The sequence below is a fragment of the Micromonospora sp. NPDC049523 genome (assembly GCF_040676775.1).
Taxonomy (GTDB): Bacteria; Actinomycetota; Actinomycetes; order Mycobacteriales; family Micromonosporaceae; genus Micromonospora_G.
Genome location: NZ_JBFAPP010000007.1, coordinates 317,242 through 374,912, shown reverse-complemented (window position 1 = coordinate 374,912; position 57,671 = coordinate 317,242). Strand labels below are relative to the sequence as shown.

Here is a 57,671-nt window from a genome sequence, read left to right as displayed (position 1 = left end):
GATGGACGGCCGCGGTCGTCCTCGGTGCCGCCGCCTCGATCGTCGCGGTGGCGCCCGTGGCGGCGGCCCCGGTGGGCGTCACCGCTGGTGACCTCGACTGGGGATTCAAGGCCTCGTTCCGTAACTACGTGTCCACCGGTAACGGCAATCCGCCGATCGCGGTAGCCGACGGTGCCACCCGCAACGCGGACGGCACCTTCAGGTTTGCCGCCCTCGACGGCTCGTACGACCCGGCGACCGGGGCGGCAACCGTCCACTACGGCGGCACGGTGGTGCTGTCGTACCCGGCTCACTTCTTCAAGATCACCATGGCCAACCCCACGGTGGTACTGACCGGGGAAACGGGATCGCTGCTCGCCGACGTCGACCTCGAGGTCAGCGGTGGCGGATTCGAACCGGTGTCGGTCGACCAGGCCGCAATCGCGACCCTGGACGCCTCCGCCGGCCCGCAGTCCTCCGGCACGACGGTGACCTGGACCAACCTGGCCACGACCATGACCGAGATCGGGGCGTCGGCGTTCGCCGGCTTCTACGGTGCCGGCACGGTCCTGGACCCGGCGACGTTCAGCTTCACCTCCGCCGGGGCACCCGCGGCGCCGGCCGTGTCGGTCACCCCGTCGACCGGCATCGACCCGGAAGAGGGGACCGTCACCGTCACCGGCTCGGGCTTCGACCCCGACGGTGCCGGCGGCAACGGCGTCTACGTCGCCTTCGGACCGAAGAACGACACCGACTACTGGGTCAACGCCCGGCGCTACAAGTCGGTGAAGTGGGTGAACAAGAACGTCACCACCCCGAGCGCGGGACAGGACAAGTTGAACGGCGACGGAACCTTCAGCACCACGCTGTCGGTCGCCGCGCAGTACACCGACGGCAGCGGTAACGCCGTCGACTGCACCTCGGTGCAGTGCTACATCCTGACCTTCGCCGCCCACGGCTCGTCCGACCGCAGCCAGGACACCTTCACCCCGGTCAGCTTCGCCAGCACCCCCGGGGCCGGCGGCAGCGCCGAGCAGGAGATCACCGCGCAGGTCCGCCAGACCGGCGCGCTGATCCTGACCTCGGCCGGATCGGCCGTCGCCCTCGGCGCGGTCGACCCCGGTGGTACGGCGACCGGCAACCTCAACAAGGTCACCGTCACCGACCAGCGGGGCACCAACGCCGGCTGGAGCCTGATCGGCCAGGTGGAGAACTTCACCAGTGCCGCCGGTGGTGTGATCGCCGCCGACAACCTCGGCTGGACGCCGAACGCGTCGGTGGTGAACGACGGGCTGGTCGGCACACCGGGTGTGGTCACGCCGGGTGCGGTGGCCATTCCCGGTGCGGGCACAGGTCTGGGCACCGCCCGGGCTCTGTGCACCTCGGCTGCCGGTGCGAGCGCCGGACGGTTCGAGTGCGGGGCACGGCTCGACCTCGGTGTACCGGCGTCAACCTCGCCGGGCGACTACACCGCGACCCTGACCGTCACCCTGTCCTAACCCCTTACGGCAGCGGCGTCCGATCCGTGGATCGGACGCCGCTGCCGCCGCCCCCTCCCGCGGAGCTGCACATGATCCACCGATCGCTGGCGGCGCTGGCCGCGGCCCTGATCGCCGTCCTGTCCGCGTCGCCCGGCCACGCCGCCCCGGCGGCGTCACCCGCTGCCGACATCACCTGGGCGGTGCAACCCTCCAGCCCTTCCGGACCCACCGGGCGCAGCTACTTCGCCTACGACGCCAGCCCCGGACAGCGCATCGACGACCATGTCGCGATCACCAACCTCGGCACCACACCGCTGACACTCACCGTGTACGCCACCGACGCGTTCACCACCATCGACGGCGGATTCGGGCTGCTGCCGGCGAGCCAACGGCCGACCGGTCCGGGGGCCTGGACGAGCCTCGGGACGCGTACCCGGACGGTCCCGGCCGGCCAGCGGGCGGTCATCCCGTTCCGTCTCGACGTACCCGCCAATGCCACACCGGGCGACCACACCGGTGGCCTGGTCGCCTCGGTGACCGGGGTGGGCACCGACGACAGCGGGCAGCGGGTCAACCTTGACCGGCGGGCCGCCGCCCGCATCTACCTCCGGGTGGCCGGGCCACTGCACCCGTCGCTGCAGGTCGAGACGCTACGGGTGACACACCACAACCCGCTGAACCCGTTCGGGGGCGGCACCACGACGGTCCGCTACCAACTTCGCAACAACGGCAACGTACGGATCGGCGGCACCGGTCAGGTCACCGTCAGCGGCCCGCTCGGCTGGTCACTGGCCCGTACCGGCACCCTCGAACTGCCCGAACTGCTACCCGGATCGGCGATCGAGGTACGGGAGCGGGTCACCGGACTGCCGGCGGCGGGTCGGCTGACCGTGGCGGTGCTGGTCGAACCCTCCACGATGGACGTACCGCTGCCTCGGGTGACCCGTACCAGCGGTGTCTGGGCCCCACCGTGGCTACTGGTCGCGGCGCTGGCGCTGCTCTGCGTGGTGGCGGTGGTCCGACGCATCCGGCGCCGCCCGACCCGCCGTACCCCCGTCTCCGCGGCACCGGCTCCGGACGTCCCGGACACCGTCCCCGCGGCATCCGGCGTCGGGCCTGTAGTGCCCGCCGACGGGCGGCCGTGACCGTGGCCGGCGCCCCCGCCCTGATGCTCGCGACCACGGTGCTGGCCACCACCGTGCTGGCGCCCGCGACCCCCACCGCGTCTCCGACCGGGTCGATGCCCATGATCAGCATCGACCGGGACCGGGCGGCACTCGGCGATCGGATCATGGTCCGGCTCAGCGGCTGGCCGGCCGGCACTGCCGCGCTGGAGATCTGCGGCAACGGCGGCCGGCGCGGGTCGGCGGACTGCGCCGTGCACGACTCGGTGCAGACGTACGTCTCGACGTCAGGGACGGCAACCACCACGCTCACGGTGACCGCACCCCCGGTCGGCTGCCCGTGCGTCGTCCGGGTGACCACCCTGAACGGCAACCTCGGCGGCACGGTACCTGTGGTCGTCGCCGGGGCCACCGCCCCGACCGTGCCACCGGAATTCGTGGACTCGCCGCCGGGCACCGCCACGCTGGAGATCACCCGGGTCGCCGTGACCGGGCAATGGTCCTGGTCGGCCCTGTTCGGAGGCCCGGCGAAACGTCTCCTGCTCGTCGACGTACGCAACAACGGTGCCGTACCCGTGGTCGATCCCTCGGTCACGGTGACGCTCGGCCGGGGTGCCGAACCGACCGGGTTCGTGCCCCCGCCCCTGCTCGCCACCCTGAACCCGGGCGAGCAGCGGACCGTACGCCTACCGGTGGCCATCGGCGCACCCGCCCTCGGCCGCTACACCGTCCGGGGTGAGGCGGGCGGACCGGAGCGGCCGGCCCGGTTCAGCGCCACCGTCGTGACCTACCCGTGGGGACTGGTCGGCATCGCCGCCGCACTCGTCGTCGGGTTCGCCCTGACCGAGTTGCGCCGCTCGCGCCGGCCCGCCGGCCGACCCCGGCTGGGGGCCGAGGTCGGCCGGGAATGATCCACCCCGGTCGGCTTCCCGAGAACCGGGGTGCCGGTCGGTCAGCGTGCGACGGGCCGGCCGGGGAGGCGGTCGAGTCGGCGGGTGACGATCGGGATGACGATCAGCGCGGCGACGACGTGCGACAGGGCGAGCATCACCTTGGTCGAGGTCGCGGTGGCTCCGGCGAGGTACGGCCCCGCCATCGACACCACCGTCAGCGCGATCGTCGTCCACAGGTAGGTACGGGCGGGGCGGCGGGCGTACCGGGCGAGTCCGACCGCGAGGATCGTGCCCCAGAACACGGAGATCACCGTGCCCATGGCGAACATGCCGACGTTGACCGGCTCGGCGACCGTGGCCCCGGCGCTTCCCGCCACCATCGGCACCCCCACCGCGCGGGCGGCGAGGCCGAAGATCTCCGTCGCGACGGCTGCGGCCAGTCCGGCCAGCGCGCTGACCTGCCACACCGGCCGGGTGGTGAGGATGTTGTCGGCCCGGATCGTGATCGTGTTCATTGCGGCTCCCGTTGTCTCGCTGTCTGGTGCTCTTGCCAGGGAGACGAATCAATGCCGTCCGGTTCGACAGATCCGGCCGAGATATTTTTCCGGTAAGCATGTCGAGGGCGGTGCGCCGGCTCCGTTTACCAGGTGACAGCGCCGGCAAGGTGCGCGAACCGGAAGGAACAACCCTGATGAAGTACCTGCTGATGATCTACGGCAACCAGGAGAAGTGGGACTCGATCCTGGCCGAGAATTGGCCCGAGGAGATCGCCAAGCAGGACGCGTTCAACCGGAAGTACCGGGAGACCGGCGAACTGCTCGGCGCGTACGGGCTGGCCGACGCCGCGGCGGCCCGGCTGGTACGGCGTACGGACGGCGTCCCGGCGGTCACCGACGGACCGTACCTGGAGACGAAGGAGTACATCGCCAGCTTCTACCTGCTCGACTGCGAGAACGAGCAGCGGGCGTACGAGATCGCCGCGGAGATGCCGTGGGCGCACATCGAGCCGGTCGAGGTGTGGCCGATTCTGCACGAGGCGCCCGCCAGCCTGTGAACGTCGACCGGGGAGTCGAGGACCTGCTGCGCGAGTTGGCGCCGCAGGTCCTCGGCGCGCTGGTCCGCCGGTACGGGCAGTTCGACACGTGCGAGGACGCGACCCAGGAGGCACTGCTGCGGGCCGCGATGCGCTGGCCCGCCGAGGGCGTGCCGGACAATCCTCGCGCCTGGTTGACCACCGTCGCCACCCATCGCCTCCTCGACGAGGTGCGCAGCCAGCAGTCGCGGCGGCGGCGCGAGGAGACGATCTTCGCCACCACGCCGCAGTCGGAACTGCTCGGGCGGCCCGCGGACGCCGACCCGGGTACCGACCGCGACGACTCACTCACCCTGCTCTTCCTGTGCTGCCACCCGGCGCTGTCACCGCCCAGCCAGATTGCGCTGACCCTGCGGGCGGTCGGCGGCCTCAGCACCGCCCAGATCGCCGCGGCGTTCCTGGTCCCCGAGGCGACCATGGCGCAACGCATCAGCCGGGCCAAGCAGAGCATCAGGACCAGCGGTACGTCGTTCACCCCGCCGGAGGGACCGGAGCGGGCCGAGCGGCTGCGTGCCGTACTGCACGTCCTGTACCTGCTCTTCAACGAGGGCTACACCGCCTCCACCGGACCGGACCTCACCGCACCCCGGTTGTCCGACGAGGCGATCCGGCTCACCACCTGGCTGCGACGGTTACTCCCGCACGACGCTGAGGTGACCGGGCTGCTGGCCCTGATGCTGCTCACCGAGGCGCGCCGGCCCGCCCGTACGGCACCCGACGGTGCCCTGGTGCCGCTCGCCGAGCAGGACCGCGGCAACTGGGACCGGAAACTGATCACCGAAGGGCTCGACCTCGTCACGGAGGCGCTGGGCCGGGGGCAGCTCGGCCCGTACCAGGTGCAGGCCGCGATCGCGGCCGTCCACGACGAGGCCGAGCACCTCGACGCCACCGACTGGCCCCAGGTGCTCGGCCTGTACGAGCTGCTGGAAAAGCTCGCACCAGGCCCGATGGTCACGCTCAACCGTGCGGTCGCGGTCGCCATGGTCCACGGCCCGTCGGCGGGACTGCTCCTGCTGGAAGCGCTGGGCACCGACAACCGGATGGCACGTCACCACCGATTCCTCGCCACCCGCGCCCACCTGCGCGAGATGGCCGGTGACCGGACCGCCGCCGCGACCGACTACCGGGAGGCCGCCCGCCGTGCGACCAGCCTCCCGGAGCGCCGCCATCTCACCGGCCGCGCGGCCCGCCTCGGCTGACGGCCCGGCCGGTCAGCCGAAGCGCCACCGGGTGACGATGTCTCGGGCACGGAGGAGCAGACGGGGGCGGCTGAGCGACGATGATGACATGCGAGGCTCCGGAAACGTCTGGGGGCGACTACGGGGTGACGCGGAAGGTGGCGTCCTGACGGTCGGTCGCGCTCGACGAGGCGGTCAGCGGGTCGATGCGCAGCAGGAATCCGGAGTGCCTCAGGTAGTGCGTCGGGTAGTTGTACGAACGGAACGACGACCACGCGGCGTCGGCCAGCCCGGCGGTCCGGTAGAAGGTGGCGTCGCCCCGGAACGCGGCGGAGTTGTCGTCGGGGTCCAGCCGTACCGCGAGGTTGCTGTGCCGCAGGTAGCGGGTCGGGTTGTTCACCGACTGGAAGGAGACACCGGCGGCGTCGGCGAGACCGGGGACCGTACGCCACATCTGGTCCTGGTACGGGTCGAACGGGTACGGGTCGACGCGCCCGACGTAGTTGGCGTGCCGTACGTAGTTGTCCGGGAAGTTGGAGGACTTCAGCCGTACCCAGGTGGGCGTGCCCCACCGGGCGATCAGCCCGCTGTACTCGGTGCCGGTGATACCGAGGATCGAGCCGTGTTTGGCGTTCATCGGCGGGGTGTAGTCGCGTTGGCTCAGCACGGTCCACGCGTTGGCGCCGACGTTGGTCGAGGACCACGCGTAGTAGTCGTTGTTGACGGGACCGAACGAGTCGCCCCACAGCCGCCACCCGCTGCCCTCGTTGTTCTTGACCAGCAGCGGGGCCTCCATCGCGGTGCCCTGCCGGAGCCGGCTGGTGTAGGTGGTGTAGCTGTTCGGGGCGCCGGTGGCGGACCTTGCCCCGTAGAGATAGCCGTCCGCGAGGTTCTTGTAGTACAGGTAGGTGGTCGCCCCGTCCACGACGATGTCACCGTCGAGCACCCCGGAGCCCGGGTCGAAGTAGACCTGGGGGGTGCTGACCGTACGGAAGTCCGTGGTGTAGTTGACCATGAACACGTCGCGGCCGTTGTTCGCGGAGTAGACGATGCCGTACTGGCCACGGGAGGCGTCCCAGAACGCGGTCGGTGCCCAGGTGTGGGTGTTCAGCGTGTGCATGCGGATCCGGCGATAACCGGTGAAGCTGGTCAGGTTCGTCGAGTCCCACACGTGCAGGTACTGGTTGTTCTGGCCGAAGTCGGTGCCGTTGAGGTCCGTGGCCAGGACGACGAAGGTCCCGTCCTGCTTGCGGAAGACGAAGGGGTCACGCAGGCCCAGCGTGCCCGCCGTCGGCGTGACCACCGGGGTGTTCTGGTTCAGCGGTGTCCAGTTGAGGCCGTCCGGACTGACCGCCAGGTGCAGGCCGTAGTTGGCCGCCTGCATCTGCGGCGACTCCGTGAAGTACGCCATCACGTAGGCGGTGTTGGCGGCCATCGCGGCCGCCGGGGCGCTCACCACGACGACCGCGGTGGCCATCGTGGACAGGACGGAGAGGACTGCGAGTGTTCGTCGACGCAGGGACACGATGGTCGGCCTTCCCACTGGGCAGATGGGGATGGCAGCAGCGGTCCCGGCTGCATGTGGTGCGTGTTAGCGCTAACAGACGCCTGGTCGACACCTCTGGGATTTGCGACGACGGAGGTGCTGCTCCGGCGAGGTTGTTTTGATATGCAGGTACAAGAGTGGGATCTGTGCTGCCCGGCGGTTCGGGATGTTGGTTAACATCCTGTTGCCGGAAAGTGTTAGCGATAACACGGGAGGTGTCAAGCCCTCGACGGTCATCTATCCCTTTGATGGCTCGTCCGCGTTCTGTGCCCCCGCGTCTATTCCCCGGCCGGGAAGGCGTAGCTCGACGGCGGGTCCGCCTGCTGGGTGGGGGTGCCGTAGACCACGGCGATCTCGTCGTGCGCGTGCAGGATGATCCCCGCCGGGTTTCCGGTGGCGGGCTTGCCGTTGACGTACGCCTGGAGCACCTTGCCGTCACCCGCGTGGAGCCCGCCGATCTGGTCGGCCGACAGCGACACCTGCCACTCGGTGAACAGCTGTCCCAGGCTGAAGTCGGCCTGCACCGGCGATTCGATGTGCAGCACGCCGGTGGTGTCGTGGGTGTGCAACGGGCTGATCTGACCGGCGGACTCGTCAATGCCGAGGCTCGCCGGCACCACGACCGGCTGCCCGTCGACGATGACGTCGAGGTGGGCATGGATGTGCTCGACGGTGCCCTCCGCGCCGAGCATGGGCAGCCCGGCCGCGCGTACCTGGGCGCCTGCGTCCGAGGGTGCCGACCACGGCGGTTGGTCCGTGCGTCCCTGGGCGGTCGCGAGAGGTGTGGCCGGGATCGTCTGCGCCGCTGCCCCGTTGTCCGGTCGGTCGAGGGCCACCACCAGGCCGACGGCCACCAGAACCGCCACGACCAGGCCGATCGCCGCGCCGGTGAGCAGGCGCCGCACCCGGCGTTCGCGCTGCCTCGCCCGCTGGGTGGCCCTGCGGGCAGCGGCTGCGCGTTCCTTCCGGCTCTCACTCGACATGTTTCGTCATCCCTCACATACGTGCGCATGAAGCACCAAACCGGGCTCCTCGGCCGACGGCTCGGCGACCACCCGCTCAGGGTGTCTGCCCGCGCCCGGACCCGGTGGGCCGGGTCGCGCGGCAGGTCCAACGATGCGCGGTGCGGGTGGAAAAACCCGGGGAGTCTCCTGGAGGTTCGTTGAGTGCCGATCAGCGGGCGGGACCCGCCGCCCGATCGTCAGCCTCGGCGGCGGGCGTCCTCGAGGTAGCGCAGCACCGCGGCGACCCGGCGGTCCGCGCGGTCGGTGGGCGCCAGGTCGAGCTTGGCGAAGATGCTCCGGATGTTCTTGTGTACGGCGCCGTCGGTGACGACGAGCCGTTCGGCGATGGCACCGTTCCCGAGCCCTTCGGCCATCAGCGCCAGCACGTCAAGCTCCCGGGGGCTGAGCCGCTCCAACGGCGTGGCCGGTCGGGTCCGGGCCAGCAGTTGGGCGACCACGTCCGGGTCGATGGCGGTTCCCCCGCCCACCACCCGGTGCAGTGCGTCCAGGAACTCCTGTACCCGACCGACGCGCTCCTTGAGCAGGTAGCCGAGGCGGGCGCTGCCCTGGGCGAGCAGGTCGGTGGCGAACGCCTGCTCGACGTACGCCGACAGCACCAGTACGGCCAGCTCCGGTTGCCGGCGCCGGGCCTCGACAGCCGCGACGATTCCTTCGTCGGTGTGCGTCGGCGGCATCCGGACGTCGACGATGGCCACGTCCGGAACGTGTGTGTCGATGGCGGTCAGGAACTCGTCGGGTGTGCCGGTGGCGGCCACCACGTCGAGCGACTCCGCCCGCAACAGCAGGGCGAGACCCTCGCGCAACAGCGGGTCGTCTTCGGCGATCACAATCCGCATGGCAGGCTCACCATCAGGTCGGTGGGACCGTTGACCGGGCTGACCAGCGCGAACGTCCCGTCGTGCGCTTCGACCCGGCGGCGGATACCGATGAGTCCCGAACCGCCGTGCTCGTCGGCCCCACCTCGGCCGTCATCGGTGATCTTCACAACCAGTTGATCCTCACGGCGACGAAGCTTGACGATGGCGTGTTCCGCCTTGCTGTGCCGGGCGATGTTGGTGAGCGCCTCGGCCACCACGAAGTAGGCCGTCGCCTCGACGGACGCGGCGCACCGGTCCGACATCTCGGCGTCGACCCGGCAGGGCACCGGGCAGTCGGCGGCGAGGGCGGTCAGGGCGTCGGAGAGGCTGCGATCGGTCAGCACCGGCGGCAGGATGGTCCGTACGACCGCGCGCAGCTCGGCGAGCGCCTGCTCGGCGGCGTCCTGGGCCCGGTCGATGATCGCCTCGGCGTCGGACGGGTCACGCCCCAGCGCACGCCGCGCCGCACCGAGCAGTACGTTGACGGCGACCAGCCGGTTCTGGGTGCCGTCGTGCAGTGACCGTTCGATCCGCCGCAGCTCGGCGGCGTGCGCGTCCAGGGCAGCGGCCCGCGTCGCGGTCAGTTGCGCGACCCGCATGGTGAGGTCGGCACCGGGATCGGGCGACAGCAGACGTCGCCCCGGCCACGCCTGTAACCGGGCCAGGTACGGCGTGAGGGTCACCAGCACGACGAGCCAGCCCAGTCCCATCAGGCTCACCACGAGCGCGCCAGGCAGGTCCTGCACGTGCACGAGCGCCAGCGTGTCGGAGGCCTCCGACGGTGGTACGAGGTACCACCACAGGGGGAGGGTGCCGTTGGTCACCACGTAGAGCGGCAGCGTCGCCCCGGACAGGCCGAGAATGAAACCGAGGGTCGCGTGGCACACCACCCAACCCAGTTCCCGGTGGATCGCGGGATCCCGCACGGCGGCTCGTAGCCGGACCGGTACCGGCTCGGGGCCGATGATCTCCGGCCCCCAGCGGGAGAGCCGGGCACGTTCCCGGTCGGCGACGACGCGCAGCACCCGTAGCGCGACAGGTATCAGGAGCAGGCCGATGCCGAGGAGGGACAGCAGCGCGACGACGACCAGACAGATCAGTGTCACCAGGGCCAGCAGGCCGGTGCCCAGCCCGCCGACGAGGTGTTCGAGGGCGTCCAGGGCGGCGCGGGAGCGGACGCTCGCCGCCTGTCGCCAGCCCTGCCTCGTCACCGGCGGTGTGCCGTCGCGAATGTCGTACGCGCCGGGAGTCGGCATCGGTACCTCCGTGGTCGGAACGGCTGGCGGGAATCGGAGATTTCGATGACTCGCAGACCATACGACACCGCTGACGCGACCCTGCCGGTCACACCGTGGACACCCGAGCCGGGGTATAGCCAGGGGTACCACCCGGGGGACGGCTGGTCATCGACGCCGGTGCCGGTAGTGGTCGACGATCAGCGCGGTGGCACAGGCCACCGCAACCAGCCCGAACCCGGAACCGACGAACACGTTGGCGCCGGCAGCGGAGGCCACCACGTTCGCGGCGGCGCTGAATACCAGCAACAGCCACAGCACGGGACGGATCTTGTCCCGCGTGCTCGGCGCCCGTACGGGCGCGGTCGTGTCGGGCGATTCGGCGGATTGACTCGGGTCGGGCATGGCGTACTCCTCGGGTGGTCGGCGTTGTGGGTGCCTCAACGCTAGGAGTCGCCGTCACCGGGGACGATCCAGCCAACGAGTCAGTTGTGGTACAGCAGGCTGTACCACCCGGGCGATTCCGCTGATGCCGATACGGCGGTGGCCGCCGACCCACAGGGGGTCGACGGCCACCGGTATCAGGGGGGTGATCAGATCCCGCCCACGCGCGAGTCGCAGGCCGTGACCGGATCGAGGGTGATGTCCAGGGTCGACACGAAGCCGGCCTGGATCTGTTGCTGGTGCACCTCGGGGATCCAGCCGTCCTTGGCCACGATCACCTGGTACTTGCCCTTCGGCAGCCAGTAGGCGTAGTGCCCCTGGCCGTCCGCGGACAGGGTGTAGCCGCCGTCGGCGAGGTTCAGCCGTACCGTCGCCTTGACCGGTACGCGTTCCCCGTCGCAGGTCTGGCCGGTGACCGTGCCCTGGACCTTGCCCCAGTTGTTCGGCGCCGAGACGTTCAGCTCGACGTCGACCGCCGGCACCGCGTACGGGGTGTCCGAACGCAGGGCCAGTTCCGAGTGGTAGGTGCCGGGCTGGTCGATCCCCTTCTCCGCGGTGGCGGTCAGGGTCAGCGTGACCTTCTTCGACGCACCCGGTGCCAGCGTGAAGTCGGCCGGCGTGGTGGCCAGCCACGGCGCATCGCCCGCGCCGTCGCAGTCACCGAGGTCACCGAGCCGCTCGGACTCCTTGCCGGGAGTTCCCGGTGCCGGAGCACCACCCAGCTTGTACGCCCCGCACGCCAGCGCACCCCGGTACACCGGGAAGCCGACGTTCGGCAGTGCCTGCCAGGCGTTCGTGGCCGGGTCGTAGGCCACGGTCCGGTTGGTGAGCCCGGACGAGTTGCCGGTCACCCCACCCGCGATCACCAGCAGGCCGCCCGCGGCGGCGTACTGCGAGCCCCACAGGTCGATCGGCAACTCGGGCAGCGCGGTCCAGGCGTCGGCGGCCGGGTCGTAGGAGAACCCGTCCTTGTACGACGTCCCACCGGCCACGCCACCGGCGCAGTACGCGCTGCTGCCGATGCCGCCGCAGGACATCCACGCCACGCTGTGCGGGTACTTCGCACCGGTGCTGAAGCTGGCCGACGCCGGGTCGAAGACGACCACGTTGTCCGACGGCGTGCAACCACCGTCGGCGCAGCCACCGACCAGGTAGACCTTGCCGTCGATGACCGCCGTGCCGGCGGCCGCGCGGGCCGCGGGGTTGGTGGCGTCGAGCGTGCTCCAGGCACCGACGGCCGGGTCGAACACGTCGACCGTGGTGACCGGTGCGCCGCTGTCGCTCCAGCCGCCGAGGAGGTAGATCTTGTCGTCGACCACGGCGGCCGCCGACTTCCCTCGCCCGGTGGGCAGGTCCGGCAGGTTGCTCCAGGCGTTGCTCTCCGGGTCGTACACCCAGGCCTTCTTCTCGGTGCCGGTGCCGTTCGCACCGCCGAAGGAGTAGACCTTGCCGCCCACGGTCGCACCGGCGTTGTCGAAGACCGCCGACGGCATGTCGGCGATCCGGCTCCACGCGCCCTCGGCGGTCGGGCCGGCCGCGGCCGGCCCACCGGTGACGCCGGGGTACCTGGCCCCGTTCTGAGCCGGGGTCAGGCCCTTCATCAACCGCTCGGTCAGTGCCGCCCCCGGCTTGGAGAGCAGCTCGAACTGACCGGAGCGCTCCAGCACCTCGACGTTGGCCGGGGCGCTACCGGTGTTCTTGACGGTCACCGTGGTGGTACGGGTGCTGCCGTACGGCTGGTGTGACTCGACCGTGGCCGGCCCGATCGTCAGCCGGCCCGACTTCAACGCGAAGTCGGCCTTCCGGGTTCCGTTCGCGACCACCGTGACGCTCTTCGCCAACGGCTGGTACGGCGCCTTCGCGGCACTCACCGAGTGGGCGCCGGTCAGGCTGGAGAAGAACCAGTAGAAGCCGTCACCGATGTTCGGGTCGTCCGGCGTCGCCACCGACACGCCCTTGTCCAGCGGCTGGTCCGCGCTGCTCACCGTCGCACCGTTGATGGCGGCACCGGTGTTGGCGTCGGTGGTGAAACCGGTGACCAGGCCACCCGGGATCGGGGTGCAGATCCGGTTGATCAGCTGGAGGTTGTCCAGCTGCCACCACCAGGAGAAGCTGCCGGCGTACCGGAACCGGATCACCGCGTTCGCGCTGCCGGCGGCCGGGGTGAGCGGTACCTCCTCCACGACCGGCCCACGCCGGCTGGCGCTCTGGTGCCAGACGTTGGTCCAGTTCTCGCCGCCGTCGGTCGAGACGTCGATGTCGGCGGTGTTGTTGCCGCCGGTCAGCCACATGTCGCTGTTGAACTTCAGGTACGGCGCGCTCACCGCGGACAGGTCCAGTACGGGACTGCGCAGGTCGGTGTCCTGCGTCGGACCGTTGCCGAGGTGGTCGCTGTCGACGATGGCGAAGCCGCCGGTGCCGCCGGTCAGGTTGCCCCGGTTGCCCTCGTCGACGAAGGCCCAGCCGCCGCCGTCGGTCCGGTTGACCACCGACCAACCCTCGGGGGCGGAGGTGCCGTCGAAGGTCTGGGTCAGCAGCGGGTCGCCGACCGAGGGGGAGTAGCCGGCGACGGTGCAGCCCGGGTCGACCGGCACCGCGATGTTGGCCGTGGTGGCACCGACACCGAGTTCCAGCGTGGTTTCCACCTGCCGGTAGCCCGGGTAACGCGCGGTCGTCTTGACCTTGTAGGCGGTGTTGCCCGGCACGGTGAACGAGTACGTGCCGGTGCTCGGGTCGGTGAACACCGGCCCGCCCGGCCGGCCGGGCACCTCGATCGAGGCGTACAGCGGCCAGCCGTGACCGGAACCGTCGGTGACCTTGCCGGTGACGGTCACCGGCGGGGTCTCGACGAGCGCGAAGTTCTTCGTGACCACGCCACCCTCCGGAACCGTCAGGGTGACGGTCTGGTCGGCGTAGCCGTAGGCGCTGGCGGTGACGGTCTGCTCGCCGGCCGCGACGGTCAGCGAGTAGGTGCCGTCGGCGCCGGTGGTCGCGCGGCGCGGACCGGCGGTGACGGTGGCGCCGGCCAGGACAGCCCCGGTGGCGCTGTTGGTGACGGTGCCGGTGGCCTGCCCGACCGGGCCGCGCGGTGCTGCGGTGACCGCCTGGTACGCGTTGAGCCGACCCTCGCCGAAGATGTTGTTGTCGTCGACGGTGCCACCGCAAGCGAGCGCGTCGACGTCGGTGGCGGTGTCGTCGAGCAGCGCCTCGGTGGCGGGGACGTCGCCGCGCAGGGTCGGTGCCGCCGACCAGATCAGCGCGACGGCCCCGGAGACGTGCGGGGCGGCCATCGAGGTGCCGTTGAAGTTCGCGTACCCGTTGCCGGGAACGCTGGAGCGCACGTTGGAGCCCGGCGCCGAGACGTTCGGCTTGGTCAGGCCGTTGACGCTGGGCCCGCGGCTGGAGAAGTACGAGATCGCGTTGTTCACGTCGTACGAGCCCACCGCGTACGCGTTCGGGCTGTCACCGGGGGAGTTGGCCGAGCCACAGCCCGCCTCGCCGCTGTTGCCGGCGCTGAAGCTGGGGAAGATGCCGGCGGCGCGCCAGGCCACGATGGTCTGCTCGTACCAGGGGTCGCCCTGGCCTCCGCCCCAGGAGTTGTTGACCACGTCCGGGTGCAGGTCGGGCCGGGGGTTCTGGCCGTTGAGGTCGGTCGGGGCGAGCACCCACTGACCGGCGGCGAGCAGGGAGGACTCGGAGCAACCGAGCTGGTTCTCGCAGCCCTTCGCGGCGATCCACTTGGCGCCGGGTGCGACTCCGATCTGGTTGCCGGCGCCGTCGTCACCGACCATCGTGCCCATGGTGTGCGTGCCGTGGTCGATGTTGTCGCACGGGGTGTCGTTGGCGCAGACGCTGGCCGGGTCGAACCAGTTGTAGTTGTGGTCGAAGCTGCCGTTGCCCAGGTTGCCGCGGTACTGGCCGACGACGGCCGGGTGGTCGTACTGGACGCCGGTGTCGATGTTGGCCACGACGATGCCCTCGCCGCGGTCACCGTACTCGGACCAGACGCGCGGCGCCTCGATGTTGCTCAGGCCCCACTCGACCGCGTTCGGGCCGGTCTTCGCCGTCGTCTTGCTCGGCGTCGGCTTGATCAGCGGATAGATGTGGACCGGCTCGATCCGGGCCACCTCGGCACGGGCGGCGATCGAGTCGACCAGGGCTTTGTCGCCACGGACCTGGAGCGCGTTGGCGATCCAGTACGCGGTGTACTCCGCCTTCTTCGCGTCCAGGTCGGCGCGCAGTCCGCTCTGGGTCCGGGTGGCGGTACCGGTCAGCTGCCGGTGCACCTCGACGGCCTTGGCGTCGCTGTCGCGCAGCTTCGCGGCACCGTCCAGTTTGGCCTGCTCGCGCAGGAACACCATGAAGCTGGTGCTGCCCTTGGCGCTGATCTCCTTGAGCACCTGGGCATCGACGGTGGCGCTGGGCGCGGCGGGCGCCGCGTACGCCGGTTGGGCCGTGACACCGAGGACAACGGCCGCCAGGATGGCGACCGATGACCGGAGTCTGAATCGACCCCCGCCTCGGCGTGTCTGTCGTACTGACACTCTTTCCTCCCCACTTTTCGGTGACCCGATCGCTCGGAGCACCGATGGAGGCAGCTCCGGGATGTCCGGTGCCACCGGTCGTGTGGGAGCGAACCCAACGATCGATGGACGTCCCCACGACGACTTCGATCATGTTCGGTGGATCTCTGTTGCTGATCAAGACACGTTCGCGGGCAGCATTCGGGCAGATATTGGGCGGAATATAGTCATCCGCACGGTGGGTGACGGATCGTACGGACGGCTACGCCGGTCGTACGACCGTGTCGGCGACCTATACCGAAGGTACGACCGGTCACGCCGAGGGGGAGTGGGCGCAGTCGATTCAGCCCATTGGCCAGCGCAAATTCGTACGATGGCGCAGGAGTCGGTATGGGCTGCTACTACCGAAAGGCGGGTGCCGGGATGCTGTGTACGCGATCGACCGATGTGGACGCAGAGCGATACCCAGATCCAGGCGTGTTTCGGGCGAGCCGCCAACATGTCACGACGCGGGTTGCCGTGTCTGAAGGGCCGGGGGTCGGGTGATCAGAAGGATCAACAGGCCGGCGGCGCACAAACCCGTACCGATCCCGTACGCGAGCCGCAGGCCGAAGTGCTGGGCCAGCCCGAACAGCGGGCCGGCCAGGATCGCTCCGATCGGGAACGTGTTGGTGAACAGGGTCGTGGCCCGCCCCGGCTGCCGGGGCAGCAGGTCCTGCATGTACGAGATGCCCAGCCCGGAAACCGCCGCGATGAAGACCGCGTTGAGGATCTGTGCGACGGCCAGCATCGACACGCTCCCCGTGAGCGCCGCGCAGACGTGGTACGCGACACCGGACCCGGCGCCGACGAGCATCAGCACACGCAGGGGGAACCGGGTCGTCAGCACGCCGAGGCCGAGCATGAGAGGGATCTCCAGTGCGGCGCAGAGGCCGAGGATGAGGCCCGCGTCGTCGAGATTGCCGTCGAGGTTGCCACTGACGAACAACGGCAGCGTCTGCAGGCTCAGCGTCAGCGGACACTGCAGCAGCGTGAACGCGACCGCCGTCAGCAGCACGGTCCGCCGCGACGCCTCGACCATGCCGGGAACATCGGGGGTGGGTTCGCCATCGGGGGCAATCGGCGCGGTCGATGCGGTGGGCGGATCGAGTTCGTCGAGCCAGAAGACCACGACCAGTGCCACGGCCGCGTACATCAGCGCGGCTATCCCGTACAGGTAGGTGAAACCGCCGACGTCGATCAGGAACGCGGCCAGCGGCGGCCCGGCCACCCAGGCCAGCGAGAACACCGTACGCAGGGCGTTGGTTCCCATCGCGGCCCGGCCGGCGCCGTCGCGGGTCAACAGTTCGCGGGCGTACGCGAACGTCTGCGGGAACAGTGCCCCGGCCAGCGACGTCGCGGTCACCGTCAGCGCGAGCAGGACCCAGTAGTCGCGTACGAAGGCGGCCACTCCCATGCCGATCACGCCCGCCACCGACGTGCCGATCAGCAGTGCCCGCCGGATCGGCCGCCGGTCGGACAGCCGCCCGACGAGGGTCGACGCGACCACACCCGCGATCGGGGTGACGATCAGGAACACCGTGATCCGGACCGGACCGGCGTGCACGGCCGTGCTCAGGAACAGCGAGAGGAACGGAACCGCCACGGCGGTGGAGATGCCGACGCCGAGGGTGACCAGCCCGAGGGCGAGCAGCGCGGGGGGACGGCGTCGCCCAGGTCGGGCAAGATCTGGCATCACGGACGGCACTGTACGGTCCCGCACCGGGCCGGCGAACAGCCGATCCGCGATGCGAGCGGTCCCGAACCGGCCCCAGGTGTCCCCCGGCCTGCTAGCCACGCATGGCGGTCACGGGGTTCGGGCTCGGCTGGATGTCCGCCCCGTTCTGACCGCGGCGTGCGGGTGCCGCCGGACCGGCGGCTCGGCGCGCACGGCCCCGAGTCCGCGCAGTTGTGCGGCCGCGCGGCTGCCGGTGGCGGCGGTGAAGGCGACGAGCAGTTGCTCGGGGCCTTCGGCTCGCAGGATCTGACATTCCAGTTCGATCGTGCCGATGGCGGGATGTACCAGTGCCTTGGTGCCCGACCGGCAGATCGCCACCCGTTGTTGCAGCCAGATCCGCTCGAATTCGGGGCTCTGGGCGCGGAGCATGCCGATGAGCCGGTCTGCCTCGGGATCGCCGACGCGTACCGATCTGGCCCTCAGTTCGGCCACCCGGGAGAGGCTTTCCTCCTCGTGCTCCTCGGGCGGATGGACCGATCGCGAGGTGGGGTCGGTGAACCAGCGGTACGTGCTGTTGCGGGCGTCACCGGTGTAGATCGAGTGATCGCCGAGCAGGGCGACGGCCATCGGATTCTGCAGGATGGTCTCGCCGAGCAGCGTCATGACCTGGGCCGGTGAGTCGCCGAGTCCGTCGACGAGCTGTCGCAGCGCGGGAGCGACGTGCCGGCTGATGGCGGAGTTGCGGCAGCTCGGTGGGGCGCTCGGGCGTACGCAGCCGGGCGCGGGTGCGCTGGCGAAGCTGGACGGGCAGTTCCAGCTGATCTGCGGCGGCATGCTGGTGGGCGACTTCGCCAAGCAGACCATCGCCGACTGCGAGCGGGTGGTCGAGGCGATGGCCCCCTACTCGCGCGGGCGGGAGTACCTGAACTTCCAAGAGGAGCCGGTGGACCCGTCGACCGGTTACGACGCCCAGACCTGGGACAGGTTGATCAAGATCCGCAAGACCGTCGACCCCGGCGGACTTTTTCAGGCGAACCACGAGATTCCGCATCTCTGACGACGGAACCGAACCGGCTGGCGGCCGGCTCGGGCAGCGTCCCGGTGACGTGGCCCCCGAGCCGGCCGACCTGCTCGGCGGAGGCGACGGTGGGCGGCTCCGGTTGCCAGGACTTGCGGCCTGCTAGGGCTTACGGCCTGCTAGGGCTTGCGGCCGACGGCACCGAGCCGGTCGATTCCCGGTGGTGGATCACGTCGTGCCACTTCGGACGGTGCGCTCAGTCGAGTCTCGCCTGGTAGTGCGCGATCCGGGCCCGGTGTTCCTCGGTCGGTGCCTCGGCATGGACCTCTCGGGCGAGTACGAGGGCCGCCTGCCACCGCCGACGCGCCCGGCCCGGATGACCCGCGGCCTGCTCCAACCCGGCGATGCGGTCGTTCACGCTCGCCTGCGCCAGCCGGGCGGCGAGGTCTTCGGGGTCGAGCGCGGTCCGGCGTCGCCAGTGCGCCAACGCCTGCCGGTAGTGCGTGCCCGCGAGATCGGGGTCTGCGGCGTCGCGTGCCCAGTCGGCGAGGCGTTCGCAGGACCGGGCCAGGTCGCGGTGGTACCCGCCGTTGCGCGGGAAGCGGTGCACGAGGCCCTGCGTGATCTCCAACGACCGTTCGAGATTGCCGCGTACCTCCTCCGGCTGGCCGTTCGCGGCGGCGTAGTCGGCCATCCGGCGGAAGGCCGTGGCCAGGTCAGACTGCCCGTCGACGCTGTCCGGGTCGGTGTCGGCCAGCCGCCCGGCCAGCGACAACGCGCTCTCGAAATGTTCCCTGGCGCAGGTGAGGTCGTCAACGCCGAGGTCCATGTCGCCGAGTCGCCAGTGGGAGACGAGCAGCCCGCGCTGGTAGGCGATGTTGCCCGGGTCCGCCGTCGCCAGCCGATCCGCGATCGACGCCGCCTCGGCGGTCAGCGCCCGGGCCTGTTCGGCGTCGTCGCCGACGAAGCCGATGATGTCGGCCAGGGCGCTCACACTGTCGAGCAGGTTGCTCAGCAGATCCTGGTTCTCGGCGTCGGCCTGTGTCAGCCGGCGCCAGCCGACCAGCGCCTGTTCGCCCAGTTGCCGGGCCTGCCCCGTGTCGCCCTCGGCGCGGCACACGGCGGTGAGTACGGCGAGGCAGACGGCGAGGTCGTAGTGCGGCATCTCGTTGTCGGGGTCGGCGTCGACCAGTCGCCGCCGGATCTGCAGCGCCCGGTCCGCCGCCTCACGGGCGGACTGCACCTCGCCGCGGTCGAGTGCCAGTTGCGCGATCTTCTGGTAGCTCAGGCCGAGGTTGCGCTGGTAGTGCAGGTCGTCCGGATCGGCCTGGCAGAGGCGCAGGTCGATGGCGAGCGCGGTTTCGTAGTGGTCGCGTGCCTCGGTGGTGCGGCCGAGGCGACGCATCAGCCGGCCCTGACTGTCCAGCGCGGAGCTGAGCGCCACCTGCGCCTGCATGTTCTCGGGTTCGGCTTCGGCGACGGCGGAGACGACGGCGAGCACCTCTTCTCCCTTGACCGCCGCCGCGGCGGTGCTGCCGCTGGCCTCCAGCGCGTCCCGTTCCCGGCCGAGCAGGTCGAGGTAGGCGGGGTGGTCGCTGGGAAAGCCGGGGGTGACGTCGCCGAGGAAGGCCGCGATGGTCAGTTCCCCGCCGAGGCCGGGCAGCAGCGCCTCGGCGAACGTGGCCAACCCGTCGAACCGCCCGGCGGTCCTGAGGTGGTGGACGACCTCGGTGACGGTCTGGAAGTCCGCCCGGCCGGCCTGCATGATCCGCTGGTACATCCTGGTGGCCCGGTCGTGCCGGTGCAGGTGCTCCGCGCCCTGTAGGTGGCTCAGGGCCTCCGCGACCCAGGACTCCACCACCACCCCGTCGCCGCTGGAGACGACCAGCGTGAGGCCGAGCAGTCGGTCGACGTCCGCGGCGACCGCGGCGCGGTCGTCGTCGGCGGGCTCCCGATCGTGTACGGCGAACGCGAGATCGTCGCCGGACAGCGGTACGCGCAGCACCGCGGCCTGCAGCAGCGTCTCGCGTTCCGCCGGGGTCAACAGGTCCAGCAGATCCCCGAGCAGCATGTCCCGGGCAGCGAGCGCGACCGCCTGCCGGGTCGCCTCGGTCGCGTCGGGCGCGCTCGCCGCCGACCGGGCGAGCGTGATGCTCTCCTGCTTGGCGAGCCGGCGCAGGCGTTCGGTCACCTCGGGCAGCCGCGCCCTGCCGGCCCTGCCGCGCAGGAGGGCGTCGACGAACTCGACCAGCCGGGGGTGTCCGCCGACGGTCCGTACCACGGTTTCCCGGTCGTCGTAGGGGAGTTCCCGCAGCGCCGGCAGCCTCAGCAGCAACCGGCGCAGCTCGGCGTCGCGCAGCGGCGGCATCTCGACGCGCAGCAGCGGCACCTCGTGCGGGACGGGATACCTGCTGGTCACCAGGACCTTGCCGCGTTCCGCCGCCCGGCACAGCTCGCCGAAGACCTCCGCGAAGCCCGGGTCGAGGAAGGCGTCGCCGCCGAGGGTCAGGTTCTGCTCGAAGTCGTCGAAGACGATCAGCAGGCGGTGCGTACGCAGCAGCTCGGTGATCGCCGCCAGCGCGGCCGACTGGTCGTCGTGGTCGCCGATGCCGGCCCCGGCGGCGGTGGCGGTGGCGTCCTCGACGAGCTGCGGCGGGTTCCAGCAGCCGGTGTGCACGACGATCGACCACGGGTCCTCGATGTCGTCGCGCAGCCGGTTGATCGCCCGACCGGCCAGGGCGGTCTTCCCGATCCCGGCGACACCGGTCAGGATCACCCCGTTGACCAGCGGCGACTGTCCGGTGGGCGCGACCTCGTCGCGCAGGGTCCGGGTCACGAGCCGCAGCAGCGTACGCCGGCCGACCAGCTCGCCGAGCAGCAGTTCCCGTACGCCGGCACCGGTCGGGAGTTCGGTCGGATTGCTCAGCGGTACGGGTGCCGCCATGGCGTCCCAGAGCGGGCCGTCGGTGGTGGCGAACAGGGTTGCCACGGCGTACTCGGGTCGTCCGGACGAATCGGCCTCCATCGCCTCGTCGAACATCTCCGACCGGGCCTGCGCGAGCGCCGCCGCGACCGGCACGTCCCGCTCGGCGAGTGCCCCGTAGACGCGCATCAGCAGGCTGGTGGCGTAGGCGTCGCTGACCGAGGTCTGCATCGCGATGACGCGGCTGGCGCCGTGTCGCAGCAGGGTCGTCGCGAGCCCGGTGTCGGCGTCGGCCGCCCCGTCGCAGCTCGACAGGACGATCAGGGGGACCGGACGGCCGCCACGGCGCAGCGCGCGTACCAGATCCTCCGCCTGGACCTCGACGGCGTTGCCGTCCCGGTCTTCCAACTCCACCCCGTACGGGGATCCGTGCGCCGACAGGTGCAGCACGTGGTACGCGTCGCGGCGCAGCGCGTCGGCGATCTCCTGCGGGCCGGCGACCTCGAGGATCGTCACCTCGGCCCGGCCGAGTCCGCCGACCATGCCGACGATGGCCTGCATCTCGGCCTCGATGTCCAGTGGTGGGTTCTCGGTGTGTTCGGGTGCGCCGACCGCGACCAGGATCTTCAACGGTCCGGGGGTCGGCGGTTGGGCCACCGCCGCAACGCCCGCGACGGTCCGGGTCAGGCGCACGCCCTCGATGGTGGCGAGCACCCGCTGGTCGGTGAGCCGGATCAGCTCGAACGGCAGCTCGTGCGCCGGGCCGTCGGCGTTGACCACGACATCGATCACCGTATCGTCGTCGGCCTCGGTGACGAGGGTGGTGAGCTGGTCGAGGGAGTCGGCGTCGAACAGTGCCGCCGACAGCCGCTGTCCCAACCGCGCCAGCCGAGCCTCCGCGTCCGGCAGGTCCAGCAGCGACCAGACCTCGTCGCGACCGAAGGGCAGCGGTTCGTCGCGTCGGCACAGTGGCGTTCCGGCGAGTGTCGCGGTGCTGAGCAGCCGACCCTGCGCCACGCTCACCTCCAGTCGCAACTCGTGGTGGGACGCCGGATCCACCGTCCCGCACCGCTTGTGCAGCTCCGCGACCAGCGCGGCGACCGCGCGTTTGCTCAGCGCCCGCAGCCGGTGCAGGGGAGCGCCGTGCGCGGACAGGAAGGCGGGCAGGTCGCGTACCGTGCCGCCGGGCAGCACCACCGGCAGCACGGCGGCGGCGGACTTCTCGTCACCCTCGACCAGTTCCCTGATCGCCCGGGCCGCGTGCCACAGCTCCGGGTGACCACATCCGGCGGGATCGTCGGCGGCCGCCACCTGACGGTAGAGCGGCGAGCCGACGAGCACGACGACGTCGGCCGAGTCCAGTTCGGCGGCGGCCAGCTCCGCAGGCCCGGAGAGCAGCCCCGCGTCGAGACCCCCGGCCCGCAGCAGGATCCAGAGATCCCGTACGGCATCGGTGTGCGTCGCGTCGTCGGGGGCGTGGGAGATGAGGATTCGACCGAGCCCGCCTGTCATGCGCAGCATCATGACAGCCCGGCGGATCACGGCAGCGGACGGGAACCGTTGCCCTGCCTGCCGACGCGACATCCGCCGTGGCCCATAATCGGGCGGGCGGTTCGTCCCACTGTGGTCGGTCGGGCGATGGCCCGGCCGTCCGAGCCGGTCCGCCGCCACCCCCGGCTCGCCCGGGAACCGACTCCGTTGGAGGTGCCGTGAGCGACACGACCAGTCCGGTCAACAAGATCGACACAAGTGTGGTGCACCCCGCCCGCCGGTACAACTACTGGCTCGGCGGCAAGGACAACTTCGCCGTCGACCGCGAGTCCGGCGACCAGGTGGCCGCCGTGTTCCCGACGGCGATGCAGGCCGCCCGGGAGAACCGCAGGTTCCTCCAGCGGGCGGTGGGCTTCCTGGCCGGCGAGGTCGGCATCCGCCAGTTCCTCGACATCGGCACCGGGCTGCCCACGGCCGACAACACCCACGAGGTCGCGCAGCGGATCGCACCGCAGTCGCGCATCGTCTACGTCGACAACGACCCGCTCGTCATGGCCCATGCCCGGGCCCTGCTGACCTCCTCGCCGGAGGGCAAGGGCGCGTACATCGAACGGGACCTGCGCGACCCCGCCGCGATCCTGGACGCCCCGGAGCTGCACGACACCCTGGACCTGCGTGAGCCGGTCGGGCTGATGCTGGTGGCGATCCTGCATTTCGTACGCGACTTCGAGGACCCGTACGGCGTGGTCGCCCGGGTAATCGAGGCGTTGCCGTCGGGCAGCTACGTCGTCATGTCCCACGGCACCTACGACGGGGTGCCGGCGGAGACCGTCGCGGCGCTGGAGCACGCCAACGCCGCCAGCGGCGGGCAGAGCCGGCCCCGCAGCCGGGACGAGTTCGCCCGGTTCTTCACCGGCCTGGAACTGGTCGACCCGGGCATCGTCCCGGTCGGGGAATGGCGGCCCGCCCCCGGCGACCGCGTTCCCGACCCCCTCGACATCTGCATGTACGGCGCGGTCGCCCGGATCCCCTGAGCGCCGCCCGGGGCGCGACCACGGGCACCCGGGGGCGCGCATGATCGCTAGGCTGCGGACATGTCGACCACGGAGGTACGCGCCGATCCCGTCGCGGTGACACGGCTGGCCGAACAGATGCTCCGCTCGTCGCAGGCGGTCGCCGACGCGTGGCGGTTGGCGCAGGGCCCACTGGCAATGCCGGCGGAGGCGTTCGGCGACAGCACCGGCGGCCCTGGGACCCGGGTCGCCCACCAGGCCACCACCAACGACGCCGAGGTCGCCGTGGGACGGGCTGGTCGCCGTGATGGAGGGCGACATGGACCGGCTCTACCGCATCGCGTTCGCCTAACCTGTCCTGCTCCGCACCGGTCGAACGCTGAGCGCATCGCGGCCCGTGTCAGCGGCTCCCCGTGCTCTCAAGCTCGGTGAGGAACCTCTCGACCGTGCCCCTGCGGCGCGCCTCGTCGGCGATCGACTCACCGACGATCCTGCTGGCCAGGTCCACCGCGAGCGCGCCGACCTCGGTCCGCACCTCCCGCACGATCGTCTGACGCTCGGCGGCAAGCTGCTCCCGGCCGACCGCCATGACCCGGTCCGACTCCTGCCGCGCCTCGGCCAGTACGTCCTGCCGGACGCGCTCGACATCGGCACGAGCCTCGTTCCGGATCCGAGCAGCGTCCGTACGCGCCTCGGCCAACTCGGCCCGATACCGGTCCAGCAGACGCTCGGCCTCCGCCCGCGCGGCCTCGGCCCGTTCGATGCCACCCTCGATGGCCTCGATCCGTGCAGCGAAGGTCTGTTCCATCCGCGGGAAGACGTACTTCATCAGGACGAAGCAGAGGATCCCGAACGCGACCGCGCCCACCACCACCTCCTGCCAGAGCGGCATGATGGGCTTTCGTTCGACTACCGCAAGGATCGAATACATCGGAGACCTCCGGTCGGGAAAGCCGCTACCTGGCCGAGATGAGGCTCAATACGATACGCAACAGCCAACGGATCGGTGTTCCCGTACGGCTGGTGTAGGTGCCGCTATCCGTACGTCTCATTCCGGGGATGCTCGGCCACGAGGACCGACCCGGCACGTTGCGTCGCCTGCAGATTCCGCAGGTCCCGCTGCGCCCGGAGTACCCCGACCGGGTCGTGGTCGTCGACAACTTCCCGGTCCGGCATCGAGCCATCCGGACCGAGCCGCGCGAACCGTACCCGCCCGGTCGTCGAGCACCCGGCGTAGGAGCAGCAGGGGCATCCGCCGGCCGGCGACGATCGAGCGGAAGCCACCCGGGTCGAAGGTCACGCTCCGACCTTGACCTCACGACGAGCGTTGCCTTCCCGACGGGGCCCGCACCGCAGCGTGCCCCGCCGGAGAGAGCCGGACTCAGTTCCCCACTCCGAGGCTCGACATGAACGCGGACGGATACCGGTCGCCGCGCGCCGCGCCCGCCGGCACCGCCTTCTCGATCTCCGCAAGGTCGTCCGCGGTGAGGTGCAACTGCGTCGCGGGCAGCGCCTCGGCCAGCCGCTCGCGGGTGCGGGCGCCGATCAGCGGCACGATGTCCGCGCCCTGCGCGACCACCCAGGCGATGGCCAACTGGGCGACGGTGCACCCCTTGGCCTCGGCACACCGGCGCAGCGCCTCGACCAGTGCGAGGTTGTGTTCCAGGTTCCCGTCCGAGAACCTCGGGCTGGAGCCGCGGCTGTCACCGGAACCGCCGGTGCGATCGGCGCTCCAGTGCCCGGAGATGAGGCCGCGGCTGAGGACGCCGTACGCGGTCAGGCCGATCCCGAGTTCCCGCAGCGTAGGCAGGACGTCCGCCTCCACCGCCCGCGAGATCAGTGAGTACTCGATCTGCAAATCGGCGATCGGGTGCACGGCGTGTGCCCGGCGGATGGTCCCGGCATTCACCTCCGAGAGGCCGATGTGGCGCACGTATCCGGCATCGATCATCTCCTTGATCGCGCCCACCGTTTCCTCGATCGGTACCGCCGGGTCCAGCCGGGCTGGACGGTAGATGTCGATGTGGTCGACGCCGAGCCGGGTCAGCGAGTAGGCCAGGAAGTTCCGCACCGCCTCGGGGCGTCCGTCGTACCCGCCGAAACCGGGGCCGGGTCCGCGCAGCATGCCGAACTTGACGCTCAGCTGGTAGCTGTCCCGGTCCCGGCCGCGCAGGGCCTCGGCGAGCAGCAACTCGTTGTGGCCCATGGCGTAGAAGTCGCCGGTGTCGATCAGCGTGACGTCGGCCTCCAGCGCGGCGTGCACGGTCGCGATGCTCTCCGCCCGGTCGGCCGCGCCGTAAGCGCCCGACATCCCCATCGCACCGAGGCCCAGCGCGGAAACGGTCGGGCCGGTCTTGCCCAGGCTTCGTGTCTGCATGGTGTTCTCCTTCGTCGTCGACCTGTCACCCACCTTGCGCCAACGTCGCGCCGTACGGGAGCGGAGCGTTCATCGTGGGAGAGCCGCTCCCTGGATCGGCCCGCCGGCCGCGAGGGACCATGGGGTCATGCACCGTGACCAGCTCGCCGACTTCCTGCGCCGCCGCCGCGAGGCGATCCGCCCGGCCGAGGTGGGCCTCGCCGACGGCCCCCGCCGCCGCACCACCGGTCTGCGCCGCGAGGAGGTGGCCATGCTCGCCGGCATGTCGGTGGACTACGTCGTACGCCTTGAGCAGGGCCGCAGCAGTCAGCCGTCGACCCAGCTGCTCGGCGCGTTGGCCCGGGCCCTGCGTCTGTCCGACGACGAGCGCGACCACCTTTTCCACCTGGCCGGCCATCGGCCCCCGCCCGCCGACGGGGTGGCCCGGCTCGCCCGCGCCGGGCTGGTACGCATGCTCGACCTGCTCGGCGACACCCCGGCCCTGGTGCTGTCCGACCTGGGGGAGATCCTCGCCCAGAACCGGACAGCCATCCTGTTGACCGGCGACCACACCGGATTCTCCGGCGACCGACGATACGTCGCATACCGCTGGTTCACCGACCCCGCAGCCCGGGCCGCCAGCCCGCCGGAGGAGCAGGAGCGTCACGCCCGTCAGCTCGTGGCGGACCTGCGTGCGGTGGCCGGCCGCCGGTCCGGCGACGCCACGGTCACCGGACTCGTCGACAGGTTGCAGGCGGCGAGTGCCGACTTCCGCCGGCTCTGGGCCGAGCACGAGGTGGCGGTCCGGCGTGCCGACCGCAAGACCCTGGTGCATCCGCGGGTGGGCCGCCTGCTGATGGACTGCGAGACCCTGGTGACTCCCGACCAGGGTCAACAACTGCTGGTGCTCACCCCGGCGGACGACGACGCCCGCGAGCGGCTGGAACTGCTGCGCGTACTCGGCACCGAGGCATTTCCCACCGGGGCAACCGGCACGCCCGTACGGTGAAGTGGCAGACCACCGGGGCGATCGATGCCCGAGTCTGGGCAGCCTCGTCCGTGCCCGGCTGGGTACGATGCCGCCGTGCCTACGTCCGCGAACAGGGCGGGACGTGTCCGCGAGCCGGAATTTCCGCCACGACAGGTGTCCGGTCGGGGATGGGACTGGTATCGGGGTGACTGCCACGTACATTCACAGCTCTCCCAGGGCGGGGAACTGACGCCGAGCCAGCTTGCGGCTGCCGCCCGTGCGGCCCGACTTGACTTCATCGCCATAACCGAACACAACACCGCGGATACCCACGGTGCGTGGGGAGCGTTGGCTGGTGACGACCTGTTGGTGATCCTGGGTCAGGAGATCACGACCCAAAGCGGGCACTGGCTGGCGCTGGGTCTTGAGCCGGGGCAGGTCGTCGACTGGCGTTATGGCGTCCGCGACGGCTTGATCGATGTGTCCATGGATCAGGTCCACCGAGCGGGTGGGCTGTGCGTCGCGGCCCACCCGTACGCGCCGTACCCGTCGGGGACCTTCATGTATCCGTTCCTGGGATTCGACGCGGTCGAGGTCTGGAACGGACGATGGAGTTCGGACCTGCCATGGAACGCCGACAACGAGGCGGCACTGGCCGATTGGGGCCGGAGCCTGGCTTCCGACATCTGCCATGGCCGGTGGCGTCCGGCGATAGGTAACAGCGACGCCCACCTGGATGGTCAGCTCGGCGTACCGCACACCGTCGTGCTGTCCGAAGGACTCGGCACAGGTGCGATCCTCGCCGGGATCCGCGCTGGTCGAAGCTGGATCGCGGAGTCGGCGGAGGTTCGACTGTCGCTCAGCCTCACCGCCGGTGGCCGGCGTGCCGGAATCGGCGAACGACTGATCACCGACGGTGAAGCGGCCACGGTTCGGGTGGAGATACGGGGCGTGCCGTCCGGCACGGTCAGCTTCCACACCGAGCAGGGCGGGATACACCGTGAACAGTTGCCCGACCATGACGCGGGCACCGTGGAGTGGTCCCTCGGCGCGCAGGACTCGGCGTTCGTCCGCATCGAGGTACGTCACCCCTCCGGACAGATGGCGGCACTCACCAATCCCATACTGCTGACCTGAGAGTCACCAGGCGAGCACGCGTCGTGGAGCTTGCGACGGTCGTGGAGCTTGCGACGCTAGGGTCTCGGTGTGAGGTCGCACCGGAGGGGCCGCATCATCCTGCTCAACGGCGCTTCGAGTTCCGGCAAGAGCAGCATCGGCCAGGCCCTCCTGCCGCTCCTGCCCGATCCCTGGTTCCTCGTCCCCGTCGACGTGGTCGGCGCCATGCGCTCCACCGTCCACACTCGCGTGCTCGACGACGAGCAGGTCGGCGAGATGTTGAAAAGGACTCGTCTCGGCTATCACCGAGCCGTGGCCGCGCTCGCCTGGGCGGGAAACGACGTCATCATGGACTATCCGCTGAGCGAGCGATGGCGGATGGAGGACCTGCTCGATGTGTTGGACGGATACGACGTGACGCTCGTCGAGGTTCGCTGCGCCCCGGAGGAACTCGACCGGCGCGAGCGGAATCGTGGGGATCGACCCGTCGGGCTGGCCCGTTCCCAGACCGGGGTCTACGCGTACGGCGAATGCGACATCGCCGTGGACACCACCAGCACCGGCCCCGATGCCTGTGCGGCGACGATTGTCGGTGCCCTCGACGAGATCCCGTGGCCAAAAGCGTTCGAGCGGCTTCGTCGTCGTGACGGCTGCAGGCTCGCTCAGTGACGGTCGGTCCGGGAACCGCCCGGCGTCTGCTCCACCCCGGCCGCGTCCGGCTCGTCGCCGCTACCGTGGCCGCCGGGCGCGGGTAGCCCGATCGGGTTGACCGGGGGTAGCGCGGCCCGGCAGGCGTGCGCGATCGGGGCCAGCAGCGCGGCGACGCGCTCCGTATCGACGCCCGTCCAGGCAGTTGCGGCGACGTCGTCGGTCACGGCCTCGATCCGCTCGTACGCGGCGACGCCGGTGGTCGTGGCAGTGCCGTTCTCGTCCAGCCATCCCCGCTCGACGAGCCGTCCGGCCGCGGCGTCCCACTCCTCGTCGGACCAGCCCCGGTTAGGTTGCAGGACCTCGCGACCCAGATCCCTCGTGGCCCGCCAGACCAGCGGCTCGCAGCCACCCAGTCCGGCCGCGACCAGGGCGGCCACGTGCCCGTCCCCGCGGTGCTCGCGCAACGTCGTGGCGGCCTGCCAGAGCCGACCCAGCGGGTCCCGCGGCAGTGGCAGTGCCGCGTTGGCGGCGCCGAGCACCCGACCCGCCGGATCGAGGCGGCCGACCACCTCGGTCAACAGGTCGGCGGCCACCTCGACCGTGCCGGCGGGAATGCCGCGGGTGAGCCGGGCCAACGCGTCCGTGGCCCCGGCCAGACGCGCCGTGACTGCCTCCGCCGCAGATGCCCGCTGCCAGATATCGGGCAGGGCACGGGCGACCATGACGGGCGCGAAGTTGAAGAAGGCCGCCACGACCGGCGCCGCCCCGACCGGCCCGAGCGGGGCCGCGCGCCCGGCGAAATACCCCCGCCAGTAGCCGCGCAACCCAGCCGCCTCGTACGCCCGCCGCGCCTCCGGCGCGAAGTACGTGACGGCGTGCAGGGGTTCGTAAAGCGTCCACATCCGCCGCGCGGTCCTCACCCCGTCAGCATCCCATCTCCAGGTGAGCGGGACCGTCCCGCCGCCCACGAGGGGCTAGGGTGCCGACATGTCATGGGACAGCTCGTACCGGGTGATCAGCGCCGCCGAGGCGGAGCAGCGGTTCTCGCTGGCCGGTCAGCTCCACTTTCCCTACCTGGCTCCGGAGCACCAGCACGAAACCCGACTGTACGAGCACGACTGGCACGTCGAGGAATCCGACCTGATGGTGGGGTACGAACGTGAGGAGCCGCCGTACCACGTCATCGTCGACGGCGACCTGACCGTGGACGGCGAGTTCACCCCGGTCACCAAGGGACCTCCCACGTTCGTGCTGGTCCGGGGGAACCTTTCGGCGCGGGTGGTGACGCTCGGTGGCTCACCGGAGCTGATCGTCCACGGTGACCTGACGTCGGATGCCGGCGTGCTGGGCGATTCCACGGATTGCCCGGTCGGACGGCTCACCGTGCACGGCCACACGCGTGGCCCGATGGTGCTGAGCCTCGACGGCTTCGTCATGGACCTGCGGCATCCGCCGGAGGGGACCGCGGTAGGCGAGGCGGACGCGTTCGTCGGCACCTATCCGGTCGTCGGCGTCAGGGAAGCGCTCCGGCCCGATCTGTTCGTCGACGGCGAGCTCTCCCTGGAGGGCCTCTGGGACGACCTCAGCTCGGGCGGCCCACCTCCGCTGCCCGCCGAGTACGAGCGGTGGTGGACGTCGCCCTGAGCCGTCATCGGGCGCGACGCCGCGGCGTCGGTTCCAGCACCCCATGACGGGAAGCGTTACGCCCCCCGGTGCGCCCTGTGCCGCTGGCGCGGTCGGTCGTCGCTGTACCTGGCGGAGTCGGCGGCCGGGGTGGTGCGGTTCACGAGCCGGTCAGCTGGTTGCGGCGGCGGATGAGGTACGCCGTCTCGGCGGTGTTGCCGGCCAGCCCGATGGCCCGGTCGTACGCCGCTCGCGCCTGCTCGCTGCGACCCAGCCGGCGCAGCAGGTCGGCGCGGGTGGCGTGGAAGGCGTGGTAGTCCTCCAGCGGCAGGCCGTCAGCCTCCGCCAGCGCGACCTGCGGGCCGTCGAGCTCGGCCACCGCGATCGCCCGGTTGAGCCGCACGATCGGCGAGGGGTCGAGGTGGAGCAGTTGGTCGTAGAGCGCGACGACCTGTGACCAGTCGGTGTCGCGGACGTCGCGGGCGTGGGTGTGCACGGCGTTGATCGCGGCGAGGATCTGGTAGCGCCCCGGCGGCTGGCCGGTGGCGAGACGCGCACGGACCAGGGCGTGGCCCTCTGCGATCAGCTCGCGGTCCCAGACGTCGCGGTCCTGCTCGTCGAGGGTGACGAGCTCACCGTCCGCCGACACCCGCGCGGCCCGGCGGGCCTCCGTCAGGAGCATCAGCGCGAGGAGTCCGGCGACCTCACCGTCCGCCGGCATCAGGGTACGGACCAGCCGGGTCAGCCGGATCGCCTCGGCGGTCAGGTCGCCGCGGACCGCCTCCTTCTCGGAGTCCGAGGTCAGATAGCCCTCGTTGAAGATCAGGTAGAGCACGGCGAGCACCCCGGTGACCCGGGCCGGGAGGTCCTCACGTAGCGGCACGCGGTAGGGAATCTTCGCCGCCTTGATCTTCGTCTTCGCGCGGGTGATGCGCCGGCCCATGGCGGCTTCCTGTACCAGGAACGCGCGGGCGATCTCGGACACGGTGAGCCCGCCGACCATCCGCAGGGTCAGCGCGACCCGCGCCTCCATGGCGAGGGCGGGGTGGCAGCAGGTGAAGACGAGGCGGAGCCGATCGTCGTCGATCGCGCCGAGTGGCTCAGGAGTGTCGGAGAGCATCAGCGCCTCCTTGTGCTTTTCCTCGCGTCTGGCCTCGCGCCGTACGCGGTCGACGGCCTTGCGGTACGCGGTGGTGGTGAGCCACGCGCCGGGATTCGGCGGTACGCCGTCAACCGGCCAGCGTTCGACGGCGGTCACGAACGCCTCGGCGGCCATCTCCTCGGCGATGTCGAGGTCGCCGAAGCGCCTGGCCAGGGTCGCGACCACCCGGGCCCACTCTTTCCGGTGGACCCGGGTGACCACCTCGTCGACGTCGGTCATGCACCCAGGAACGGCCGGAGCTCGACCCTCCGGTCACAGTGCTTCGACGCCTGGGCGGCGAGCCGGAGCGCCACGTCGAGATCGGGGGCCTCGACGATCCAGAAGCCGCCGACGTACTCCTTCGACTCCAGGTAGGGCCCGTCGGTGAACACCGCCTCCCCGTCCCGGCCGTCGACGACGGTGGCCGTACTGGGCGACGCGAGGCCGCCGGCGAAGACCCAGTGCCCCGCGACCTTGAGCTGTTCGTTGAAGGCGCCGATCGCGGCCATCTCGTCCGCGGTGGCGGAGTCGGTCGTGTCGTCCAGCACGGAAATCAGGTACTGCACCATCGTGATCATCTCCAGCCATCGTGTCGGCGCCCCTCGGGCCGCCTTCCACCCTTGCAACGAACGCCGCTGCCCCGATCCGACGCTCCGCTGAGATTTCTTCTCGTCGCACTGGCCGCCAGCACACTGCAGTCGATCAACCGCGACGACTTCGCCCTGATGAGCCCGGCCGTCCGACCGGTGTACCGGAAAGGCATCATATGGGTATGACCGCGTATTGGATCAACACCTTCACCGCCATCCATGACGAGGCCAAGCTCGCACGCTACGTCGAGCTGGCTGGCCCGGCGGTACGGGCGGCCGGCGGAGTGTTCCTCGCCCGCGGCAACCCGGTGCATGTGCTGGAGGGATCCGCTGGTCTGCGAACAACCGTCATCCGCTTCGACAGCGCCGATGCCGCAGTCGCGGCGTACCGCAGCAACGCGTACCAGGAGGCGCTGGCCGCGCTCGGCGACGGCGCCGAACGCGACATCCGCATTCTGAATGCCGTCGAGGACTGACACCGCGCCCCGAGCGCTCAGCGCTCGCCACGACCGCGATCGGTCGGAGACTGACCGCGACGGTGACACGACCGACCGTATATCGCAGACACCACGACAAGCCGGCGGACGACCAGTTCATCTGCATTGGCTCTGCCCCTGCACGGCGTACACCTCGACGATGTGCACCATGACCGCCTTCGCGCCGAGCCCCATGACCGCCCTGATCGACCACCCGGTTCGGTACGACCTGGCGGAGAGCACAAGCCCGCCGCTGAACCTCGGCGACCTGGCCGACGTGGCGACGCTCGCCGCTGTCCCGCTGGGCTACGGCACCTCACGCGGTGATGCCCGCTTGCGCGCGCTGATCGCCGCCGACATCGGGGTGGACGCCGAGCAGGTACTGGTGACGGTCGGCGCGATCGAGGCGATGTTCCTCCTGGCCCAGGCCACCTGCACCCCCGGTGATCGGGTTCTGCTGGCAACACCGTGCTTCCCGCCGGCTCGAACGGTCCCGGAAGGGCTCGGGGCGCGGGTGGACGTGGTGCCGTTGTCGTTCGGCGACGGCTACCGGTTGCCGCTGGACCGGATCTCCACGCAGCTCGACCCGCGTACCCGCCTGGTGTCGCTGGCCTCGCCGCAGAACCCGTCCGGCGTCCGATTCAGCGAGCATGAGTTGCGTGCGTTGCTAGCGATGGTGGGGGAGCGCGCACCCGACGCGGTCGTCCTGGTCGACGAGACCTACCGGGAGTCCACCTACGGCGACGCGGCAGCACCTCGTTCGACGGCGACGCTGTCGCCGCAACTCGTCACCTGTTCCTCCGTGTCCAAGGCGCACGGCGCACCCGGCCTGCGCGTCGGCTGGTTGACCACGACCGACACCGCGCTCTACGACCGACTGCGTGAGGCCAAGTTCCTGACCACGATCGCCTGCTCCACCGTGGACGAATTCCTCGCCGCCCAGGTACTCCGGCGGCGGGACGAGTTCCTTGCGCCGCGCGCCGAACGACTCCGGGAGGCGCTCGACGAGCTGCTGCACTGGGCGGCGGAGCAGCAAGTCGACATCGTCCCCCCGGACGGCGGAGCCATGTGCTGCCTGCGCCTACCCGCAGACCGGTTCCCCGACCACGCCGTCCGGACCTTCTACGCCCGCCTCGCCGAGCGGGACACCCGCGTCGCGCCGGGATCCTGGTTCGGCGAGCACGACCGGGTCTTCCGGGTCGGCTTCGGTCACCTCCCCGCCAGTGACTTCACCGCGGCCCTCGCACGCCTCGCCGACGCCCTCGCCCCAGGTGCCTGACAAGAACTCGCGAGCCGCCCGGCGCCGATGGCTGATCCCCATCTGCGTCAGTCAGGCGCCGATGCTCGTCGGCACGAGAGACGCGTCGGGTGGCTGTGACGGGCGGCTCGGCTGGTTACTGGGAACGACGCGGTAGCGTCCAGTTCGGTCGCGGGAAGTGGCAGGTGTAACCGTTCGGAATGCGCTCCAGATAATCCTGGTGCTCCGGCTCCGCCTCCCAGAACGGGCCGGCAGCGGTTACCTCGGTGACGACCTTGCCCGGCCAGAGCCCGGACGCGTCGACATCGGCGATGGTGTCCTCGGCGACCCGCTTCTGCTCGTCGCTCTCGTAGAAGATCGCCGACCGGTAGCTGGTGCCGATGTCGCCGCCCTGACGGTTCAAGGTGGTCGGATCGTGGATCTGGAAGAAGAACTCGAGCAGGTCCCGGTACGACGTCGTCGACGGATCGAACGTGATCTCGATAGCCTCCGCGTGACCCTCGTGGTTGCGGTAGGTGGCATTCGCGACCTCACCGCCGGTGTAACCGACCCGTGTCGTCACCACACCGGGGCGTCGGCGGATCAGGTCCTGCATCCCCCAGAAACAGCCTCCGGCCAGAATCGCCTTCTCCGTAGCCATGTCGTCCCCCTCCTTCGTCGTCGGCCTCCTAGCATCACCCGCGCACCGCCGTCCCCGCACTGTCACCCTGGTCACCAGCCTAAGGTCGACGAGGCCCCACCCCTGTGGATTCGGGTGACCGGCGGGCACAGATTCCCTGGTGGGCGGGATTCGGCGACAAACCTCTAGTGGTAAACATCGATAGATGGTATGAATTGTCGAGCTTCTCCCCAAGTAAGAGGTTCTCCTCCCGGAGGGTCGGATGAAACACTTCACGGCGAGTCTGACCGGTTTCCTGTTCATCATCGTCAGCTCACTGGTGGCCCCCGTGCCTGCGCGTGCTGCCCATACGGAGAACCCGCACGCCACGGAGGGCTTCCGCACCATCGGATACCGGGGCTATCGGGTGACGGTTCCGGACACCTGGCGGGTCGTCGACCTGGCCGACAATCCGCGCGCCTGCGTCCGGTTCGACCGGCCCACGGTCTACCTGGGACATCCGGGCGACGGGTCGTCCTGCCCCGCCCACCTCGTCGGTCGGACGGCGGGCCTGGTCATCGAGCCGATCGACGTGGTCTCGGCGGACCGCATCTCGCCGGACACCGCCATCACGGCATCGGGCACGGCGGTCGCAAGCGCCCCGGCGTCACGCGACGACTCCGTCCGGGTCGCGGTGCGCGACGCGGGCGTGCTCGTCACGGCGGTGCACACCCCGCTGACCGAACCCCTCGTACGCGAGATCCTGGCCACCGCGACCCTCGGCCCGGACGCGGTGGCGTCGGCGTTCGCCGATGCCGCCACCGCCCCGCGAGCCGCGCCCCGCCGGACACCGCTGGCTGCCGCCGGACCTCAGCCGGGCACCTACACCGGCAGGGGCTTCGACACGTGTACGGCGCCGTCCCAGTCGACCATGGACGCCTGGCGAGCCAGCTCGCCCTACCGTGCGGTCGGCGTCTACATCAGCGGCGCCAACCGGTCCTGCGCCCAGCCGAACCTGACCGCGACCTGGGTGGCCAACCAGACCGCGAACGGTTGGCGCCTGATCCCGATCGAGCTCGGCCGCCAGGCACCCTGCTCCGCGCGCTACTCACTGCTGATCTCGACCGACCCCGCCACCGCGCGAGCGCAGGGCTCGACCGCGGCGACCAGCGCGGTAGGTGCCGCGCAGGCGTTGGGCATCCTCGCCGGCAGTGCGATCTACAACGACATCGAGGCCTACCCGTCGAACGCGTCCTGCAGGGCCGCGGTCCTCTCGTTCCTCTCCGGCTGGACCGACACGCTCCACTCGTACGGCTACCTCGCGGGCGTGTACTCCAGCGGGGCGTCCGGTATCGCGGACGTCGCCAGCGCGTACGACGACCCTTCCTACAGCCGCGTGGACCACATCTGGTTCGCCTGGTGGAACAACGTGGCGAACACCGACGCCGGACCGTACGTCCCGGCGGCGTACTGGGCCAATCGCCAACGACTGCACCAGTACGCCGGAGATGTCTACGAGACCTGGGGAGGCGTACAGCTCCGCATCGACCGCAACTACCTCGACGTCTCGACCGGTGCGCATCCGCCGGCCTGGAGCAGCACGGTCGACAACGCCACCTCCGGTCGGTTCACCGCGAGTGCGAACTGGGGCACGTCCGGTTACTCCGGCCAGCGGTTCGGCGCCGACTACCGGTTCGCGAACCCGACCCCGACCAGCGATGTCGCCTGGTACAGGTTCGCCATCCCGGAGACAGCCTCGTACGAGGTGGCGGTCTGGTATCCGGCAAACGCGGACTACAACGACTCGACCCCGTACATCGTCGCCACCACCGGGGGTAACCAGACGGTACGGGTCAACCAGCGCCTCAACGGCGGCCGGTGGGTGTCGCTCGGCGCGTTCACGCTGGCCGCCGGGGACGCCAACCGGGTGGGGGTGAGCCGCTGGACCGCCGACACCGGCTACGTCATCGCCGACGCGGTGCGGATCACCCGTCAGACGGCACTGCGCTGATGCCGGCGTGTGCGAGCCGTGGGTCGAACGACAGCAGGGCACAGTGTGTCCATGACGCATTACGGTAAGCAGGTTCCCGATCACCTGCTGATCAACATCGAGCAGAAAGACGACCCGGTATCGGCGGTTTCCGAGGACGACGCGCGCCGCCGCTCGCTTGCCTATCCCAAGCTGATGTGGGGGGCACCCGTCTTCGGTCGCGCCGAGGAGGTGGATCACCGGTGGCGGATTCTCAGCCTGCTCGGCGACGAGCCGCAGGGCACCCGTGACGATCTCGGTTCCCACTTCCGGCGGCTGCTCAGCGAGACGCCGGACACCGCCGAGAAGGCGGCCGAGCGCAAGGAGTACGAGGCGGCGATCCGGCTGCTCGACTGGGAGGTGGTGAACGACCTCACGGTCAACGGCCGCCGCTACCGGATCATCCGTGCCCAGCCGTTCATCCGGATGGGACCGGACGGACCGGAGCCGCCCCGGCCTACCGACCCGGACCCTCGTCCCACTCGCCAGAAGGGCACGCTGGGTACGCAGATGGAGGGATTCGTCATCGACCCGGGCGCGAGCACCGGCCTTGCCGACGGCATACTGCGGATGGAACTCGTTCCCTCGTTCTACAAGAAGGGGGGAATCGTGCCCGACGACGTACGCGAGGACTCCCGGCGGGCGTTGGTCACCCATCCGAACGTGGTGTTGCTGCCGGTCGGCTTCACCATCGGCGAATACGTAGACGGCAGGTGGCGACCCCGGTCGTTCTCCACGTACCCGACGCCGCAGGCCGCCCGGGAATCGGCGTCCTTCAGGTTCAGCGACATCGTCCCGCACGAGAACGCGTCGTTCGAAGAGATCAGGGCGGCGTACACCCGGGCTCGGGAGGAGTTCGAGGCGCCCCGTACGGACGAGTTCGAGGTGAAGGGCGTGCGTTGCCGGGTGACCCGGGTCGAGTCGTTCGTCCGGGTCGGTCCGGACGGCCCGGAGACGCCCCGACCATCGGACTGGGATCCGGATCCGCCGCCGGAGTTGCACTTCGAGCAACTCCGCGCAGAGGGGCAGATGCCCGACCCGGAGTGACCCGACCCGTGCTCGGTCGGCACCCCTGCTGCCCTCCACCTCCGGGGGCGGCGGAGGACTTCGCGGCGTTCCTGTTGCACCAACCGGGGGATCCGCACCTGCACTTCGAGCTGTGCCTGGTTGCCGGCAGCCCGTGTCAGGCCTCGGCCGACGGGGTGGGCGCACCCTCCGGCAGCAGTCCCACGGATTTCATCCGCCGCCACAGTTCGGGGGGAATCGGGTGTGTCAGGAGCGCCGCGTTGTCGTCCATCTCGTGGGGTGCACGGGCACCGACCACCACCGCCGCGACGGAGGGGTGCCCGAACGCGAACTGGATCGCGGCGGCCAGTGGTGGCACGTCGTACCGGCGACAGAGGTGCCGGAGCGCGCGGACGCGGCTGAGCAGCGTGTCCGGCACTCGGCCGTAGCCGTACGCGGCTCCGGTGCGCGGCTCGGCCAGCAGGCCGGACTGGAACACTCCGGCCGCCATCACCGCGATTCCGCGCTGCTGGCACAGGGGGAGCAGGTCGGCTGACCCGGACTGGTCCAGCAGTGTGTAACGGCCCGCGAGCAGGACGCAGTCGGGCCCGGGCGCGGGTGCCTCGCGGATGAACCGGGCTGCCACGTCGGCGTGGTTCACCCCGAGCGAGACGGCCCGGATCACCCCGGCGGCGCGGAGGTCGGCCAGGGCGCGGTACGCCTCGGTCAGGGCCGTCGGGTAGTCCTGTTCCGGATCGTGTACGTGCAGGACGTCGATCCGGTCGAGGCCGAGACGTTCCAGACTCTCCTCCACGGATCGGATCACGGCGGGATAGCGGTAGTCGAGACGAGGGGCGACACCCGGTGGCGGGTCGACCCAGATCGACTGGGTGTCCGCGCCACCCGGTTCGATGAGCCGGCCAACCTTGGTGCACAGGATGTACTCGTCGCGCGGCCGGGGGCGCAGGGCCAGCCCGGCGCGGGTCTCGGAGCGGCCGTATCCGTAGACCGGTGCGGTGTCGTAGAGGCGTACGCCAAGGTCCCAGGCGGCGTCGATGGTGGCGCGGGCCTGATCCTCGTCGACCGGCGCGAACATGCCGCCGAGGGAGGCCAGGCCGAGACCGAGCCGGCTGACGGTGACGCCGGTACGCCCGAGCGACACCATGTCGTACGAGTGCATCTCTTGTCTCCGATGGACGGTCGGCGGGGCGCCGGGGTACGGCGACTCTACGACGTCACGTGGCGATCTCGGGCCCACCTGACGGCGGCGCAAGCCATGATCGTTCCAGTCGGCCGAGGCATCCGCGAGCCCGCCGGGGAGTGGGGACAAGGGTCGGTTAGGGCGCGGTGATGGTCGGGTCGCAACGATCAGGAATGAAGAAGCATCACCCCGACCGTGGGCCGTAGGTTACGACAGGAGGGGCACTCGCACCCTGTGACCTGTGAGAAGAGGAAGTTCCCGTGACTGGCGCCGCACAAACGATCATCATCCCGGTCAGTGACCTCGACAAGGCCAAGTCGGTGTACGCCGCGCTCCTGGGGGTCGCCCCGGTGGTGGACGAGCCCTACTACGTCCAGTACGAGGTCGATGGGCAGAAGGTCGGCCTGGACCCCAACGGACACAAGAAGGGCATGAACGCGCCGGTCCCGTACTGGACCGTGCCGGACGTGGCCGCGGCGATCGCCGGCCTGGTCGAGGCGGGCGCCGAGGTGCTCCAAGACGCGACAGATGTCGGTGGCGGCATGCTGGTCGCGATGGTCAAGGACGCCGACGGCAACATTGTCGGCCTCGCCCAGTAGCGGCCGGAACAGCACCCCGTGCTACGCCGGGCGGCGACCTCCGCCGTCCGGCGGGCCGGGTGCGGTTCGAGGCTGTTGAGTCACCGGTGTTGGCGGCGCCACTCGGTCTCGCGGGCAGCGTGGCTGACAGCCTCTTGGTGGACTGCGGCTCGTAGGGCTCGTCGGGGGCCGGCGAAGATGACGAGTTCGGTGATGGTGAGCGCGAGACCGACCGCGGTCAGTAGGGCGAGAGCGCCGAGTCCGGGCATGTGCCCGGCCAGCGGTATGAGGCCCGCCAGTAGCACGATGGTGGTGACCCGGGTCCACGAGACCGTCCGCAGCGCGCGTAGCTGGAAGCACAGGTGTCCGAGCAGGAAGAGGATCGTCCCGCCGTAGAGCAGGTAGAGGGCCAGACCGTGGAGCGGCTGGTGCATGGTGGCGGGCTTGCCCGTCGCGCGGAGGAGTTTCTCGGCGCCGAGGGAGAGCATGATGATGCCGGCGATCATGGGTAGGTGGAGGTAGTTGTAGGCGTCACGGGCGAGGGCGACGCGGGCAGGCCCGTGGAGTTCACGCAGGACCTGTTCCGCGGCGAGGGCGATGAGGTCGAAGTAGGCCCACCAGAGGCACGCGGTGAGCACGATGCCGAGGACCGCCGCGCCGATCAGCGGCCAGGTGATCGAGGGGCCGACCTCTCGGGCTCCGGTTCCTACCGAAATGATCGCTTCGCCGAAGGCGATAGTGGTGATCAGCGCGTACCGCTCGGCGCAGTGCGCGGCCGAGGGGATGTCGAACCCTCGGAAGCCGACGGCGAAGCTGGTCGCGTACTCGATGATCACGGCAAGAGACCACAGCGCGACCCGGGCGTCGAACCGGTGCGGCTGGTCGACCAGCTGCTGTGGCAGCAGGGCGGCGGCGACCAGCAGGAGCGTGGCAACGAGCGTGGGCACGGTGATCCGGAGGAGCTGGTGTCGCAGCAGCGGGTTGTTGTGCGCGGCGTACCAGAAGATCGACAGGTGTAGGGCACGGACGAGGAAGTAGCAGATGGCGAAGACCAGTGGGGCGGACAGCGTCCCGGGTCTCTCGGTGGTGAAGGACTGGGGGATGGCCAGGCTGGCGACGAAGATGACGGCCATGGCGGCGAACAGGACAACGGGCATGATGCCGGCATCGGTTCGGACGCTGTTGCCGGTCATGACGTAGGAGCACCAGCACCACCAGAGCAGGGACAGGACCAGGAGTCCGCGTAGTAGTCCGTCGAGGTTGAAGTCCTCCGAGGTCGACCGGGCCATGTTGAAGAACGCGTAGACGAACACCAGGTCGAAGAAGAGCTCCAGCCGGGTGACTTTGGTGCCCTCGGACAGCGGGGTGAACCGCCACCGCCACCAGGCGCCGCCGATAGCCTTCACCTGCGCAGTCTCCCAACCCGCGGGCCCGCTCACGGTGCACACGGAGCGGTGCGTCACATGGCCGTTTCGCCTGCCCATGGCGGCCAGCGGGACCCGCGCCGCCGCCGATCCGGTCCCCGATTCCAGGTGTGGGTGCCCGTCTTCGGGGAACGCACGGGTGCCCGTGTCGGGCGTGAAGCGGTTCGAGGGGAGGAGTGCCCGATGGGGGAGGAGCGGGGAGCGGTCCCACGTGCAACTATCGGCCCCGCGAACGGCACCGGCGACGCTACGCCAGCTCGGGCTGGTGGGCCGCGGCGTACAACCGGATCGAGTTGACGGTGGCGCGGGCCGTGTCGAAGAAGACGGCCTCGTTCTCGGCGACGAAGCCACTCTCCCGCCGGCTTCGTTCGATCCCTGGGGCCGACAGCGTGGCGATCAACGTGAAGGTGAGCCTGCCCCGGTCGTCCTCACCCATCTCGTTGACGATCGTCGTCAGGTAGGGGCTGTCCAACTGCTCGAAGACGATCCGGCGGTGCGGTTCGAGCAGCACCCGCTCCCGTACGGTGATGGCTCCCCGGACCACGATGCGGCGGACGAACTGGTCGCCGGCATCGTCGATCACCTCGGACTTCGTGATCGACGGGACGAACAGCACCGGGTTGCGCGACTTGTACTCCAGGATGGTCCACAACTGATCGGCCTTGATCTCCGGGAGGTCGTCGTCGTCGTTGACGAGAACGGTATGCGTGAAATTTATCAACGTCATTCCTTCCGGTGAGGTCGTACGCGTCGGCCGGCACGGGAGAAGTCCCCGGCTAGCAGGTTCTCGTGTCGGCCCGGCCCGGGACATCCCGTGTTCCCGGGATCTGTGCACCCCCCGGTTCGCAGAGGTCGGGCGATATCACGACAACGCGTGATGGCGCGCTACGCGCGGATCGCGACGATGGGGGCGTCGGCCACCGTCGACCTTGCGGGTAAGCGAGCCGGAAAGCGGTCTGCGGTTATGAGTGCTGTCGAGGCCGGATCGTACAAACCCGGAGCGCCGGGCTCCGGCCGGCGCAGTCCGTGGATGATCTTCTGGATTCTCGCCCTGATCGAGTTCATCTCCGTGATCGACGCATCCGCGGTGAACGTGGCGCTGCCGAGCATCGGGTCGGATCTCGACTTCTCACCCACCACGATCGCCTGGGTCATCGATGCCTACATCGTGGGCTTCGCCGGGTTCATGCTGCTGGCCGGTCGCGCGACCGACATCGTCGGCCGGCGGCGGCTGTTCGTCGCCGGGGTTGTCCTGTTCGCGGTCTTCTCCCTGGCCTGCGCGCTGTCGGTGACGCCGTGGCAACTGGTGACCGGCCGGCTCCTCCAGGGGCTGGGTGCGGCCGTGGTGACTCCGGCGGCGCTGGCACTGATCACCGACATCTTCCCGGAGGGCGCCGAGCGGAACCGGGCGCTGGGCATCTTCAGCGGTATGGCCGGCCTCGCCGCCCCGGTCGGACTGGTCCTCGGGGGGCTGCTCACCAGCGTCGCCTGGCAGGGAATCTTCCTGATCAACCTACCGATCTGCCTCGTCGTGCTGGTCGCCGCGCTCCGCCTGCTGCCGCGCACCGAGCCGGGGCGGCAGGGACGCCTCGACATCCTCGGCGCGGTCGCCGTCACCGGTGGACTGATCCTGCTCATCCTCGCCGTGCTCCGGGGCAGCGCGCAGGGGTGGACCTCCGTGGTCACCCTCACCGAGTTCACCCTTGCGGGCGCGTTGCTCGTCACGTTCGTGCTTCGTCAACTCCGGGGCGCCGCCCCGTTGCTGCCAACCGAGCTGTTCGCACGACGCAACGTCGTCGTCGGAAACATGATCTTCTCGTTGGTCGGCGCCGTACTGATCGCCACCCTGTTCTTCGTCGCCCTGTTCCTCCAGCAGGTACGCGGTTACAGCGCCATGGAGGCAGCGTTCGTCACCCTGCCGGTACCGTTGGCCATGCTCGCCGGCACCCAAGCGGCGCCGAGGCTGCTCCGGTTCGGCCCGCCGAACGTGCTCGCCGCCGGGCTGGTGGTCCAGGCGCTGGCCCTGGGCCTGTGGGCCGTGCTGATCAGCGACGAGCGGCCGGTCACGATCGCGTTCGCGGTGCCCGCCGCCGTCTGGGCCTTCGGCGTCGGTATGTCGATCGTGTCGTCCTTCGTGGTCTGCACAATGGGCGTCAGCGGGCCGATCGCCGGTGCCGCCTCCGGCCTCGCGACCACCACGTACCAGGCCGGAGGGGCGCTCGGGCTCGCGATCCTGGCGGTCGTCGCGGACAGCCGTACCGCCGCCGTGACCGACCGGCTGGACCGTACCGACGCCCTGGTTTCCGGCTACTCCTGGGCGCTGACCTGCGCGCTCGGCGCCGCACTACTCGGCGCCGTGCTCACCCGCTTCATCGTGGCGCGTCACCCAGCGGGGACAGCGCCGGACCGGGTGTGATCAGAAGTCCGGCTCGTCGGTGTCGGGGCTGTTCGTCATCACCACCCGGGTCAGCTCGACCCGGCTGGACAACTGGAGTTTGCCGAAGGCGTGCCGCACGTGGCTGTCCACCGTGTGCCGGGACAGGAAAAGCCGCGTACCGATCTCCCGGTTTGTGAGGCCCTTCGCCACCAGACGGACCACCCGCAGCTCCGACTGGGTCAGACTGGCCCACCCGGTCTTCGGCCGCCGCGAACCGCGCCCGGAGGTACGGCGGGCCGTCATCGCGTACAGCCGGGTCCTTGCCCGTTTGGCATCCCGGCGGGCACCCGCGTCGGCGTACAGCGTCAGGGCCTGCTCCATCGACTGCGCGGCGGCGTCCCCGTTGCCCCGGGCCTGCTCGGCGCGGCCCAGGTCCTCCAGCGCCGACGCGCGGGCCAGCGGCCTGGGACTCGCCCGGTACGCGGCCACCGCCGCGCGCAGAGTGTCCAGGTCCTCGCCGAACAGGCCCTCGGCGTGCAGCGCGGCACCAGCCAGGGAACAGACCGACGGGTTGCGGTCGGCCAGCCGCCGGATCGCGTCGACCACCACCTCTGCATCGTCCCGCGCGGCGACGGCGAGCGCCAGCCGGATCAGATGCGGGGCCGCCGACGGCTCCTGCACCAGCAGGTACGGCCGATCCAGCAAGGCCGGATAGATGCCCTTGAGGGTCTCGAAAGCAGTCGCCGGCGACCCCTCCGCATCCTGATAGAGGGCGAGTTCCCAGCGCACCTCCTCCGGCGTCGCACTCACCCCGGAGTCCAGGCGCTGCTGGACCCGGCGCAGGTAACGGCGGGCTGCCGGTTGGTCCTCCCGGCGTACGGCGAGGTGGGCGAGGGTGGCCAGCAGCGCGGGCGCGCACGCGGTGGCGCCCAGTTGCTCGGCGGCCAGCAGCCCGGCCTCGGCCTCCGCTTCCGCGTCGGCGAGCTGCCCGGTGGAGACCAGCAGGTCCGCCCGGAACAGGTGCGACAGCGGGTGGGACCAGACCGTGCCGAGCTGGTTGGATATGCGCCGGTCGGCTGCGTACACCTCGGCGGCCTGCTCGGTCTGGTCGAGCGAGGCCAGGGCCAGACCCAGCCAGAGTCGGGGGTGGCGGTGCTGTGCCTCGCCGTGCACCCGGTTGGTCAGCACCACCGCGTCGTCGGCGTAGCGCAGTGCCAGGTCCAGGTCACCGCGGGCGTACGCGACCGCGCTCTGCGCGGCGCCGCCGGACACCATGGCCGGATGGTTGCCGCTCAGCTCACCCAGCTCGACCGCGCGGGTGGCGCTGTCCCGGGCGCCGGTCAGGTCGTCGAGTTGCAGCAACGCGTGCGCCTGCACGGCGAGCAGGTTGGCGTAGTCCCGGGTCGGCACCCCCTGCTGAGCGAGGGCGCGCGAGGTGTAGCCCACTACCTCGCGGTTCTGGCCCGCGTGCTTGAGCGCCTCGGCGAGCCCGAGCCGGATCGCCGCCTCGTCCGGGGTGGGCAGTTCACACCCGAGGTACACGTCGCCGAGCCGCTGTGCCTCGGCCAGCCGGCCGGCGGACGCGAGCAGGCGGATGGCGTCGGCGATCAGCCGTAGCCGGGCCGGGTCCTGCTCGGTCAGCAGGTCGAGCGTACGCAGGATGAGGTCGGCGGCGGCCCCGGGCGTGGAGTGTGCGACCTCGTCCAGCGCCTCCCGGAGGATCTCCATTGCCTGCGGACCGACCTGCTGCGCCCCGCTGACGAAGTGCGCGGCGACCTCGGGCGACGGTCGCCCTTCGGCCCGCAGGACGGTCGCCGCGTCCCGGTGTAGCGCCTTACGGGCCGCGCCGGGCAGCCCGTCGTAAATTGCCTCACGGATCAGACTGTGCCGGAACCACAGCGTGTCGCCGTCGTCCACCAGCGTCTCGCTCTCCACCGCCGTCCGGGTGGCGTCGAGCAACTCGGCGGTTGGCTGGGCCAGCAGGCCCGCCACTTCGTGCAGGGTGAACGGGCGGCCGAGCACCGACCCGGCTTCCAGTAGCCGTCGCAGCTCGACCGGGAGTTCCCCGAGGCGGCGGTCCACGGCGGTCACGAAACTGCTCGGCAGCCCGTCGCCGGAGATCTCGGCGAGGCCGCCGACGTGTCTGATCCGATCGGCCGACTGGAGTGTGGTCAGCAGTTCCTCCAGGAGGAACGGGTTGCCGCCGCCCCCGTCGGCGAGGGCGAGCAGGCCCGGTCCGGGTCGGCCGCCGAGCACGTTGGCACAGAGTTGCGCGGTGGCTTCCGGGTCTAGCGGGCCGAGCGCCAGCCGTTGTGCCCCCTCGCCGACCAGCCACTCCACGGTGTCGTCGGCGGGTGAGCGGCCGGCCGGGTAGCGGCGGGTGAGCAGCCAGAGCAGCGGCGCGGAGGACAGCGCGGGCACCATCACGCGCAGCGCCAGGGAGGTGAGTTCGTCCAGCCACTGCGCGTCGTCCAGGGTGATGACCAGGCTGCGGTCACGGCAGTAACTCTCGACGAACTCGCACAGCCGATCGACAAGCCAGAACTTTGCATCCTGGTGTCGCATCAGGTCGGCCAGCTGCGCCTCGTCGAGCACCTGCGGCGTCGAACCGCGCAGGGCCGCGAGGAAGGTGGTCAGCGGCGCCACCCGGTCGAGCTCGGTGGCCCGCCCGGCGGCGACACCGACACCCAGGGCATCGGCCCGCGCCGTGGCAGCCGCCAGTACGCGGGACTTGCCGATCCCAGCGGAGCCCTCGATGACCACGCATCCGCCGGACCCCTGCGCGACGGCCGCCACGGCGCTGTCCAGCACCGCCATCGTCTCGTCCCGTCCCACGAGCGGGAACTGGCGTGGCATCCTGCCGCCTCCTCGGCTCGATCGCTCGCCGGCACGGGAAGGTGACACCGTCGCGCGGCCGGGAACGGATCAACGGACGATCGTCCTCATCACCGCTTGCAGCCTATACCTTGCTGGTCGTCACGATCGTCGGCGAGCGGGTCAGTGCAGTCCCGGCGCAGGTCGGGAGTGGAGTCACGACGACCGGGCACCGGGTGTGGGACTCCACACCCGGTACCCGCGCAGCTCGGGACGATCGGACGTCAGAGGATCCCGCCGTCGGCGTGGATGGTCTGCCCGGTCACCCAGGCAGCATCCGGGCCGGCCAGGAAGGCGACCACGGAGGCCACGTCGGCCGGCTGGCCCAGGCGGCGCAGCGGCGTCTGGCCGATGATCGCGTCGAGGTTGGCCCGCGCGTCCGGCGCCAGCAGGTCGGTGTCCGTCGGTCCGGGGGCGACCGCGTTGACGGTGATCCCGCGCGGGCCGAACTGGTGAGCCAGCGACTGGGTCAATACATCCACCCCGGCCTTGGTGGCGGCGTACACACCGAGCATCGCCACCGCCGCTACCGGCGTACGTGCCGAGATGTTGATGATGCGACCACCGTCGGAGAGGTGCTTGGCGGCCTCCTGCGCGGACACGAACACGCTGCGCAGGTTGACCGCGACCACCCGGTCGAAGTCCTCCTCGGAGATGTATTCGACCGGGCCGCCGACCACCGTGCCGGCGTTGTTCACGACGATGTCGACGGCGCCGAACTGCGTGAGGGCCACCTCGTAGAGCGCCCGGATGTCGGCGGCCACCGCGATGTCGCCGGCCACCGAGACGGCCTCGCCGCCGGACTGCACGATGGTGCTCACGACCTGCTCGGCCGCGTCCTTGTTGCGCTGGTAGTGCACGACGACCTTGGCACCGTCCCGGCCCAGCCGCTCGGCCACGGCCCGGCCTATCCCACGCGAGGCGCCGGTGACGATCGCGGCCTTGCCCTGAACACCCATTCGATCTCCTCTGTCGGTGACTGTCGGCCGCGTCTCGCCGAGGATCGCGGCCCTCCACGATCCTCGTGACGGCGCCGTTTGACGGCATCACGTGCTTTCGTGATTTTTTGTCGGGCCGTGCCGTCGACGACCCGCTCAGTCCCTGCCAGGCAACCGTACGGACTGGGCGTGCCGGAACACGTCCGTCGGATCCCAACGCGCCTTGACCTGCTGCAACCGGCGATAGTTGTCCTTGTAGTAGAGCGTCTGCCAGCCGACGCCCGAACCGTTCCAGCGCTCGTCGCCCAGGTCCCCGTCGGGGTAGTTGATGTAGCAGCCATCGGTCAGCTCGTTGGGGACCGGCACACCACCGGTGTCCGCGAAGAGCTGCCGGTAGGTGTCGCGTACCCAGCCGAGCTGGGGCTCGTCGTCGGCGGCCTCGGACCAGAACGACTGCACCAGCAGCTTGAGCACCGAGTCGCGCTGGGCGACTGCGGTCGCCGCGGGCGCCACCGCGTTCACCCGGCCGCCGTGGGAGAACAGCACCGCCCCGGCCCGGGGATTCGCCGGTCCCGCCATGGTGAGCTGCCGGAACAGCACCCGGCTCGCACCTGCGGGCAGGGACCGGCGCAGGTAGGCCGCCTTGTGCGCGCCACGTTGCAGCGGGTCGGTCAGCGCCGGGGTGTTCGTGCCCAGGTAGGCGGTCGCGTGCAGCCAGGGCCAATGGCGGGGTTGCGCCAGCGCCGGCATCGGGCCCAGGTGGCCCAGCGGCGTGGTCGGCTCCCCGGTGCGGGCGGCGCCGTCCAGTACGCCGTCGAGCACGGCTGCGAAGAATCCGTCCAGCAGCCCAGCCGCGTCCCGGGCATCGCCGTCGACCTGGGCGAGCAGCGCGTTGCCGCCCGCGGCGCGGTGGTTGAGCGCCAGCACCGCGCTGAGTGCCGTTGCGGGCGAGTCCGGTGCGCTGTTCGCCTCGTGCCAGCGGCCGTAGTTGGCGACCAGCCGGACGAACCGCTCCTCGTCCAGACCGGCCCAGTCCAGCCCGGTCGCGCGCAGCAGCACGGTGCTCGGCGGCCGGGGCAGCGCCGACTCCGGGCTGGTGCCGCTGGCCCCGGGTGAGCGCAGCAGGTAACGGGTGACGATGCCGAAGTTGCCACCGCCGCCGCCCGTGTGCGCCCACCACAGGTCGTTGTCGGTGTCGTCCCGGGTGGCGACGACACTGCGGGCCCGGCCGGCGGCGTCCACGACCACCACTTCGACCCCGTACAGGTGGTCCACGGTCAGCCCGTGCCGGCGGGAGAGGAAACCGTATCCGCCGCCGACGATGTGCCCGCCGGCGCCGACCGAGTAGCAGCTACCACCTGGGATGGTCACCCCCCAGCGGCGCAACAGGGTCCGGTACACCTCGAGCAGGGTCGCCCCCGGCGCGACGGAGAACGCCCCGTACCGCCGCTCGTAGTGGATGTCGCGCAACTCGGACAGGTCCACGATCACCTGGGCGTCCCGGTGGTAGACGAAGTCCTCGTAGCAGTGTCCCCCGCTGCGTACCGAGATTCGGCGGCCGGCGTCGACCGCGGCCTGGACCGCCGCGACCACCTGCGCCGTCGAGGTCGGCAGCACGACGTACGCCGGGCGGGCGACCCACCGCTGGTTGTTGCCGGTGACGAGTTCCGGGTAGCGCGGGTCAGCGGGCCGTACGGTCACCGGCTCGGGTGTGGACTCTGCCGCGGGGTCGGCGCCCGTGGGTGATCCGCCGAGCATGGTGGCGCCCACCGCTGCGGAGGTTCCGGCGAGCAGACGGCGCCGGGGGAGTGCGGTCATTTCCGAACCTCCGGATAGGCGGTTGAAAGGCAACGTTATCCAGCCCTGACTCGCACCGTCCATACCGCGAATACGCGAATCGAAATTGATAGGATCACGCGATTACGTGATTACCCGGCAATCGCCGAATGGCTAGTCTACGCGGGTAGACAGGTGAGTGGTGTGAGACGAGTCGGAGGCGACAATATGACACGAGCAATGGGCCCGCGCCTGGACAACCAGGCGGAGACCGCACTCCGTCCGCTCTACAAGGCACATTATCGCTTTCAATTCCTCAGCGCCGCGTTCCGGGCGGGCCTGTTCACGCTGCTCGCGGCCGAGCCGGGTCTGTCCCGCGCGGAGATCGCGAAACGGCTAGGCCTGGACGAGCAGCCGACCCGGGTCCTGCTGCTCGGTTGCACCGTCGCCGGCCTGGTCGCCAAGGACGGCGATGGTTACTTCAACACGGCGATCTCGGAACCGCTGGCGGCCGACCTCACCGACCTGCCGGGCGCGTTCGTGCCGTTCGAGCAGCACCTGACGTACCGGGCGATGGGCTGGTTCTACGAATCGCTGGAGGCGAACACCAATATCGGATTGCAGCGAGAGCTGTCCGGTGAGGCGTCCACGCTGTACGGTCGACTGGTCGGCCACCCGCAGCTCGAGACGACGTTCCACCACATGATGGGCTCCGTCAGCCGTACGGTCGCTGCCGACCTGGCCCGCAAGCTCGACCTGTCCGAGTGCCGGCACCTGCTCGACGTCGGCGGCGGCACCGCCGTGAACGCGACCGCGTTGGCACGGCGCTGGCCACACCTGCAAATCACCATCGTCGACCTGCCGAGCGTCGTCGAGGCGGCCCGGGAGCGCATCGCCGACGCCGGGCTCGACGACCGGGTACGCGCGGTCGGCCTGGACGTGTTCCACGACGAGCTGCCGAGGGACTGCGATGGGTTGATCTTCGCGCACTTCCTGGAGATCTGGTCGATCGAGCGCAACCGGCTGCTGCTGGAGAAGGCTTCACGGGCACTCGATCCCGGCTCGCAGATCTTCATCCTGACGCCGAGCCAGGACGACGACGAAACCGGTCCGGAACTCGCGGCGTACCTGTCGGCGTACTTCCAGACCATCGCCTCCGGCGAGGGCATGGTCTACACCGCTCGGGAATACGAGCAGTGGCTCGCCGAAGTCGGCTTCGAGCCGGCCGGCCGGTTCTACGTCGGTGGTCTCAGTGACGTCCTGATCACCGGCATCAAGCGGGACGACCGGTAGTGATCGGTGGTGGGGGCACCTGCCCGCCGGGCCCCCACCACCGTCCCTACCTGCCGATTCCCGCCACCCGGAAGGGATGGGCCTCCTGACCGGCGCGGGTGCAGGTACGGATGACCCGCGCCGGCTCGCCGCCGGGGTTGCGCCATGCGTGCCGCAGACCGCCGGGTACGAGGGTGTAGTCGCCCGGCGCCATCGTGAACGATCGCCCGTCGGCCGTCATCTGGAGTTCTCCGTCGAGGACGTAGAAGGATTCGTCGACGTCCTCGTGCACCCGGGGCACGGAACCCTCGTGCGGCGGCACGACCGTGCACATGACCACGAGTGCGGCGTCGGTGTTGCTGAACGAGGCGGCGATGAACGTGGTGACCGTCGCCCCGCTGTCCGGACCGGCCATCAGGTAACAGACACCGTCGTTCGACATCATCAAAGTCATGACCTCCGTGGCCGGTAAGTGCACCACGGAACCGGAACCGTTGCTCGGCATCACACCTCCCCGTTGCGGCCGCGGTTTACGGAAGTCGGATCGATTGGGCGTGGCGGAACGTGTCGGTCGGGTCCCACCGCGCCTTGACCTGTTGCAGGATCCGGTAGTTGTCCTTGTAGTACAGGTGGTGCCAGGGCACACCGGAGGTGTTCCACGCCGGGTCGCTCAGGTCGATGTCGGCATAGTTGATGAAACATCCGTCGGTGACCGCGTTCGGCACCGGGACTCCGCCGGTGGCGGCGTACACGTCCCGGTAGAACCGGCGCAGGTAGTCGATGTGCAGGGCGTCTTCGGGTTCGTTGCCCCAGCCGACCAGGTAGTGCATCTTCATCACCGAGTCGCGGTGGGCCACCGCCGTGGCGGTGGGCGACACCGTGTTCGTGCGGCCACCATAGGTCGAGATCTGCAGAATCGCCACCGGATTGCGGTAGTCGGCGCTGGTCAGGTGGCGGTAGAACGCAGCCACGTGCGAGTCCGGGAACGCAGCCCGCATGTACGTCGACTTGAAGTCCGCCCGGCCGGTGGCGTCGCCGCCGAACATCGCCCGCCAGGTGGTGGTGTGCAGCCAGGGCAGTCGCCGGTGGTCCCATACCTGCGGCGCCGGGATCCCGTTGCCGACCGCTGCGACGAACTGCTGGAGCATCGCCTCGGCGCCCGGCACCGAGGCGTCGATCTGGGTGACCATGTTGATCGTCCCGTTTGCCTGGTGGTTCAGCAGGAGCCGGCTGAACAGTCGCGTCCACGGTGAGCCGGGGGCGCTGTTCTGCTCGCACCACCGGCCGAAGTTGCGTACCAGCTGGCCGAAGTGCGCCTCGGTCAGCGTCGCCCACGGCCACGCCACCTGGTTGATCCACAGCTCGGCGGGCGGTCGCGGCAACAGGGTGGTCGGGTCCGACCCGCTCGCCCCCGGTGTCTTGAACCAATAGCGGGTCACCACGCCGAAGTTCCCGCCACCGCCGCCGGTGTGCCCCCACCACAGGTCCCGGTTGGGGTCGTTCGCCGCCGAGGTGGCGATCACCCGCTGCACCGTCCGGTCAGCCCTGACGACCACCACCTCGACCGCGTCCAGGTAGTCCACCAGCAGGCCGTGCGACCGGTTCAACTGACCGTATCCGCCGCCGGCCACCTGACCGCCGACGGCCACCGAGGGGCACGATCCACCCGGGACGGTCACCCCCCAGCCCTTGAACAGGGCCTCGTACACCGACCCGAGGGTCGCGCCGGACTCGACCGCGAACGCCCGTCGGGACGAGTCGTAGTAGATCGCCCGCATCCCGGACAGGTCAAGGACGACCTGGGTCTGCGCGTTGTCGACGAAGTCCTCGTAGCAGTGGCCGCCGCTGCGTACGGCGATCCGCTTGCCGGCCAGCACCGCGGCCCGTACGGCACCGGCCACCTGGTCGGGGGTCTGGATCAGCCGGACGTACTCCGGCTGACTCACGAACCGTACGTTCTGACCCCGGACCAGGTCGGCGTAACGGAAGTCCTGCACACCCACGGTCGTCGTGTTCAGCGGGGATGCCCCCGTCCCCGCCGGTGCCGCCGCCGCTGTCGTCCCGGCGACCAGGCTGCTGCCCAGCGCCGCGGACCCAGCCAGCAGCGTACGACGTGTCACTTCACCCACAGATTCCTCCTTGCACACCTAGTCGAATGGCAATTCGCCCTATCTGTGCCGCGACCGTGCGTCGACGTTCCCCCGCTCGATCCATGGCGACGTGGCGAGGATGGCTCGCGGATTCGGCCCACGCATCACGCTTTCGCGTGATACGGCAAACGCCGTACGACGGCCTCTCGGCCGGGGTGCGGGTGATTGACACGTGCCCGACGCGATCCATCACGTGAAAGCGGGATGCCGGGTCGGCCGAGCGTAACGGACTACTCACACGAGTAGTGGGGGGTGGTCGGGTCCGCGAATACATTCGGATACAGGTCGCCGAACCCAGTCGACGAGATCAATGTGATGACCCAACCGCACGTCTTGAAGGGACGCCTGTGGTCCGCGATTCTCGGTTGGATGTATTGAGTGACATCGACCGACCGCCATTGACATCGAATCCCGGTGAGTCCGGACCACCGGCCGACCAGCAGCCCGACTGGCCCGACCAGGCCCTGACGGCCAAGGTGCGCGACGAGTTGGCGCACCTGCCACCGCTGGTCACACCCGACGAGGTGGACACCCTCTCCGCCCTGCTGGCGGAGGTGGCTGCCGACCGGGCACGGGTGGTCCAGGCCGGTGACTGCGCCGAGGACCCGGCCGAGTGCGTACCGCAGCACCTCGCACCAAAGGTCGACCTGCTCAGGTCGCTCGCCGACCGGGTGGCGGCCGGCACCAGCCGGCTGGTCGTGCCGGTCGGTCGCATCGCCGGGCAGTTCGCGAAGCCGCGTTCCGCCTCACACGAGCGGATCGGCGCCCAGGACCTGCCGGTCTACCGGGGTTCGCTGGTCAACGGACCCGAACCGGATCCGGTCAGCCGGGCCCACGACCCCTTGCGGATGCTCGCCGGATACCAGGCGTCCGCGCACGCCATGCGGTTCCTGAGTACGGCCGGGACGCCCGCGACGGGTCGGGTGTGGACCAGCCATGAGGCGCTCGTCCTGGACTACGAGTCGTCCCTGGTACGCCACGACCCGGCCGGGCACCGCTACCTCACCTCCACCCACTGGCCATGGCTCGGTGACCGGACCCGCCGACTCGACGGCCCGCACGTGACCCTGTTCGCATCCGTACGCAATCCGCTGGCCTGCAAGGTCGGACCCGGCACCGGCGTCACCGAGCTGGTCGCGCTCTGCGACCGCCTCGACCCGGCACGCCGGCCCGGCCGGCTGACCCTGATCGCCCGGTTGGGCGCCGACGCGGTCGCCGACCGGTTGCCGCAGCTGGTCCGGGCGGTACGGGCGGCAGGGCACCCGGTCGTCTGGCTGTGCGACCCGATGCACGGCAACACCATCCGCGCGCCCGGCGGCCGCAAGACCCGGCTGGTGCACACCGTGCTGCGGGAACTCGTGCAGTTCCAGCAGGTCGTCACCGAGGTCGGGGCGGTGCCGGGCGGGCTGCACCTGGAGACGACCCCGACTCCCGTCGAAGAGTGCGTGGCAGACGCGTCGGCGCTCGACCGGGTCGGCGTCGCCGGCTACACCACCCTGTGCGATCCACGGCTGAACGCCGAGCAGGCCGACACGGCGGTGTCCGCGTGGCGCTCGTGACCCCGGCCGTCCCTTCGAAGCAGCGAGGAGCGCAAGTGATCGAGCACGATCAGCGCCACCCCACCACGACCGAGACACCGGTCCTGGTGGTTGGCGCCGGTCCGGTCGGCCTGGTCCTGGCCCAGGAACTGGCCCATCACGGTGTCCGGTGCCTGGTGGTCGACCGGTCCCGGTCGGCGTCGCGGCACCCGAAGATGGACTACCTCAACGCCCGCAGTATGGAACTGCTGCGCCGGCTGGGACTGGTCGACGAGATCCGGGCACGAGGCGTGCCGGACGACCACCCGTTCACCTTCCTGTGGACCACCAGCCTCGCCGAGCCCCCGGTCTCGGTCTGGAGCTACCCGTCAGTGGCACAACTACGCAAGACGATCGCCGACGACCGCGACGGCGTCCAGCCCCGGGAGCCGTACCAGCGGATCGTCGGGTCCCGGCTGGAGGAACTCGGCCGGGCCCGGTGCCGGGCGGACGACCTGGTCGACCTGCGGGAGGGATGGTCGTTCGAGGCGCTGGAGTCCGGCCCGGACGGCGTGGACGTCGTCCTCGTCGAAACCGGCAGCGGGCTGCGCGAACGCGTACACGCCCGATTCGTGGTCGGCTGCGACGGTGCCAACAGTGCGGTAGCCGCCGCCGTCGGCATCGAGCAGGACGAACTCGGGCCCCGCGCGCACCACCGCGACGTCTACTTCCGCAGCACCGATCCGGTGCTGCGCCGGCACGGGCGGTTCTTCCTCGCCGTCGCCGCCGCCGGGCTGACCCTGGTGGCCCGGGACGGGGTCGGGACGTGGACGGCGACCTTCCCGGTTGCGGACGACGACCCCGTCGACGGGGACCCGCTCGACGAGGTCCGGCGGCGGCTGGGCGTACCGCTGGAGGTCGACGAGGTGCTGACCGTGGCGCACTGGGAGGGCCGCCTGGCGGTCGCCCGCCGCTACCGCCAGGGTCCGGTCTTCCTCGCCGGTGACGCGGCCCACCAGTTCTTTCCCACCGGTGGACACGGTGCGAACACCGGCATCGCCGACGCGGTCGACCTCGGCTGGAAGCTCGCCGCCGTGCTCGACGGCTGGGCTGGGGCGGCGCTGCTGGACAGCTACGAGGCCGAGCGGCGGCCGGTCGCGCTGTTCAACCGGGAGATGTGCTTCAACCTGCTGGAGGTTTGGCGACGCTACCCGGCGCTGTGGGCCGGGGGCGCGAGTAGGTCCCGGCTTGCCGGCTTCCTGGACACCGAGCGGCATCAGGTCGACAACATCGGCGTACACCTCGGCCAGCGCTATCTCGACTCCCCGGTGATCTGCCCGGACGGCACGCCGGAACCCCCGTGGGACTGGCACCGGGCGGTAGCGACCACCTGGCCGGGCGGGCGCGCGCCGAACGTACGGCTCACCGACGGTGGACACCTCCAGGACCGGCTCGGACCCGGGTTCACCCTGGTGGACACGTCCGGCCGGGATGCGGGCGGACCGCTGGCCGACGAGGCCTCCCGGCTCGGCGTCCCACTCACCCACCTGGCCGTGGACGACCCCGGCGTACGCGCCGTCTGGGAGCGTGACCTGGTCCTCGTCCGGCCCGACCAGCACGTGGCATGGCGTGGTGACCGGGCACCGGACGACTGGCGCGCTGTGCTGCACCGGGTCACCGGCCGCGCCGGGGACGGCGGCCGCCATGCGTACTGACCGCACCCGGCCATCGCTGGCCTCGCTCACCCCGCCGTTCGCCCTGCTGCACCGCCCCGAACTCGGCTCACCTGGGCAGGTGGATCTGCTTACCGGCCCGGTGTCACCGGTGGAGACACTGGCGGACCTGCCGGTGCCGACCGGTGTGCCCGACGGTGGCGCACCCGTCCACGACCTGCTGGCCGTGGTCCCGTACCGGCAGGTCGGGGAGCGCGGGTTCGCCCACCGCGACGATGGTGTCCCGCTGGTTGCCATGCAGGTACGCGAACACGTCGTCCTGCCCCTGCATGAGGTCGCGGACCGGGCCGACGCCGCCTCGGTGCGGTTGCGCGACGCCCGGTTCGACCTCGACGACCAGGCGTACGCCGACCTGGTGCGACGGGTCGTCGACACCGAGATCGGGCAGGGGGAGGGCGCGAACTTCGTCCTCAAACGCTCGTTCCTGGCCACGGTCGAGGACTTCTCGGTCCCGGTCGCGCTCGCCGCCTTCGCCCGCCTGCTGGCCAGCGAGTCCGGGGCGTACTGGACCTACTTGGTCCACCTCGGTGACCGGGTGCTGCTCGGTTCCTCGCCCGAACGCCACGTCAGCGTCGTCGATGGCACCGCGGTGATGAACCCGATCAGCGGCACCTACCGCTATCCGGCGGACGGCCCCTCGGTGGCCGGCGCACTCGAATTCCTCGCCGACGGTAAGGAATCCGACGAACTGTTCATGGTGCTCGACGAGGAACTCAAGATGATGGGTCGGGTCTGCCGCGACGGCGGCCGCGCCATCGGACCGCGTCTCAAGACCATGTCCCGTCTCGCACACACCGAGTACCTCATCGAGGGACCGACCGACCTCGACGTCCGGGACGTACTGCGGAACACCCTGTTCGCGCCGACCGTCACCGGCAGCCCGGTCGAGTCGGCCTGCCGGGTCATCGCCCGGCACGAACCGACCGGTCGGGCCTACTACAGCGGGGTGGTCGCGCTGATCGGCCGGGAGGCCGACGGCCGGCAGCGACTCGATTCGGCGATCACCATCCGGACCGCCGACGTCGACCCGAGCGGCCGGCTGCGTATCGACGTGGGAGCCACGCTGGTACGCCACTCAGACCCGCTCGCCGAGGCGGCCGAAACCGGGGCCAAGGCGGCGGCCCTGCGTGACGCGTTCGGCGGCCCCGCGACCGACGCCCCACCGCCCCGACCCGCGTCGGCCCCGATCGACTGGGCGGACCATCCCACCCTGGGTGAGGTGCTCGCCGCCCGCAACGCCCACCTCGCCGACTTCTGGTTCGACGCCCGCCGTGGCCGGACCGTAGCGGGTCTGCGTGCCGCATCGGCCCACCGGCCGCCGGCCAAACACCGCATCCTGGTCATCGACTGCGAGGACACGTTCACCTCGATGCTGCGGCACCAACTGGCAGCGCTCGGCTACCACGTGGTGGTCCGGCGTTACGACGAGCCGTTCGACCCGACCGATTTCGACCTGGTGGTGGCCGGGCCGGGTCCGGGTGACCCGACCGACCGTGGCGACCCCAAAATCGACCGGATGTCCCGGCTGGTCGCGGGATTCCTGGCCGACCGGGTGCCGCTGCTCGCGATCTGCCTCGGTCACCAGGTGCTGGCCGCGGTGCTCGGCCTCGACCTGCGGCGCAGGTCGACACCGAACCAGGGAATACAACTGACGGTCGACTACTTCGGCCGGGTCGAGCGGTGCGGTTTCTACAGCACGTTCGCCGCCCGGTCCGCGACCGACCGGATCCGGCCGCCGGCCGCCGGCGGCACCGTCGACCTATGCCGCGACACCAGCACCGGCGAGGTGCTCGCCATGCGCGGCCCGCTGTTCTCCTCGGTGCAGTTCCACCCCGAGTCGGTGCTCACCGAACACGGGATCGACATCCTCGGGGAACTCGTCGCCCGGCTGCTGCCCGCACCGGGTGCCGGCAGCCCGCGACCCCGGCCGGAGGCGGTGGCCCGATGACCGTGGTGGTCCGCAAGTACGGCGGCTCGTCCCTCGCCGACATTTCCTGCCTGCGGCGGGTGGCCCGGTCGATCGCCGGGTCGGACGACCCGGTGGTGGTCGTGGTGTCCGCCCAGGGCGACACCACCGACCGGTTGCTCGCCACCGCGGCCGAAGCGGCCGGCGTGTCGCCGCAGCAGCAGACCCCGTCGCGGGAGGTGGACCAGCTCGTCGCCACCGGTGAACTCGCCTGCGCCGCGCTGCTCGCCCTGCACCTGCGTGCGCTCGGGGTGCCGGCGGTGTCGCTCAGCGGCGCCCAGGCCGGCATCACGGTCTCCGGCCCGGCCGGCGAGGGACTGGTCGCGGAGATCTCGACCGGGCGGATCGAACGGCTGCTAGCCGAGGGCAACGTCGTGGTCGTCGCGGGCTTCCAGGGCGTCGACGAGCACGGTGACGTGGTGACGCTCGGACGCGGCGGCTCGGACACCACGGCGGTCGCGCTCGCCGCCGCGCTCGGCGCCGACAGCTGCCAGATCTACACCGACGTCGAC

At 70.6% G+C, this 57,671-nt stretch carries 45 protein-coding genes and 1 pseudogene (2 of these 46 only partly in view); 22 read left to right on the top strand and 24 right to left on the bottom strand.

Annotation, left to right across the window (positions count from 1 at the left end; all coding sequences use genetic code 11):
* The 3 genes from AB0J90_RS13905 to AB0J90_RS13895 form a co-directional block, all read left to right on the top strand.
* Positions 1-1,478: the 3' portion of an HtaA domain-containing protein gene (locus tag AB0J90_RS13905; RefSeq protein WP_363595635.1), read on the top strand. 43 nt of this gene lie to the left of the window's left edge; only the last 1,478 of its 1,521 coding nucleotides appear in the window; its start codon lies beyond the left edge, outside the window; its stop codon occupies positions 1,476-1,478.
* Between the two features lie 71 nt (positions 1,479-1,549).
* Positions 1,550-2,605 (top strand): DUF916 domain-containing protein, encoded by a 1,056-nt coding sequence (locus AB0J90_RS13900; RefSeq protein WP_363595633.1) that lies wholly within the window; start codon positions 1,550-1,552, stop codon positions 2,603-2,605.
* The gene (locus AB0J90_RS13895) at positions 2,602-3,495 is read left to right on the top strand and encodes a hypothetical protein (RefSeq protein ID WP_363595631.1); all 894 of its coding nucleotides are present in this window, start codon (positions 2,602-2,604) and stop codon (positions 3,493-3,495) included. The genes AB0J90_RS13900 and AB0J90_RS13895 overlap by 4 nt, the downstream gene beginning before the upstream one ends.
* 41 nt (positions 3,496-3,536) lie before the next feature.
* Here AB0J90_RS13895 and AB0J90_RS13890 read toward each other — a convergent pair whose 3' ends face one another.
* Positions 3,537-3,992: a DUF6069 family protein gene (locus AB0J90_RS13890; RefSeq protein WP_363595629.1), complete on the bottom strand. Its 456-nt coding sequence runs from the start codon at positions 3,990-3,992 to the stop codon at positions 3,537-3,539.
* Between the two features lie 176 nt (positions 3,993-4,168).
* Here AB0J90_RS13890 and AB0J90_RS13885 point away from each other — a divergent pair, with 176 nt between their 5' ends.
* Positions 4,169-4,531, top strand: coding sequence for a YciI family protein (locus tag AB0J90_RS13885; RefSeq protein ID WP_363595627.1), 363 nt, complete (start codon positions 4,169-4,171; stop codon positions 4,529-4,531).
* A complete protein-coding gene (locus AB0J90_RS13880; protein WP_363595625.1) occupies positions 4,528-5,769 on the top strand; it encodes a sigma-70 family RNA polymerase sigma factor in 1,242 nt (413 codons plus the stop codon). Before AB0J90_RS13885 ends, AB0J90_RS13880 begins: the two co-directional genes overlap by 4 nt.
* Positions 5,770-5,887: 118 nt before the next feature.
* Here AB0J90_RS13880 and AB0J90_RS13875 read toward each other — a convergent pair whose 3' ends face one another.
* The 8 genes from AB0J90_RS13875 to AB0J90_RS13840 form a co-directional block, all read right to left on the bottom strand.
* Positions 5,888-7,225, bottom strand: a complete 1,338-nt coding sequence (locus AB0J90_RS13875) for a glycoside hydrolase family 43 protein (RefSeq protein WP_363595623.1) — start codon at positions 7,223-7,225, stop codon at positions 5,888-5,890.
* A gap of 347 nt (positions 7,226-7,572) precedes the next feature.
* Positions 7,573-8,277: a hypothetical protein gene (locus AB0J90_RS13870; protein ID WP_363595621.1), complete on the bottom strand. Its 705-nt coding sequence runs from the start codon at positions 8,275-8,277 to the stop codon at positions 7,573-7,575.
* A 218-nt stretch (positions 8,278-8,495) separates the two neighbouring features.
* Positions 8,496-9,155: a response regulator transcription factor gene (locus AB0J90_RS13865; protein ID WP_363595619.1), complete on the bottom strand. Its 660-nt coding sequence runs from the start codon at positions 9,153-9,155 to the stop codon at positions 8,496-8,498.
* Positions 9,143-10,432, bottom strand: a complete 1,290-nt coding sequence (locus AB0J90_RS13860) for a sensor domain-containing protein (RefSeq protein WP_363595617.1) — start codon at positions 10,430-10,432, stop codon at positions 9,143-9,145. Before AB0J90_RS13860 ends, AB0J90_RS13865 begins: the two co-directional genes overlap by 13 nt.
* Before the next feature lie 147 nt (positions 10,433-10,579).
* Positions 10,580-10,816, bottom strand: a complete 237-nt coding sequence (locus AB0J90_RS13855) for a hypothetical protein (RefSeq protein WP_363595615.1) — start codon at positions 10,814-10,816, stop codon at positions 10,580-10,582.
* A 188-nt stretch (positions 10,817-11,004) separates the two neighbouring features.
* Positions 11,005-15,339 carry a S8 family serine peptidase gene (locus AB0J90_RS13850; protein WP_363595689.1) on the bottom strand — a complete coding sequence of 1,445 codons (4,335 nt, stop codon included), beginning with the start codon at positions 15,337-15,339 and terminating at the stop codon, positions 11,005-11,007.
* A 541-nt stretch (positions 15,340-15,880) separates the two neighbouring features.
* Complete coding sequence (locus AB0J90_RS13845; protein ID WP_363595687.1) at positions 15,881-17,113, bottom strand: sugar efflux transporter; 1,233 nt, start codon at positions 17,111-17,113, stop codon at positions 15,881-15,883.
* 111 nt (positions 17,114-17,224) lie between these two features.
* Positions 17,225-17,929: a hypothetical protein gene (locus tag AB0J90_RS13840; protein WP_363595613.1), complete on the bottom strand. Its 705-nt coding sequence runs from the start codon at positions 17,927-17,929 to the stop codon at positions 17,225-17,227.
* Between AB0J90_RS13840 and AB0J90_RS13835 the strand changes: the two genes are divergently transcribed.
* The gene (locus AB0J90_RS13835) at positions 17,826-18,152 is read left to right on the top strand and encodes a hypothetical protein (RefSeq protein WP_363595691.1); all 327 of its coding nucleotides are present in this window, start codon (positions 17,826-17,828) and stop codon (positions 18,150-18,152) included. The two genes, AB0J90_RS13840 and AB0J90_RS13835, sit on opposite strands and share 104 nt — an antisense overlap.
* Positions 18,153-18,369: 217 nt before the next feature.
* On the opposite strand, the gene AB0J90_RS13830 is transcribed toward AB0J90_RS13835, so the two are convergent.
* The gene (locus tag AB0J90_RS13830) at positions 18,370-22,548 is read right to left on the bottom strand and encodes a CHAT domain-containing protein (protein ID WP_363595611.1); all 4,179 of its coding nucleotides are present in this window, start codon (positions 22,546-22,548) and stop codon (positions 18,370-18,372) included.
* A gap of 197 nt (positions 22,549-22,745) precedes the next feature.
* Here AB0J90_RS13830 and AB0J90_RS13825 point away from each other — a divergent pair, with 197 nt between their 5' ends.
* Positions 22,746-23,561: an SAM-dependent methyltransferase gene (locus tag AB0J90_RS13825; RefSeq protein ID WP_363595609.1), complete on the top strand. Its 816-nt coding sequence runs from the start codon at positions 22,746-22,748 to the stop codon at positions 23,559-23,561.
* Between the two features lie 379 nt (positions 23,562-23,940).
* Here AB0J90_RS13825 and AB0J90_RS13820 read toward each other — a convergent pair whose 3' ends face one another.
* Positions 23,941-24,471: a F0F1 ATP synthase subunit B gene (locus AB0J90_RS13820; RefSeq protein WP_363595607.1), complete on the bottom strand. Its 531-nt coding sequence runs from the start codon at positions 24,469-24,471 to the stop codon at positions 23,941-23,943.
* A gap of 450 nt (positions 24,472-24,921) precedes the next feature.
* Positions 24,922-25,917: an aldo/keto reductase gene (locus AB0J90_RS13815; RefSeq protein ID WP_363595605.1), complete on the bottom strand. Its 996-nt coding sequence runs from the start codon at positions 25,915-25,917 to the stop codon at positions 24,922-24,924.
* Between the two features lie 127 nt (positions 25,918-26,044).
* Here AB0J90_RS13815 and AB0J90_RS13810 point away from each other — a divergent pair, with 127 nt between their 5' ends.
* From AB0J90_RS13810 to AB0J90_RS13800, 3 genes are all read left to right on the top strand, one after another.
* The gene (locus AB0J90_RS13810) at positions 26,045-26,905 is read left to right on the top strand and encodes a helix-turn-helix transcriptional regulator (protein ID WP_363595603.1); all 861 of its coding nucleotides are present in this window, start codon (positions 26,045-26,047) and stop codon (positions 26,903-26,905) included.
* Positions 26,906-26,929: 24 nt separating this feature from the next.
* On the top strand, positions 26,930-28,003 hold the full coding sequence (locus AB0J90_RS13805) for a CehA/McbA family metallohydrolase (RefSeq protein WP_363595601.1): 1,074 nt from the start codon (positions 26,930-26,932) through the stop codon (positions 28,001-28,003).
* Positions 28,004-28,072: 69 nt separating this feature from the next.
* The gene (locus tag AB0J90_RS13800; protein WP_363595599.1) at positions 28,073-28,651 is read left to right on the top strand and encodes an AAA family ATPase; all 579 of its coding nucleotides are present in this window, start codon (positions 28,073-28,075) and stop codon (positions 28,649-28,651) included.
* On the opposite strand, the gene AB0J90_RS13795 is transcribed toward AB0J90_RS13800, so the two are convergent.
* Positions 28,645-29,535 carry a hypothetical protein gene (locus tag AB0J90_RS13795; protein WP_363595597.1) on the bottom strand — a complete coding sequence of 297 codons (891 nt, stop codon included), beginning with the start codon at positions 29,533-29,535 and terminating at the stop codon, positions 28,645-28,647. The genes AB0J90_RS13800 and AB0J90_RS13795 overlap by 7 nt on opposite strands.
* Before the next feature lie 85 nt (positions 29,536-29,620).
* Here AB0J90_RS13795 and AB0J90_RS13790 point away from each other — a divergent pair, with 85 nt between their 5' ends.
* Positions 29,621-30,277 carry a hypothetical protein gene (locus AB0J90_RS13790; protein ID WP_363595596.1) on the top strand — a complete coding sequence of 219 codons (657 nt, stop codon included), beginning with the start codon at positions 29,621-29,623 and terminating at the stop codon, positions 30,275-30,277.
* A 139-nt stretch (positions 30,278-30,416) separates the two neighbouring features.
* Here AB0J90_RS13790 and AB0J90_RS13785 read toward each other — a convergent pair whose 3' ends face one another.
* Positions 30,417-31,637, bottom strand: a complete 1,221-nt coding sequence (locus AB0J90_RS13785; protein WP_363595594.1) for an RNA polymerase sigma factor — start codon at positions 31,635-31,637, stop codon at positions 30,417-30,419.
* The gene (locus AB0J90_RS13780) at positions 31,634-31,966 is read right to left on the bottom strand and encodes a YciI family protein (RefSeq protein WP_363595685.1); all 333 of its coding nucleotides are present in this window, start codon (positions 31,964-31,966) and stop codon (positions 31,634-31,636) included. The genes AB0J90_RS13785 and AB0J90_RS13780 overlap by 4 nt, the downstream gene beginning before the upstream one ends.
* 203 nt (positions 31,967-32,169) lie before the next feature.
* Here AB0J90_RS13780 and AB0J90_RS13775 point away from each other — a divergent pair, with 203 nt between their 5' ends.
* Both AB0J90_RS13775 and AB0J90_RS13770 read left to right on the top strand, forming a co-directional pair.
* Positions 32,170-32,463: a DUF1330 domain-containing protein gene (locus AB0J90_RS13775; RefSeq protein ID WP_363595592.1), complete on the top strand. Its 294-nt coding sequence runs from the start codon at positions 32,170-32,172 to the stop codon at positions 32,461-32,463.
* A 169-nt stretch (positions 32,464-32,632) separates the two neighbouring features.
* Entirely contained in the window at positions 32,633-33,742 is a 1,110-nt protein-coding gene (locus tag AB0J90_RS13770; RefSeq protein ID WP_363595590.1) for a pyridoxal phosphate-dependent aminotransferase, read from the top strand.
* A gap of 115 nt (positions 33,743-33,857) precedes the next feature.
* On the opposite strand, the gene msrA is transcribed toward AB0J90_RS13770, so the two are convergent.
* Positions 33,858-34,361 (bottom strand): peptide-methionine (S)-S-oxide reductase MsrA, encoded by a 504-nt coding sequence (gene msrA / locus AB0J90_RS13765; protein ID WP_363595588.1) that lies wholly within the window; start codon positions 34,359-34,361, stop codon positions 33,858-33,860.
* A gap of 814 nt (positions 34,362-35,175) precedes the next feature.
* On the opposite strand from msrA, the pseudogene AB0J90_RS13760 reads away from it, so the two are divergent.
* Both AB0J90_RS13760 and AB0J90_RS13755 read left to right on the top strand, forming a co-directional pair.
* Positions 35,176-36,330: pseudogene (locus tag AB0J90_RS13760) on the top strand (glycoside hydrolase domain-containing protein); the annotation flags it as partial.
* Between the two features lie 51 nt (positions 36,331-36,381).
* Positions 36,382-37,395: a DUF5954 family protein gene (locus tag AB0J90_RS13755; RefSeq protein WP_363595585.1), complete on the top strand. Its 1,014-nt coding sequence runs from the start codon at positions 36,382-36,384 to the stop codon at positions 37,393-37,395.
* Between the two features lie 136 nt (positions 37,396-37,531).
* On the opposite strand, the gene AB0J90_RS13750 is transcribed toward AB0J90_RS13755, so the two are convergent.
* Complete coding sequence (locus AB0J90_RS13750; protein WP_363595583.1) at positions 37,532-38,533, bottom strand: aldo/keto reductase; 1,002 nt, start codon at positions 38,531-38,533, stop codon at positions 37,532-37,534.
* Positions 38,534-38,814: 281 nt separating this feature from the next.
* On the opposite strand from AB0J90_RS13750, the gene AB0J90_RS13745 reads away from it, so the two are divergent.
* The gene (locus AB0J90_RS13745) at positions 38,815-39,153 is read left to right on the top strand and encodes a VOC family protein (RefSeq protein WP_363595581.1); all 339 of its coding nucleotides are present in this window, start codon (positions 38,815-38,817) and stop codon (positions 39,151-39,153) included.
* Between the two features lie 80 nt (positions 39,154-39,233).
* Here AB0J90_RS13745 and AB0J90_RS13740 read toward each other — a convergent pair whose 3' ends face one another.
* Both AB0J90_RS13740 and AB0J90_RS13735 read right to left on the bottom strand, forming a co-directional pair.
* The gene (locus AB0J90_RS13740) at positions 39,234-40,538 is read right to left on the bottom strand and encodes a low temperature requirement protein A (protein WP_363595579.1); all 1,305 of its coding nucleotides are present in this window, start codon (positions 40,536-40,538) and stop codon (positions 39,234-39,236) included.
* Between the two features lie 265 nt (positions 40,539-40,803).
* The gene (locus tag AB0J90_RS13735) at positions 40,804-41,277 is read right to left on the bottom strand and encodes an AtaL-like protein (RefSeq protein ID WP_363595577.1); all 474 of its coding nucleotides are present in this window, start codon (positions 41,275-41,277) and stop codon (positions 40,804-40,806) included.
* Positions 41,278-41,586: 309 nt separating this feature from the next.
* On the opposite strand from AB0J90_RS13735, the gene AB0J90_RS13730 reads away from it, so the two are divergent.
* The gene (locus AB0J90_RS13730) at positions 41,587-42,972 is read left to right on the top strand and encodes an MFS transporter (protein WP_363595575.1); all 1,386 of its coding nucleotides are present in this window, start codon (positions 41,587-41,589) and stop codon (positions 42,970-42,972) included.
* On the opposite strand, the gene AB0J90_RS13725 is transcribed toward AB0J90_RS13730, so the two are convergent.
* The 3 genes from AB0J90_RS13725 to AB0J90_RS13715 form a co-directional block, all read right to left on the bottom strand.
* Complete coding sequence (locus tag AB0J90_RS13725) at positions 42,973-45,789, bottom strand: AAA family ATPase (protein ID WP_363595573.1); 2,817 nt, start codon at positions 45,787-45,789, stop codon at positions 42,973-42,975.
* A 242-nt stretch (positions 45,790-46,031) separates the two neighbouring features.
* Positions 46,032-46,766 carry a glucose 1-dehydrogenase gene (locus AB0J90_RS13720; RefSeq protein WP_363595571.1) on the bottom strand — a complete coding sequence of 245 codons (735 nt, stop codon included), beginning with the start codon at positions 46,764-46,766 and terminating at the stop codon, positions 46,032-46,034.
* 135 nt (positions 46,767-46,901) lie between these two features.
* Positions 46,902-48,563, bottom strand: a complete 1,662-nt coding sequence (locus tag AB0J90_RS13715; protein ID WP_363595569.1) for an FAD-binding protein — start codon at positions 48,561-48,563, stop codon at positions 46,902-46,904.
* A gap of 186 nt (positions 48,564-48,749) precedes the next feature.
* On the opposite strand from AB0J90_RS13715, the gene AB0J90_RS13710 reads away from it, so the two are divergent.
* A complete protein-coding gene (locus AB0J90_RS13710; protein ID WP_363595567.1) occupies positions 48,750-49,814 on the top strand; it encodes a methyltransferase in 1,065 nt (354 codons plus the stop codon).
* A 46-nt stretch (positions 49,815-49,860) separates the two neighbouring features.
* Here AB0J90_RS13710 and AB0J90_RS13705 read toward each other — a convergent pair whose 3' ends face one another.
* Both AB0J90_RS13705 and AB0J90_RS13700 read right to left on the bottom strand, forming a co-directional pair.
* Positions 49,861-50,247 (bottom strand): cupin domain-containing protein, encoded by a 387-nt coding sequence (locus AB0J90_RS13705; protein WP_363595565.1) that lies wholly within the window; start codon positions 50,245-50,247, stop codon positions 49,861-49,863.
* Positions 50,248-50,323: 76 nt separating this feature from the next.
* On the bottom strand, positions 50,324-51,922 hold the full coding sequence (locus AB0J90_RS13700) for an FAD-binding protein (protein ID WP_363595563.1): 1,599 nt from the start codon (positions 51,920-51,922) through the stop codon (positions 50,324-50,326).
* A 419-nt stretch (positions 51,923-52,341) separates the two neighbouring features.
* On the opposite strand from AB0J90_RS13700, the gene AB0J90_RS13695 reads away from it, so the two are divergent.
* The 4 genes in view from AB0J90_RS13695 to AB0J90_RS13680 are tightly spaced (at most 35 nt apart) and all read left to right on the top strand, a layout consistent with a single transcriptional unit that may run on beyond the window.
* On the top strand, positions 52,342-53,502 hold the full coding sequence (locus tag AB0J90_RS13695) for a 3-deoxy-7-phosphoheptulonate synthase (protein ID WP_363595561.1): 1,161 nt from the start codon (positions 52,342-52,344) through the stop codon (positions 53,500-53,502).
* A gap of 35 nt (positions 53,503-53,537) precedes the next feature.
* Positions 53,538-55,175 (top strand): FAD-dependent monooxygenase, encoded by a 1,638-nt coding sequence (locus AB0J90_RS13690; RefSeq protein ID WP_363595559.1) that lies wholly within the window; start codon positions 53,538-53,540, stop codon positions 55,173-55,175.
* Positions 55,165-57,141, top strand: coding sequence for an anthranilate synthase family protein (locus AB0J90_RS13685; protein ID WP_363595557.1), 1,977 nt, complete (start codon positions 55,165-55,167; stop codon positions 57,139-57,141). Before AB0J90_RS13690 ends, AB0J90_RS13685 begins: the two co-directional genes overlap by 11 nt.
* On the top strand, positions 57,138-57,671 hold the 5' portion of the coding sequence (locus AB0J90_RS13680; protein ID WP_363595555.1) for an aspartate kinase. 723 nt of this gene lie beyond the right edge of the window; only the first 534 of its 1,257 coding nucleotides appear in the window; the start codon lies at positions 57,138-57,140; its stop codon lies off the right edge, out of view. The genes AB0J90_RS13685 and AB0J90_RS13680 overlap by 4 nt, the downstream gene beginning before the upstream one ends.

What these genes read in the sequence shown, in the direction of transcription:
- AB0J90_RS13900 (WP_363595633.1), top strand. Translation starts at nt 1,550, where the DNA reads ATGATCCACCGATCGCTGGCGGCGCTGGCCGCGGCCCTGATCGCCGTC.
- AB0J90_RS13890 (WP_363595629.1), bottom strand. Translation starts at nt 3,992, where the DNA reads ATGAACACGATCACGATCCGGGCCGACAACATCCTCACCACCCGGCCG.
- AB0J90_RS13885 (WP_363595627.1), top strand. Translation starts at nt 4,169, where the DNA reads ATGAAGTACCTGCTGATGATCTACGGCAACCAGGAGAAGTGGGACTCG.
- AB0J90_RS13875 (WP_363595623.1), bottom strand. Translation starts at nt 7,225, where the DNA reads ATGGCCACCGCGGTCGTCGTGGTGAGCGCCCCGGCGGCCGCGATGGCC.
- AB0J90_RS13870 (WP_363595621.1), bottom strand. Translation starts at nt 8,277, where the DNA reads ATGTCGAGTGAGAGCCGGAAGGAACGCGCAGCCGCTGCCCGCAGGGCC.
- AB0J90_RS13865 (WP_363595619.1), bottom strand. Translation starts at nt 9,155, where the DNA reads ATGCGGATTGTGATCGCCGAAGACGACCCGCTGTTGCGCGAGGGTCTC.
- AB0J90_RS13860 (WP_363595617.1), bottom strand. Translation starts at nt 10,432, where the DNA reads ATGCCGACTCCCGGCGCGTACGACATTCGCGACGGCACACCGCCGGTG.
- AB0J90_RS13855 (WP_363595615.1), bottom strand. Translation starts at nt 10,816, where the DNA reads ATGCCCGACCCGAGTCAATCCGCCGAATCGCCCGACACGACCGCGCCC.
- AB0J90_RS13845 (WP_363595687.1), bottom strand. Translation starts at nt 17,113, where the DNA reads ATGCCAGATCTTGCCCGACCTGGGCGACGCCGTCCCCCCGCGCTGCTC.
- AB0J90_RS13835 (WP_363595691.1), top strand. Translation starts at nt 17,826, where the DNA reads ATGGCGGAGTTGCGGCAGCTCGGTGGGGCGCTCGGGCGTACGCAGCCG.
- AB0J90_RS13840 (WP_363595613.1), bottom strand. Translation starts at nt 17,929, where the DNA reads ATGCCGCCGCAGATCAGCTGGAACTGCCCGTCCAGCTTCGCCAGCGCA.
- AB0J90_RS13830 (WP_363595611.1), bottom strand. Translation starts at nt 22,548, where the DNA reads ATGACAGGCGGGCTCGGTCGAATCCTCATCTCCCACGCCCCCGACGAC.
- AB0J90_RS13820 (WP_363595607.1), bottom strand. Translation starts at nt 24,471, where the DNA reads ATGTATTCGATCCTTGCGGTAGTCGAACGAAAGCCCATCATGCCGCTC.
- AB0J90_RS13815 (WP_363595605.1), bottom strand. Translation starts at nt 25,917, where the DNA reads ATGCAGACACGAAGCCTGGGCAAGACCGGCCCGACCGTTTCCGCGCTG.
- AB0J90_RS13810 (WP_363595603.1), top strand. Translation starts at nt 26,045, where the DNA reads ATGCACCGTGACCAGCTCGCCGACTTCCTGCGCCGCCGCCGCGAGGCG.
- AB0J90_RS13805 (WP_363595601.1), top strand. Translation starts at nt 26,930, where the DNA reads ATGCCCGAGTCTGGGCAGCCTCGTCCGTGCCCGGCTGGGTACGATGCC.
- AB0J90_RS13795 (WP_363595597.1), bottom strand. Translation starts at nt 29,535, where the DNA reads ATGTGGACGCTTTACGAACCCCTGCACGCCGTCACGTACTTCGCGCCG.
- AB0J90_RS13790 (WP_363595596.1), top strand. Translation starts at nt 29,621, where the DNA reads ATGTCATGGGACAGCTCGTACCGGGTGATCAGCGCCGCCGAGGCGGAG.
- AB0J90_RS13785 (WP_363595594.1), bottom strand. Translation starts at nt 31,637, where the DNA reads ATGACCGACGTCGACGAGGTGGTCACCCGGGTCCACCGGAAAGAGTGG.
- AB0J90_RS13780 (WP_363595685.1), bottom strand. Translation starts at nt 31,966, where the DNA reads ATGGTGCAGTACCTGATTTCCGTGCTGGACGACACGACCGACTCCGCC.
- AB0J90_RS13775 (WP_363595592.1), top strand. Translation starts at nt 32,170, where the DNA reads ATGACCGCGTATTGGATCAACACCTTCACCGCCATCCATGACGAGGCC.
- AB0J90_RS13770 (WP_363595590.1), top strand. Translation starts at nt 32,633, where the DNA reads ATGACCGCCTTCGCGCCGAGCCCCATGACCGCCCTGATCGACCACCCG.
- msrA (WP_363595588.1), bottom strand. Translation starts at nt 34,361, where the DNA reads ATGGCTACGGAGAAGGCGATTCTGGCCGGAGGCTGTTTCTGGGGGATG.
- AB0J90_RS13755 (WP_363595585.1), top strand. Translation starts at nt 36,382, where the DNA reads ATGACGCATTACGGTAAGCAGGTTCCCGATCACCTGCTGATCAACATC.
- AB0J90_RS13750 (WP_363595583.1), bottom strand. Translation starts at nt 38,533, where the DNA reads ATGCACTCGTACGACATGGTGTCGCTCGGGCGTACCGGCGTCACCGTC.
- AB0J90_RS13730 (WP_363595575.1), top strand. Translation starts at nt 41,587, where the DNA reads ATGATCTTCTGGATTCTCGCCCTGATCGAGTTCATCTCCGTGATCGAC.
- AB0J90_RS13725 (WP_363595573.1), bottom strand. Translation starts at nt 45,789, where the DNA reads ATGCCACGCCAGTTCCCGCTCGTGGGACGGGACGAGACGATGGCGGTG.
- AB0J90_RS13720 (WP_363595571.1), bottom strand. Translation starts at nt 46,766, where the DNA reads ATGGGTGTTCAGGGCAAGGCCGCGATCGTCACCGGCGCCTCGCGTGGG.
- AB0J90_RS13715 (WP_363595569.1), bottom strand. Translation starts at nt 48,563, where the DNA reads ATGACCGCACTCCCCCGGCGCCGTCTGCTCGCCGGAACCTCCGCAGCG.
- AB0J90_RS13710 (WP_363595567.1), top strand. Translation starts at nt 48,750, where the DNA reads ATGACACGAGCAATGGGCCCGCGCCTGGACAACCAGGCGGAGACCGCA.
- AB0J90_RS13705 (WP_363595565.1), bottom strand. Translation starts at nt 50,247, where the DNA reads ATGACTTTGATGATGTCGAACGACGGTGTCTGTTACCTGATGGCCGGT.
- AB0J90_RS13685 (WP_363595557.1), top strand. Translation starts at nt 55,165, where the DNA reads ATGCGTACTGACCGCACCCGGCCATCGCTGGCCTCGCTCACCCCGCCG.